This is a genomic window from Dorea acetigenes (genome assembly GCF_025567385.1).
Taxonomy (GTDB): Bacteria; Bacillota; Clostridia; order Lachnospirales; family Lachnospiraceae; genus Claveliimonas; species Claveliimonas acetigenes.
The window spans coordinates 4,611-49,020 of the sequence record NZ_JAOQJU010000024.1 but is presented as its reverse complement, the minus strand read 5'-3'; the positions used below and the strand labels follow the sequence as shown (position 1 = coordinate 49,020).

Genomic DNA, 44,410 nt, shown 5'->3' with positions numbered 1-44,410 from the left:
CATTGCTTTTTTATTTGCAAAAGTGATGAATGCCTTGAAAATATAAGGTTTTAAAGAAAAATAGGACTGTAAAACTTTACAGTACCCAATCAATTTGGAGGAATGGATAATGAAAAAAACATTGATTAACTGGTTAGGACTTTTAGGTGTTATATCGTTACTGTCCTATACCGCAGCAGTAATTTTTTCTCCTGTTGCATATCCCGGCTATGACTGGATAGCACAGGCGGTTAGTGATTTAAGTGCTAATAATGCTCCGTCTAAAATGCTATGGGAACAATTATCGTCTTTATACGGAGTGTGCGGGATTGTTTCAATTATGATGGTCTGCGTATTTGTTCAGGGGAAACTGAATAAGACGATCCGTATAGGTATTTATCTTTTTACTGTGATGAATTGGATATCGAATGTAGGCTATGCCATGTTCCCGTTATCAGATAGCGGCAATGCAGGGGCTTTTCAAGATATTATGCACATTTATGTGGTCACAGTACTTGTTGTTCTTTTTTCGATAATTTCTCTTGTTGTTATTATGATTGGCGGATATCGGGATAAAAATTATCGTTCCATAGCAATATGGGCGACTATAGCATTACTTTTCATGTTTGCAGGAGCAATCGGTACAAATATAGTTCCGAGAGATTTTTTCGGTATTCCAGAGCGTTTCAGTGTGTTTGCTGCTACGGGATTTAATGCTGTATTGGGAATTTACCTGTTTCGTGGTTTTGAAGGGAGTAGTGAAAGATGCATTATGCAGTTCACGGACATACGGCAGCAGAATTGATTTATGAACGAGCTGATGCCGACAAGCCACACATGGGACTGACCACTTGGGCGGCAGCACCGGAAGGTAAGATTGTAAAAAGTGATGTGAGTGTTGCGAAGAATTATCTTTCAGAAAAGGAAATGCGTTCATTAGAGCGTATCGTTTCGGCATATCTGGATCTGGCAGAGGACCGTGCAGAGCGACATATTCCGATGATGATGGAGGACTGGGCAAAGCGTCTGAATCTATTCCTGATGGCAGATGACAGAGAGGTACTTCAGGATGCAGGTAAGATCACAGCAGAAATTGCCAAGCTTCATGCTGAGACTGAATTTGAAAAATATCGTGTTATTCAGGACAGAGTGTTTATGTCTGACTTTGATAAGTATATGCTGGAATTGGAAGAAAATGCAAAGAAGTAATAAGATTGCTTTTCTCTTTCAATGCCGGATTTTCAGGCATAATAAGTTCGAGTGCATGGAAGTCAGACCATCAGTTAGGTCTAAAAATAGCCGTTGACCTGTTTTTGTAGGAAGAACGGACAAGGTTGAGGCCGTGATATGGATAGCGGAATGTATCAATGTTTTTTGGCTACAGAATTTGTAGGTATGTTTCCGCAAACAAACGTAGATATTTTGGTACATACCATATTAGTCTGGACAGGTTCCCGATGGCTGACATCAATTTGGATCTATTGATCTATGTGGAGACGGTCACTCTTCTTGTGTCTGGTAAAATGGCCTTATTTTTTTGAAAAGCGGTTTGTTATGACCATTGGTGAGTTTTCTGTGATAACTGGAATTAGCGCATATACACTGCGCTATTGCGAGAAGAAAAGCCTGTTTTGTGTAAGTAGGGACAGCATTGGAAGACGGGATTACAGTGAAGACGACACGATGGCAGAGCGGATGGAACTGCTGATACAGCACAGAAAGTCTGTGGTGGGAGAGACGAGGAAGTGAGGAGGAGATATATTTTGAAGGATTTTGTAAAATCGGATTTATTGGAGTCTGATATAGAATTAAAATTGGCAGATTGTCCGGAACAGGTATCTGCTATTGTAAGGGAAACAATACAAAAAGTGTATCCTCACTATTATCCGTCAGGTGCAGTGCAGTTCTTTCTTGATCTGCACAGTGAAGCAAGGATTAAAGAAGTGATGTCCTACGAAGAAATCTATCTTGCGATGGTACAAGAAAACATCATAGGAACCGGGAGCATCCGGAAGAATGAGATTTGTAGATTGTTTATTTTACCGGAATATCAGGGAAAAGGATATGGAAGCAGATTGATGGATTTACTGGAAGCACGGATTTTTGAAAATTATCCAAAGGTTCATATAGACGCTTCTTTCCCGGCGGAAAGTATGTATCTGAGACGAGGGTATCAGATTATTTCGTATGAAAAAATGGAAACAGAAAACGGAGATTTCCTCTGCTATCATACGATGGAAAAAGAGCAGGCAAATGAAGTGCTGGCGAAAGGTGAGATCAGCCAGAGCCAGTATGATGCGCTCCAGAGGGATTTAGATGAAATAATAGATGACTTAGGAGAGTATGTTCGCTATAATGAAAGAGATAAATTGAAATTTGAAGGGAAGTGTAAAAATGGCAATTTCAAATATAAAAGAAATTATCAGTAGTGATATTCACAAAGTTTGGGAAGCTGTTTTAGCTGTTGATAAATATAGTACATGGCGAAGTGATTTAAGTAAAACAGAAATCATAAATGAAAAGCAGTTTATTGAGTATGCAAAAAATGAATATGCCACTACATTTACCGTTACAGTTGTAAAGCCATATAAACGCTGGGAGTTTGATATGGAAAATAGCAACATGAAAGGTCATTGGGTAGGTATTTTTACTTCCAAAGGAAATGATACTGAAATAGATTTTACAGAAAATGTAACACCTAAAAAGTGGTTTATGAAACCATTTGTAAAATTTTACTTAAAGAAACAGCAGACGCAATTTGTTTTGGATTTAAAGAAGGCATTAGAGTAATAAATTTCAGCTTTTAGAACTGAATTCCAATGAATTGTTGTTTGATAAAAATAATAATGTTGCGTATAAAGCATTGCAGGAACTACAAAAAGAAAGTGAAAAAACGAACTCCGTTTATATTTATATGGACAGGTTAGGCGATATGCTTGACAGCGATAATTCTTATATTCGTACAAGGGGCTTGTGGACGGTGTCTTTTATATTGAAAAAATTTTAGAAAAAGATTTCTAAAAGTTATTGACTCTAACATTACGTCATAGTTTATGCTAAAATTACCACAAGGAAAGAGGTGATTTACAATGATGACAGTACATGAAGTCAGTAAAATATCGGGAGTAAGTATACGTGCTCTCCATCACTACGATTATATCGGTCTTCTGCCGGCCACAGAAGTAACCGAAGCAGGTTATCGCCTATATGATGAAGTGGCGTTGGAACGCCTGCAGCATATTTTGCTTTTCAAGGAATTGGAGTTTTCATTGAAAGATATTAAGGAGATTCTGGATAGTCCTGATTTTGACCAAAGTAAAGCATTGGAACAGCAGATTCATTTGTTGGAACTTCGGAAAGAGCATTTACAGAATCTGATTGACCTCGCACGTGGAATTAAAATGATAGGAGTGAAACAGATGAGTTTTGAGGTATTTGATACAAAGAAAATTGATGAGTATGCTGCTCAGGCAAAAGCATCATGGGGTAAGACAGATGCATACAAAGAATTTGAGAAGAAATCAAAAGGACGAAGTAAAGAAATACAGCAGAAATTAAATGTGGAAATGATGAATATCTTCGCGGAGTTTGGGAAAATAAGAGATAAAACACCAGACAGTAAGGAAGCTATTGCATTGGCAAAGAAATTGCAGGATTATATTACAGAAAATTATTACACTTGTACAGATGAGATTCTTCAAGGGTTGGGTGAAATGTATGCTGGAGGCGGAGATTTTACCACCAATATAGATAAGGTTGGCGGAAAAGGTACAGCAGTTTTTGCATGTGAGGCAATTAAATCTATGATTGCTTCAAAATAGTATGAAATTTATTTTATGTTAGCATCAGTCATTCGGTTGGCCGGTGCTTTTTTATTGGAGAGGTGTTGCTTTTGTACCCAGTTAGTGAAGCGTTCCTGTCGGCGATGCAGGAGAACACGAGAAGGTATTACTGGACGGGGAAGATGCATTGGTGGTGTATAGTGCTGTCATTTGAGTTACTTGACATGAAAGAGCAGGAGGTGTTATCGTGAATAGAGAAAAAATTCCGGAAAAGAGCAGGAGAGAAAAATGGTTACGATAAAAGAAATCGCGGAACTGGCAGGTGTGAGCACTACGACTGTCTCCAACGTAATCCACGGAAAAACAAAAAAAGTTTCTCCGGGGACGATACAGAAGATTGATAAACTGATTAAGGAACTGGGATATGTCCAGAAGATGGGGCTTCGGGTCCTGAGCAAAGAAAATTCCCAGCTCATTGCGGTGGTCATCAACAGTCACCGGGAATTCAAGGATTCCATTCTCGGTGATCCATTTTACGGACAGATTTTGGGATTTATTGAAAAATATGCGCGGGAATTAGGGTATTATGTAATGTTTTATTCCGCAAAAGATATGGATCAGATTTTTCAGATGGTCATGGGGTGGAATATCGACGGTGTAATCGCGGTTTCCTTCAGCAAGAGAAACTGCGAGAAAATATATCAACTTACAAAAAAGCCGATCGTGTCCATCGATGCATATGGAGAGTTGGAAGATCAGCAGGATAAACAGGTATTGAATATCGGTCTGGACGATGAGAGCGGCGGCTATAAGATGATGAAATATCTGTTGGGGTGCGGGTATCGGCATATCAAAGTCTGTGCAGCAAGGGACAGTGGTGTGGATCATCTGCGTTTTGTGGGGGCACAAAACGCGGTGCGGGAATTACAGGAAGAGAAGGGGAAATTACAGTTTGTTCCCCTTGGAATGGACTGGACGAAGCGGAAGGAAAATTATGCATGGCTGATGCAGCGCAGACAATCGGAGACGGCGCTGTTCTTTCTGGCAGATATGTATGCGCTGGAGGCGATTAGCTTTTTTTGCGATCATGGACTTCGAATCCCGGAGGATATGGGAATTGCAGGTTACGATGATATCAGTTTTTCAAGAATCGCGACACCGCGCCTGACAACAATACATCAGGATGTGGAAAAGAAGGCACAGCTTTCTGTGCAGCTCCTGATGAAAAAGATACAGGGCGAGGAGCTTGCGGGAGAGGGGGATGTGAAACTTCCGGTGACATTGGTTGTGCGGAAATCCACAAAAAATCAGAATTAATAAGAAACAAGGAGCAGGATACTTTGAAAAAAGTGTTGCCTGTTCTTTTTTTGTGCAGAATATATAAAAATGTATAAAAATATTTGTTGAAAAATATGGTTATCTACATAACCTATTTACAGGATAATAATTAGATGATATATTCAAATTACAGTAAGTTATGTACATAACATAAAGAAAAACCAAGCAGGAGGAGCGAGCTTATGAAGCAGATATTAATCGCTACACACGGAAAAATGGCATCCGGAATCCGGTATACGGCTGAGCTGATCGTGGGCAGGTCAGAAGAAATCACTACGATAGATGCCTATGTAAATCCGGAAGATGATATAGAAGCGCAGTTTAAGGAATATTTCGCAGATCATGAAAAAGACAGGATTTTTGTTTTTACCGATCTGATGGGCGGCAGTGTCAATCAGAAGCTGATGAAGTATGCCGAATCTGAAAATGTCACACTGATCACAGGAACTAATCTGGCTGTTTTGATGCAGGTCATGATGTCGGATGAGGATGTGACGGATGTGGAAATCGAAGAATTTATCGATGAGGCGAGACAGGAGCTGCAGTGGGTACATCTGGAAACGGAGAAGAAGACAGTTATTGCAGAAGGGAAAATACCTGCCTCGGAAGCGGAAACAGGAGCAGAGCAGAAAGAAGAAAAAGAACAGTTTCAAAATTCCAGTGCAAAAATTGCAGCGCTTCGAATCGATGACCGTCTGATCCATGGTCAGGTTGCAATGACATGGACGAAACACCTGAAAGTCAACGGAATCATTGTAGCAAATGATGACGCGGCAAATGATAATACACAAAAAATGGCTTTGAAAATGGCTGTTCCATCAGGAATCAAAGTTCTGATCAAACCGGTGGATGAGGTGATCCGTGTCCTGAATTATCCGAAAGCTTCCCAAATGCGGCTTCTGGTATTGACAAGAACGGTGAAGGATGCGCTGCGGATTCGCCGGCAGGTTGGAAAAATTGAATTTCTGAATTTGGGAAACACAGGGCGGTTTGACGGAATCGATATTTCAGAAAAAACAGTTCTTACATCTACGATCATGCTGACCGCAGAGGAAAAAGAATGTTTAAGGGAACTGGCAGGGTTGGATCCGGGTGTTTGTATGCAGCAGGTTCCAAACGATGAAAAGAAATTTGTAAAAGATATTTTGGATAAATTGGAAACAGAGTGTTAAGCGTTGGAAAGAAATTAGAAAAACAGGAGGAAAAATTATATGTTACAGGCGTTTTTGGTTGCACTGGCAGTCTTTGTCTGTGTAGGCGGAGCGGAACTCGCCGGGTTTACAATGTTAAACAGGCCGATCGTCATCGGCCCTTTGGTTGGATTATTTTTAGGTGATCTTCATACAGGAATTATAGTGGGTGCATCCCTGGAAGCGGTTTTCATGGGTGTTGTTAATATAGGCGGAGCCTCAGCGGCAGAGCCGGGGATTGCCACTGCGGTGGGAGCGGCATTCGCAATTATGTTGGGGAAGGAACCAGAAGTTGCCCTGACACTGGCGCTCCCCATCGGAATTTTAGGACTTCAGATTAAAAATGTTTTATATATTTTTATTGTCGGTATGTTTGCCAAACATTTTGATCAGCTCGCTGCGGAGGGAAAAGAACGAAAGATCGTTCTGCTGCATTATGGATTGTGGGCGGTCAACTGGGCTCTGTATTCGGTGGTGGCCTTCCTTGGCGTCCTTCTGGGATCTGATGCAGTCAGCGCATTGCTGGATGCGATCCCGCAGGTGATCATGAATGGTCTGAGCGTGTGCGGCGGGCTGCTCCCGGCGGTCGGTATGGCAATGCTGATGAAGATGCTCTGGGATCAGAAAATATGTATGTTTTACTTCCTTGGATTTGTATTGGCGGCATATCTGAATCTGCCGCTGATCGCTTTGGCCGTTCTGGGCGTTATCCTTGCAGTCACAATGGGAATGAACGATTACCGGATGAGCCAGCTTGCAGCACAGCGGGTCGCTGCAGTTTTGGATGGGAAGGATGATGTTTTCCAATTAGATGAAGAAGAGGAGGAATTTTTTGCATGAGTAATTTAACAAAATCAATCCCGGCTGACGAGAGAAAAATGTTGAGAAAAGTATTTTGGCGTTCCTTTACCTTATATGCGGCGGTCAGCCCGGCAAAACAGGGTGCATCTGGCTTTTGTTATTCCCTGATGCCTTTTATCAATAAATTTTACAAAGAGGATGAAGAAGGGAAGAAGGCAGCGCTGACCAGAAGCATGTCATATTTTAACACAACAATTCCGCTTTCTACCTTTATCATGGGGCTGGCGGCATCCATGGAGAAGGAAAACAGTGAGAGAAAAGATTTTGATACAAATTCAATCAATGCGGTGAAATCAAGCCTTATGGGGCCTCTGGCAGGAATTGGCGATTCGATCTTCTGGGGCGTGCTTCGAGTGATTGCAGCAGGAATCGCGGTCGGACTTGGTTCCGCAGGAAATGTGCTGGCACCGATCATATTTTTAGTCCTGTTCAATGTGCCGTCTCTCCTGATTAAATATTATGGTACATTTCTGGGATATAAGCTGGGTTCGGAGTACATACAGAAGATTTACGCCAGCGGTCTGATAAATATTTTGACCAAAGCGGCGAGCACCGTGGGACTGATTATGGTAGGCGGAATGACTGCCAGCATGGTGACCTTCCAGTCCACCTTTGAGTGGAAGATGAGCGGTAAGTCCATCCTGAATCTACAGTCCATGTTGGATCAGATATTTGTCGGCATTGTGCCGCTGGGACTGACATTATTGTGTTACTACCTGCTGAAAAAGAAAAATATCAGTATCACAGTGCTGATCATTGGAGTTATCGTTTTGAGTATTTTGTTATCATTGCTTGGTATTGCGTAGTGATTTGCGGTTATGAACATGCGGCAAAAGGAATACGAAGGAACACTTTGTATATTTGGAGGAATTAGAAAATGAAAAAAACAGATTGGTGGAAAAATGCAGTCGTATATCAGATTTATCCGAGAAGCTTTAAGGATTCAAACGGAGACGGCTTCGGAGACCTGCGTGGTGTGATCGAAAAACTGGATTATCTCAGGGAACTGGGGATCGATGTGATCTGGCTCAGTCCGGTGTTTGATTCTCCCCAGGATGATAATGGTTACGATATCAGCGACTATCGGAAAATATATGCCGGGTTTGGTTCAAATGAGGACATGGAGGAATTGATCCAAAAGGCACATGACAGAGAAATCAAGATCGTGCTGGATCTGGTTGTCAACCATACCTCGAACGAACATGCATGGTTTGTGGAGAGTCAAAAATCAAGGGATGGTCAATACAGCGATTATTATATCTGGAAAGATCCGAAGCCGGACGGAAGTGAGCCGAATAACTGGGGTTCCTGTTTCTGCGGGAGCGCATGGGAGTTTTGCGAGGAGAGAGGGCAGTACTACTTGCATTTCTACAGCAAAAAACAACCGGATCTGAACTGGGAAAATCCGAAAGTGCGCCAGGAAATCTATGATCTGATGAAATTCTGGATGGAAAAAGGCGCGGACGGCTGGCGTATGGATGTGATCGCATCCATTTCCAAAAACCAGAATTTTCCGGATTATCTGGAGCGGGAAGGGCAGAAATATTATACCGGAAAATATCACAGCAACGGTCCGCGTCTGCATGAATTTTTGCATGAGATGAATCAGGAAGTGCTTTCAAAGTATGATTGTATGACGGTAGGAGAGGCGCCCGGTTCCACACCGGAGACAGCCCGCCTGTTTACAGATCCGAAACGGGAAGAGTTGAATATGATCTTTACGTTTGAACATATGAACATTGACCGGGTGCCGGGTTCTGTAAACCGCAAGTGGGCGTTGAAGCCCTTTGATCTGCGGGAATTGAAAAAAGTGATGTCATCCTGGCAGAATCAGTTGTATAATAAAGGATGGAATGCGTTGTATTTTGAAAATCACGATCAGCCCAGAGTAATCTCGCGCTGGGGCAACGACCAGGAGTACCGGGAAGCCTGTGCAAAGGCATTTGCCACGGTGCTGCACGGAATGCAGGGAACGCCTTATATTTACCAGGGAGAGGAGATCGGCATGACGAATGTTGCTTTTGATCTGGAAGAATATGAGGACATCGAAGTGAGAAATGCTTATCAGGAGCTTGTCGTAAAGAACAAGACCATTTCTGAGGAGGACTTCTTAAAGGCTGTGTGGAACAAGAGCCGGGACAACGGAAGAACGCCGATGCAGTGGGATGACAGTGAAAATGCAGGATTTACCACCGGAAAACCGTGGTTTAAAGTCAGCGAACGATATCCGGAGATTAATGTAGAGAAGGCTCTGGAGGATCGGAATTCCATATTTTATTATTACAAAAAACTGATCGGACTAAGGCATACGGAGTCCCTTTTGACAGATGGGGATTACCAACTAATCATGGAAGAGGATGCACAGATTTTTGCATATCTGAGGACGACGGATCAGGAGAGCTGGCTTGTGGCGGCAAATTTGTCAGAGCAGCATCGGAGTACAGAAGAATTGAGAAAATTTGCCGGGAATGTGAAGGAGATTAAAATCTGCAATTATGAGAGAAGTTCGCTGGAAGAGGATATGCGTCCTTATGAAGCGTTTATGATGCGGATTCGGTAGGAAAAGAAAAACAAAAGAACAGAAAGCGGGGGGCAAATTGGATTTGAAGAAATTTAAGTGGATCAGGGAGCCGGAAACATACAGCATAGGTGATGATAAAATAACAATCACAACAAAACCTCATACGGATCTGTGGCAGAGAACATACTATCATTTCCAGAATGACAATGCGCCAGTGCTCCAGATGGAGACAGAAGAGAAGTATTTCAGTTTTGTTGTCCGAACAGAATTTGAGGAGAGCCATCACAGATTTGACCAGTGCGGTATCGTTATGTATCTGGATAGCGAAAACTGGCTGAAGGCTTCTGTGGAATATAAAAATGACGTATTTCAGTATCTTGGAAGCGTAGTGACCAACCATGGTTATTCGGACTGGGCTACAACTGAAATTGATGCTTCCGTGAAATCGGTTTGGTATCGCTTCAGCAGAAGAGAGGATGATTATTGTATCGAATGTTCCATGGATGGGGAAACTTTTCATCAAATACGGATCTGTCATATGCAAGAGGGAAACGGGAAAATCCGGTTTGGTATTTACGCTTGCTCCCCGGAGGAATCCTCTTTTCAGGCAGTTTTCACAAACATGCAGGTAACAGACTGTCGGTGGAAAGCCCATGACGGCCAGCAGCCGGATTGTTAAGATATCGATGAATTGTTGTTGACAAAAATGGAGAAAATCATTCGACCATTGTTTGGAGAGAAAAATAATGATAAATAAGAAAATGCCACGCAAAGTAGCAGAAAAAGTTGATATGTAATCTCTGCTTGCTTGTAGTGCAAAATACACTTTCCTATACTGGGCATACCAAAATAAGGAGGTCACGAACATGACATTTGCAGAAAAATTGAAATCCATCCGCAAGCAGACCGGAATGTCGCAGGAACAGCTGGCAGAGAAGCTTGGTGTATCAAGGCAGGCGGTTACGAAATGGGAAACGGATGCTGGTATCCCCGACATCGAAAACATCATGGCAATCTCCGCACTGTTTGACATTTCCATTGATGAGCTGCTCTCTAATGAAAAAGGAGCGAAAAAGCCAACGGACTATCTTTATGAAAGTATCACGGAGTACGATATTGACGAGCCGAAACGCTATGACATGAAGTTTGGCGGAGCAAAGCAATTCCTGTTATCGGGATACGAGGGCGAGAAAATCCGTATCCGTATGGCATCCAATAGCCTCTCCACGCTCCAGAAGGATTTCAAGGTCAGGATTGACGACATCCGAAAAAGGATTGATGTGGATGTAAACCGCAAAAACGGCGTATCCGAAGCGACGGCAAAGGAAGCGGTCAGTATCTTCGTTCAAATTCCCTCTCCCTATATCGGGAAAATTGAATGTGCCGTCAATGGGGAAACCGTAAAAATCTGTTCTTTGGAGTGTGACAGTATTGAACTTGATATAAAGACTCCGAGCGTCATTTTGGAAGATGTTGTTGGTACGGTAGAGATAAACTGCAATCTTGACATGGATGTAGTCTGCCATTCTTTAAAGGGAGAAATTGCAATCAATCAAGTGTCGGCAACCTCAAAAATCCATGTTCCCAGGGACGCTGTTTTTACTGCTGTTACAAAGGGGATTGGAACAAGTATCTCTTATGAAAAATATGGGCGGCAAGCCGAACGATTTGATACGCCTGATGCGGAGAATATGATCGAATTGAACGGTATTAAGAGCGAGCTTGTCATCTGCACGGACAGGGAAAGGAGCTAATGGGATGAAACCAAATTATCTGAAGAAATATATCATAAGCTCCTATATCCTTGTCTGGGCGCTCATTATTTTTGTGGCAGGCTCGGCAAGTCTTGTCTTTCATGCACCGCCTGTCATCATGTGGATTGTACGAAATCTTATCGCATGGTCGCCAACCTATCTGCTTCTTATTGGGTGGCGGCATTTCAGACCTGATGAAACAAGAATGGTCTTTGTGAAGCGGTGCTTTTCTGGGAAAGCAGAGTTGCTTCCGATTCTGTTCTCTTTTGCCCTTACTTTTGGTATCAGCGTGTTGTCGCTGTTCCTCTATTCCATTATGACGGGAAAGCCCATGCTGTCCTACATCAATCTGGGAACCACAGCGTTGCCGCTCAGCATTTTTCTTTCCCTGACTTCGGGACCGACAGGGGAAGAATTGGGATGGCGTGGTTTTATGCGTGAGGAATTTAATAAAAAGTATGGCTTTTTGAAATCCTCTGTCTGTCAGGGATTGGTATGGTGCTTCTGGCATACTTTGCTTTGGGTAGTGGATTCAGAGTTTACCGATTGGAGGGCAATCCCCTATGTTATTTCTAACATAGTTGTGATTACATCCATTACCGTACTGATGAATATTTTCCTGGAATGGCATAATAACCTGCTTTATTCGGTATTGCTGCACTTTGGTTTTAATATTCTTTATGTATTTCTGGATGCAGATATAGGGTTCTTTATAATCTTGACCGTTTTGTATCTGGTCATTACGCCGACTGCCGTACTTGTAAGGAATAAGACTGCCGAAAGGTTTTTGGAAAATAATGATAGCGAAGAAAGAAAAATAAAAGAATGAACAATAATCATTTTGATATTTGCCGGTGTAGGAGTAGCTTTAGCATCAATCGGGGCGACTCTTATAGCAGCAGATGTGTTAAATATGGAAAACCAGTTTCTCCATTTCTTGTCGGTCACGGCTGAAATGAGCAAGGCGCAGATGATAGGAATTTTGACCGTTGCTGCGGTTTCGGTATTGTTTGGTGGTATCCTTACAGCATTTGCCTACCGTTATTTTACGGCAGAACTGAAAGAAGGTACATAGACAAAATGGAAAAAGCAATATCTGAATGGGTATACTGCCCTGTTTGTAAAAGTAAAGCCTGAAATAGAATTAAATGTGCTACTATTTTGCAAAGTGAAAAGTGAGTAAGTGAGAGATAAAATTTGTTGTAAAAACTAACGAATGATAGTAGAATAACTATCGTTAAGTATGGGAGGCGTATAGATGAACAGGAAAGAAGAAATTATTCTAATTATGACTGGCGGGTATCGGGATAAAAATTATCGTTCCATAGCAATATAGGCAAACATAGCATTACTTCTCATGTTTGCAGGAGCAATCGGTACAAACATAGTTCCGAGAGATTTTTTCGGTATTCCAGAGCGTTTCAGTGTGTTTGCTGCTACGGGATTTAATGTTGTATTGGGAATTTACCTGTTTCGTGGTTTTGGGGGGATTCGTGAAAGTGAGCAAGATTGAATGGGTACGATGCCCTATCTGCGGAAATAAAACGAGGTTACAGATACGGACAGATATAGAACTGAAACAACAAAGCGACAAATCGGGTTTGTGGAGGTACAAATATGTCAAAAGAAATGAATCCTAGTATAAAAGACATGCTAGATGCATTAGAAAATGATAGTGATTTTAGAACATTGAAACAAAAATATGAGTCACCTAATGAGTTTACTATTATGGGAAATAAGAGAAGAGAGGAATGGCATAGTAGTTTTGTTAGTTGGCTTCTTAACCCTAAACAAAATCATAAATTGGGGAAATTTCCTTTAGAAAAATTTTTAGAATTGGTCGAAAGTAAGAGAGAAAATCTTGAGATTGATAAGGCAGATATTGCTGATATGAATTTTGAAACTGAACATAAAACTAATAATGGTAGAAAAATAGATATTTTTGGAACAAGCTGTTCTTTAGTATTGGTTATAGAAAACAAAATTAAAGCAAGCGAAACATTTACGAATGGTATACCGCAATCAAATGATTATTATAAGTATTGTGAGGAAAAATATAAAGATAGACAAAGATGTTATATTCTTTTAAAAGCATTTTCAAATAGCAGCGTAGCAAATAAGAATTTTATCTCTATTACATATCAGGAATTATTTGATGAAGTAATAAAACCTGCATGTGAAAACTGTCAGAAATTAAAAATAGAAGATACGAAAAGAGTGTTGGAGCAATATGCACTAGATATTTCAAATCCGTTCACCAATAGTATATTAGCGACCACACAAAAAGATATATCTTGTGAAATATACAAAAAACATGCAGAGATAATAGAGAAAATTCGCATTACAATGGGCGAAACTGATAGAGATAATGAGTCTGATATTTACAAGTTTTTTATGAAAAATATAAAGTACATTAATAATATAATATTAAAATCTTTGGGGAAAAATATTATAAAACCAAGATCGGAAGAACTAAAAAAACTAAAAGGAAAAGAGTTATTAAATGCACTATTGGATTATAACTATATAATACCTAATCGGACAGAATTAATATATAAATGTATGTCTGCAACTTGCATTATAATGGTAGATGAAAATCGCAAATTTTATACGGGGTATTGTATGGGAGATTATGATGGTTCACAAGAAGTTGATATATTACAAGATGGATTTGAAAGGTTAAGAGATGCACAACTAGTGGTTGAGAAAGAAGTTGGTTCGCAAAGCTGTAACGGAGGAACATCTGCATATAAGCTAACGCTTCGAAATTCAGGAATCGAAGAAGCGGAAGGGAAGAAAATTGGAGATATTTTAGAGCTACTTTGATGTGGACAAATTCCCATTTGGTGGAGGGAAAATGAATATTATTTTATATTCAGATAAAATTAACGAATATCTAAAGTATGACGATGCTGAATTTTCAGGTATAATAAGGTCGAGTGCATGGAAAACGTGCTATTAGTTAGGTCTAAAAATAGCTGTTGACCTGTTCGCGTGAACGAGCGAGGTTCAGGCTGTGATATGGATAGCGAAATGTATCAATATCTTTTTGCTACAGAATTTGTTGATATGTTTCTATAGGTGGGGTAAGTGGAAAACAGGGATATACTAAAAAATGAAGAGCGAAGGTTGAGAAGGGGGATCTGAGATGATACAGAATGAGGAGAATAAAACCAGTGATTTGAAGAAGATACCTGGCGTGGGAGCAAATATGGAACAGCATCTTAAAAATATTGGAATTCACTGCATTTCAGACTTAAGAGGAAAAGACCCGGAAGAATTGTATCGTTTGGATTGTATGAAAAAGGGATTTCAGGATGACAGATGTGTGTTGTATGTATTTCGCTGTGCAGTATATTTTGCAGAACATGAACAGCATGAACCGGAGAAATTAAAATGGTGGTATTGGAAGGATAAGGACTATCCAGAAAGATGTGAAAATCAATGATTCGATATGTAATGAGTGAAGATATTAGCAACATACTTTCCATGATGGAACAGGTGAAAGAAGCTTTTCCCGGATATCAGGAGATAGAATTTCTAGAAGCACTTTATAAAGCAATAGACTGTAAGACGGCGTTTTTGGAGGAAAGGGAAGGCAGACTGGCAGGAATGCTTACGTTTTCTTATCAGGAAAAGGAGCTTACATTTTTGGCAGTTGTGCCGGAATTCCGAAAACAGGGCGTGGGAAAACGACTAATTAAACAGATGGTAGAATGTTTTGAGGAAGGGGAAACGGTTCATGTGATTACATTCCGGGAAGGAGACCAGATAGGAATGGCTGCCCGTTATTGTTATCATTCGTGCGGCTTTGTGGACGATGAAGAACTGGTAGTATTTGATTATCCATGCCAAAAAATGGTTCTGAAAGTGGGCGGGTAAACGCATAACAAATTTCAAGCCTATCGGCAGTGCCGGACGTATTTACCTGCCTCCCACAGGTTGTCATCGTCTGCTCCAATCAGAATAAGCTTACCCTTGATATTTTCAATCTCAATCTTTTTCCAATACGTTGGATGTTCATAAACAATCTTTTGTTGTTGAGAAAATATCTCGTTAAAAATGGTTTGCTTTGACTAAGCCTTGTAGGCGGGAGTATGATAATATCTAAACTTTAAACAAATGAGGTGATAGTTTGAAGCAGCATAAGTTTTGGGCATGGGCAATGGTGTTCTGTATGGGAATGCTATTTTATACCGGCAAGAAACATAAATAATATTTTTAATGAAAGCAGGAGGAAAAGATATGGATATTTTTAAAGGAAAGAATCTTGGAATATTTGCAGGAGGTCTGTTATTTGGTACGGCTGGCATCAAATTGTTGACCAGCAAGGATGCGAAGAAAGTATATACAAGTTGTACAGCGGCAGTGCTGCGGGCGAAGGACTGTGTTATGAAGACGGCGGAAGCTGTTCAGGAGAATGCAGAGGATATCCTGGCAGAAGCAAAGCAAATCAATGAAGAAAGAGCGGTGGAAGAAGAGGCGGCCGTTCAGGAAGAACTGGATGATTTTGCAGAAGCAGAAAATGGCGGCGAGCCGGAGGAATTATAATTGAAATTTATCATTAAGCATGAGATTCCGGGAAGAATCCGTATTCATATAGTACAGAAGCGTATGACTGCAGAAGAAGCGGATACGCTTCTCTATTATCTGAATACGCTGGAATATGTCACGCAGGCAAAGGTTTATGGACGGACGGCCGATGCCTGCGTTTGCTTTGCCGGAGAAAGAGAGCCTTTGATTCGGGCACTACGAAAGTTCCGGTATACGTCTGTGAAAGTTCCGGATACAGTTTTTGCCGGTTCTGGGAGAAAGTTAAATACTACTTATCAGGAGAAGTTAATCAGCAAGGTTGTACTTCATTATGCCGGGAAATTGTTTCTTCCCTGTCCTGTTCGGGCGGTCTGGACGACAGTAAAATCTATCCGGTATCTGAAAGAAGGGTTAAGATGTCTGATAAAGGGAAAACTGGAAGTGTCTGTATTGGATGCGGCGGCAATCGGAGTATCACTTCTGCGAGGCGATATAAATACGGCAAGTTCAGTAATGTTTCTGCTGGGAATCGGAGAAACAATGGAAGAATGGACTCATAAAAAGTCTGTGGGAGACCTTGCGCGTAGTATGTCTCTGAATGTTTCGAAGGTGTGGCTGAAAAAAGACGGGCAGGAAATTCTTATGGATTCCCGTACGATAAAAGAAGGAGACGAAATTGTTGTACATATGGGAAATGTGATTCCCTTTGATGGAACAGTGACAGAAGGAAATGGAATGGTGAATCAGGCGTCCCTTACGGGAGAGCCGCTTCCGGTTCACAGAGAAAAGGGCGGATATGTCTATGCCGGAAGTGTTTTGGAAGAAGGTGAACTTGTCTTTGCGGTGCAGAAAGCATCCGGAGCTTCCCGTTATGAGAAAATTGTGACTATGATTGAGGAATCTGAGAAGTTAAAATCTTCAGTAGAAAGTAAGGCGGAAAGGCTGGCAGACCGCCTGGTTCCGGTTACACTGGCGGGAACGGCGCTGGTTTGGCTTACCACAAGAAATATAACGAAAACTATAGCTGTTTTGATGGTGGATTTTTCTTGTGCATTGAAGCTTGCTATGCCGATTACGGTGTTATCTGCAATTCGTCAGGCGGGAAATTATGAGGTCACGGTAAAAGGCGGGAAATATCTGGAGGCAGTGGCGGAAGCAGAGACGATCGTATTTGACAAAACGGGAACATTGACGAAAGCAAAACCAACCGTGAAAAAGGTGATTCCGTTCTGCAAAATGGAAGAAAGAGAACTTCTTCGGCTTGCGGCATGTCTGGAAGAGCATTTTCCGCATTCTATGGCAAAAGCGGTGGTAACGGCGGCAAAACGGGAGGGACTTGATCATGAAGAAATGCATTCGAAAGTAGAATATATTGTGGCCCACGGCATATCTTCTCATGTAGGAGAGAAAAGAGTGATTATCGGAAGTGCGCATTTTGTGTTTGAAGATGAACAATGCCGGATTCGTGAAGAATATCGGGAACAATTTGAAAAACTTCCGGAAGAATTTTCTCATCTCTATCTGGCAGTGGACGGTATGCTGGCGGCTGTAATCTGTATTGAGGATCCGCTGCGGCCGGAAAGCGCAGAAGTGATAAGTGCACTGAAAGCTGCAGGATTCCGGAAAATCGTTATGATGACCGGGGACAGTGAACGTACGGCGGCAGCAGTTGCAGCAAGGGTTGGCGTAGACGAATATTACGCAGAAGTTTTGCCGGAAGACAAGGCAAGATTTATTGAACGGGAAAAGGCTGCCGGAAGAAAAGTCCTTATGATTGGTGATGGCGTGAATGATTCGCCTGCTCTTTCGGCGGCTGATGCGGGGATTGCAATTAGCGATGGTGCGGAGCTTGCCCGAGAGATTGCGGACATTACCATTGCTGCAGAAGATTTATACCAGATTGTACGGTTAAAATATCTGAGCGATGCGTTGATGAAACGGATTCAGGCAAACTATCGAAAGATTGTCGGAATTAATACCGCGCTTATTTGCCTTGGAGTGGGCGGTATCATTCAGCCTATAGTTTCAGCAATGCTGCATAACACGTCGACACTGATGATTAGTCTGCAAAGTATGCGGGATTTGCCGTTGCCTGAGATGTAAACCGTTTGATTGCCTATGCATTTCCTTATGTCTGGATATTGACAAAAGAAAATTGTGTGTTATAATAAAAACAGCGTTACGGTAACGGTGTTCCTTAATAAAAGGAGGGATGGATTGAAAAGGCAGTTAGAAGGAATCACAGAGAAAATTCTGTCCGCCGCGGAGACAGAATTTCTTGCTTATGGTTTTATGGATTCCAGCCTGCGTCGAATCTGTGCTGCCAGCGGGGTGAGTACGCATACGGTTTACACACGTTTTGGCGATAAAGCAGGATTGTTTGATGCATTGGTGAAGGAAGCTGCGGATGGACTGATGAAATTGTATCTTGATGCTGTTGATGCACTGGACGGATGCAGCAATTTTCCCGGCGTGGAACATGCGGGGCGCGAAGGTACGGATAAGGTGTTGGAGTATGTTTATCAGCATTTTACGGCATTCCAGTTGATTTTCTGCCATTCAGTGGGGACAGAATATGCGGATTTTCTTAATCGGCTTTCAGAGATTGAGGAAAAAACATATCAGGAGTTGTTTCATCAGCTAAAAGGGAATCTTTCGGAGATGGATGTATTTTTTATTCATGTTTCTTGTGCTGCATCATGGCAGCCGGTGTATGAGGTAGTATCCCACGATATTCCTCTTAAAGAGGCAAAAAGGTTTATGGAACTGCAGATGCAGTACCATTATGCAGGCTGGAAAGCAGTTATGGGACTTCTATAATGAAGTCCTAAAAAAATACCAAGAGGTTAGTTAAATCTAACCTATGAAGAAAGGAAGGTAGAGGTGTTTGAAGGAGAGAAAAAATAACAAAAGTGTAATAAGCTATCTGTTAGAGTGGTTAGGTACAGACCGGCTCCGATTTATATATAGTGTTTTATTTGCCATATTGAACGTGGCATTTAAAGTGATTCCCTATTTTATTATTGGAGATGTTATAAGACGGCTGCTTGCAGGAGAGCGGGAGAAAAATATCTTTCTGGTGCAGATTTTACTGATTGCACTCAGTTTTGTAATTGCAGAGCTGTTTCGTTATCTGTCCACAAGCCTTTCTCACAAGGCAACCTTTGTGATTCTGGCAAATATACGAAAGGCGGCCTGTGATAAACTGGCACGGGTTCCTTTGGGATATGTGAAGGATGTGGGTTCGGGAACTTTTAAGAATATTATCGTAGAACGTATTGACAGTATGGAGACGACGATGGCGCATGTAGTACCGGAGTTTACTTCCGGACTTTTGGCACCGCTTATTATGGTAGTGTATTTCTTTTGTATTGATTGGCGGCTTGCGCTTCTTGAGTTTGTTCCGATGATTGCCGGATTACTTGCTATGGCCGGAATGATGATTGGATATGAAGAAAGTTTTCAGAACAGTATTATAAAAACGAAGGCGCTTAATGATGCGGCAGTGGAGTACATAAATGGCATTGAAGTCATTAAGGCATTTGGTAAGGCAGAAAAATCCTATGATAAATTTGTCAAGGCGGCCAGAGAGGGAGCGGACTGTTTTATTGAGTGGATGCGCCGATGTAATATCTGGCAGGGAATTACGCTGACTGTGACGCCTTATACGCTGCTTACTGTACTCCCCTTTGGTGCGTGGTTTGTGATGAACGGAAGCCTCTCTCACGCAGATTTTGTGATGTGTATCCTTCTGGCGCTGGGTGTGACTGCTCCACTGACTACTATGATGGGATATGTGGATGATATCAGTAAAATGGGAACGATCTTTGGCGAAGTGATTGGAATCCTGGAGCACGAAGAATTGAAGCGGCCTGTGCGCAGTGTGAAAAAACCGGAAGAGTATTCCGTGGAACTTCGCGACGTGACTTTTGGATATCATGAGAAGGAGGTTCTTCACGGCGTCGATATGAAGATGCCGCAGGGAACTGTAAATGCTATTGTAGGACCATCCGGCAGTGGAAAATCGACGATTGCAAAATTGATTGCGTCTATGTGGGATGTGAGCGGTGGAAGTATTTTGATTGGCGGTATAGATATCCGGGAACTGGCCCTTGCGGACTACAATCGTAACATCGCATATGTGTCTCAGGATAATTATCTGTTTGATGACACTGTAATGGAAAATATTCGCATGGGCAGGCAAAGTGCATCGGACGATGAGGTAATTCAAGCGGCAAAGGATAGTGGCTGTTATGAATTTATTATGCGGTTAGAACATGGTTTTTCTACAGTGGTTGGAGGCGCTGGCGGACATCTTTCCGGAGGGGAACGGCAGAGGATTTCTATTGCCCGTGCTATGTTGAAAAATGCGCCGATCGTTATTTTAGATGAGGCTACTGCTTATACGGATCCGGAAAACGAGGCAGTGATTCAGGCTTCTGTGGCGAAACTTGTGCAGGGGAAGACTTTAATCGTTATAGCGCACAGGCTATCTACGATTACAGATGCGGACAATATTTTTGTGATTAAGGATGGCGTTGTCGCAGAGCAGGGCGGACACAGCGAACTGCTTGCGAACAACGGCATTTACAGACAAATGTGGGAGAATCACATTTCTGTCAGAGATTCTGCTCAGGAGGGAGGTGCAGCATATGCTTAACATACTAAAGAAGTTTTTTGATTTTGTGGGAGAAGAGAACAAAAAGAAGTTCCGGATATCCATTGTTTTAAGTGTTTTTCAGGCATTGAGTGCAGCAATGAAAATTCCGGCCATTATGTTAATACTGCAGGCGATAATGGCAAACCGGCTTACAGATACAGTAATTTGGCAGGCATCCGGCATAATGTTGGGCGGACTTCTGGTGGAAAATATTGTAAAATACAAGGCAACCATGCTTCAGACGGAAGGCGGCTACAACGGTGCGGCGTTCAAACGAATCGAGATTGCGGAACATCTCAGGTACCTGCCGATGGGATATTTTAACCAAAACAGTTTGGGAAGTATTACCTCTGTAACGACTAACACAATGGAGCATCTGGCGGATATCGGAACGAGGGCGGTTATGCTTAGTACGTCCGGGCTGATTAATACGAGTGTGATTCTTTTAATGGTATTGCTCTATGACTGGCGGGTTGGTCTGGTGGGAATTCTGGGAACTGTTTTATTTCTAATTTTAAATGCTTATATGCAGAATAGGTCTTCTGCAGAGGCAGCCGATAAGGTGGAGTGCGATCAGGTGCTGGTTTCACAGATTATGGAGTATCTGCAAGGAATTTCCGAGGTGAAATCTTACAATTTGTTCGGGAAGACTACGAAAAAATTAAACGATGCAATTGACTGTTCACGGGCGGCAAATACAGCCGCAGAAGTGACATTTATGCCGCATATTACGGTACAGAATATAATCTGCAAGTTGACCGGGGCGTCCATGATGCTCTGCTCAGTATTGCTGTTTCTGGACGGGAAAATGGAATTGCTGGTTTGCATTGGAATGTCTATTTGTGCTTTTATGGTATTTCATTCCCTGGAATTGGCAGGCGCTTTTTCATCACTGCTGCGAATGATTGATTTCTGTGTGGATAAAGGTCAGGAGATTATGGATATTCCGGGTATGGATATTGACGGGGAGGATATTGTACCGGCACATTATAATATTGAATTGAAAGATGTGGTATTTCATTACGAAAGCCGGAAAATTATTGACGGAATTTCCCTTCGGATTCCGGAAAAAACGACGACAGCTATTGTTGGACCTTCCGGGGGCGGGAAAACAACGCTCTGCAATCTAATTGCCAGGTTTTGGGATGTGGACAGTGGAAGTGTAACATTGGACGGACATGATGTCAGGGAGTACAGTGTAGACAGTTTGATGAAAAATTTTAGTTTTGTGTTTCAGAGTGTTTATTTGTTTTCTGACACGATTGCTAATAATATTCGTTTTGGGAAGGAAGACGCATCTATAGATGAGGTTGTTCTTGCAGCGAAGAAAGCATGCTGTCATGAGTTTATTATGGAACTGCCGCAAGGGTACGATACAGTTATTGGAGAGGGAGGAGCAACGCTATCCGGCGGCGAAAGACAGCGGATTTCTATTGCGAGGGCAATCATGAAGGATGCTCCGATTATTATTCTGGATGAAGCCACAGCAAATGTAGATCCGGAAAATGAAAAAGAATTGATAGGGGCTATTGAGAGCCTGACACGGGAGAAAACGATTATTATGATTGCTCATCGGCTTAAGACTGTACGGAATGCCGATCAGATTGTGGTGGTAAATCATGGAAAGATTGAGCAGCTTGGAACGCATGAAGATCTGATGTGTCAGGAAGGCATTTACCGGAGATTTGTGGATTCCCGGGAACTTGCATCGGGATGGAAGTTATAAATATAATATCGCTCAATAGATATCGGCAGAATCTATGGAAAATAATTCATATAGAAAAAATCAATTGGAGTTATGGAGAGAAATTACCTATAATGGACTAGGAAACTATTTTATTACAAAAGGAGGTTTTTTATGAAAAAGAAACTTATGGTTCTTCTGCTTACGTTTGTGATGGCATTTGGCCTTACTGGGGTTGCACAGGCAGCAGAAGAGACAACCGAAGAGACAACAGAGGAGACGACCGAAGAGGAAACAGAAGAAGCGTTCGTTCTTCCTTATGCAGATGTGTTGGCAGGAGATTGGTTTTACAATTATGTGCAGGATGTCTACAAACTTGGCCTGATGACAGGATATGGTGAGGTGATGGACGATGGACAAACGACTTTTGGACCGGCAGATGATCTTGCAAGAGCACAGTTTGCTGTCATTCTTTACAGAATGGAAGGTGAACCGGAGGTTCAGTATAATGGGAAGTTCCCGGATGTTCCGGATGGAGAATGGTATTCCAAAGCTATTACGTGGGCAAATGAGAACGAAATCGTAACGGGTTATGAGGATACGGGCTTATTTGGCACTGCAGATAATATCAACCGTGAACAGATGGTTACCATGCTGTACCGTTACTCTGAGTACAAGAAATATGGGATAAAAGGCGAGGATATTTCAGGATATCCGGATGCGTCCAGCGTAAATGATTTTGCAAAAGAGGCTATGGAATGGGCGGTTGCTTCTGACATGATTAAGGGAAATGATGGAAAGCTTGACCCACAGGGCAGCGCCGTACGTGCGCAGTGTGCAACAATTATTGACCGATTCGTTGACTACACGATTGTTGCAGCTCCTGGCGATTATGAAGAAGCAACAGAGGATGAAGTAAAAGAAGCTCTTACAGATGACTCTGCGATTGTAATTGATGCAAGATCTAATGATGCATACAGCGGATGGGCATCCGGTAAGAATGCTATGGGCGGACACATTGAAGGAGCAACCGATTTCTCTGTAAATTGGTTGACCTGTACTTACGATGATGCAAGCAATATTGACTGGGTATCACGGAAAGAACATCTGTGGAAGTATGTAGATGACAAAGAGATTACAGAAGATAAGTCTGCTATCATTTACAGTGAAGATGCAAATGACGCTGTTATCGTTGCAAATTACATTGCTCCGCTTGTAAAGGACGTGAAGGTCTTTGATTTGAAAGACTGGACAGGCGAACTGACAAGCTATGCAAATTACAAGCTCTGGATTCCGCCGACAGCTGTAAAAGATCTGATTGATGGAAAAGAAGTTGCAGAAGTTGGTGAAGTAAAAGATCTGAAGATCGTAGAGGTAAGCTGGGGCACAGAAGAAGAATCCGGTTTTGTTGACGGGCATGTTCCGGGTGCAATTCATGTAAACAGCGACGATTTTGATATGGCTGATAATTACTATCTGTTGAGAAGTGATGAGGAATTGCTTGCTCTGGCAAAATCTCAGGGAATTACGACTGAGAGTACAGTTGTTACTGTTGGTGCTCCGATTTTCGCATGCCGTTATGCGGTAATTCTCCAGTATCTTGGAGTAGAGAATGTATATGTAATGAGCGGCGGATACGATAGTTGGACAGATGCCGGATATGAGCTTGAGACAGGGGAAGGTAAGATGACACCGGTAGAGGACTTCGGAGCAGAAGAACCGAAGAACCCTGATTTGATCGATACGGTACTTGAAGCAAAAGAATTGTCAGCAGCAGAAGATTTCCTGTTGGTTGATAATAGAAGAATTGAAGAGTACAAGGGCGAGACTTCCGGATATGATTACTTCCCATACAAGGGAAGAATCCCAGGCGCTGTATTCGGATATGCAGGAATTAATAACTCCAGCTCCATGTACTACTATGATAATCTCGATTATACAATGCGTAACGCAGATGAAATTTTGGCTATGTGGGAAGAAGCGGGCGTTGATACCGACAAACATCTTTCCTTCTTCTGCGGTGGCGGATATCGTGCAGCAGAAGTACTCTGGGATGCAAAGACAATGGGATTTGAAAATACATCTCTTTTTTCAGACGGATGGTGTGGATGGTCTTCTTATGAAGATGAAGAAGGCAACCGTCTTCCAATTATAGATGATTCAAATAATGATTCAAACGATGATTCTAAAGAAGAATAAAAGAATAGTTTCCTTAATTAACAGAAACGGCATAGCCTTTAGGCTATGCCGTTTCTGGTGCTATGAATAGTAATCCGTTCAAAGTTCCACATAATTTGATGCAAATATCCCCAGAACGTGATATAATGAGCGCATAGCGACGAACGCAAATCCATGTGCAAAGGCAGCGGCTGCTTGCAGACAGATGCCTTTGCAAGTGGATTTATGTGAGTGTAACGGACACCGAGGGAACGAAGTGCCCGAGGTGACGTTCGGAGCGTAAGGAAGGCGCATAGAAACGGACACCGAGGGAACGAAGTGCCCGAGGTGACGTTCGGAGCGTAAGGAAGGCGCATAGAAACGGACACCGAGGGAACGAAGGGGCGAAAAGTGGAGGGCAAAATGGCAAATCATGACTGGGAGAAATTCGGGGAAGATATCAAAAAGGTAGTGCAGGATGCAATTGATTCTCAGGATTTTGATAAATTAAATCAGACAATTACCAATACAATTACCAATGCGGCGGATGCTATTGCAAAAAATATGAAAAACACAGGAAATAAGTCCGGCTATCGTCAGGAATACGGCCCGGATTGCAGTCAGGCATACAGTCCTCGGTATCAGGAAAGGAAAGAACAGCAGGTGTATGATACGCGCAAGTCTCGTCCGGGATTGTATCGTGGGACAGGCTATACCAGGGCAGGCGGATTGGCTTTGGCAATAACAGGCATAACCATGGGCGTCGTATTTTTGATTCCTCTTTTGGTTTTTTTGGTTGGCGCCGCGTCTGCCGGAGGATATGCGGCAACGTTTCGCATCCTTTCCGTCGTGTTTTTCTTATTGGCGACGGGCAGCTTTGTAATGGGTGGATGCGGAGTTTCTATGGTTGGCAGAGTGAAAAGATTCCGGGAGTATGTAAGTATTCTTGCAGGCAGAGAATATTGTAATATTAAGGAATTGGCAGAGAAGTCCCACCAGAGTGTGAAAGCCGTGGTAAAGGATTTGAACCGGATGATTGTAAAAAAATGGTTTACGCAGGGATATCTGGACGAACAAAAGACCTGCCTGATAACCAGCCGTGAAATGTATGATCAATATCTTCAAATTCAGATGAATAGAAAAAAGATGGAACAGGAAGAGAACGCGCGCAGGGAAGAAGGAGCGGAGAGAAAGGCACAGATTAACAAATTGCCGCCACAGGTGCAGAAGATTATTGATGCCGGAGATGAATACATTGATAAAATACGTTCTTGTAATGACGCAATTCCCGGCAAAGAGATTTCAGCCAAAATATCCCGCATGGAGTTGCTGGTAGATAAAATTTTTGATCGTGTTGAGCAGAATCCGGAATGTGTAGATGACATCCGCAAATTAATGGATTACTATCTGCCGACCACCATAAAGCTTCTGAATGCCTATGAAGAGCTGGATGCCCAGCCGGTGGACGGCGAGAACATCCGCGCGTCGAAGGCGGAGATTGAAGCGACGCTGGATACTTTGAATGTGGCGTTTGAAAAGCTTTTGGATAGTCTGTTTCAGGATACGGCATGGGATGTGTCTTCGGATATATCTGTGTTAAATACAATGCTTGCCCAGGAAGGGCTTACGGAAGACGGAATGAGAAGATAGAGGATGGAGGAAGAGGATGAATAACGAGTTTGAAACAATGGGAGCAGTGCCGGAGCTTACATTAGAACCTTTTAAAGAGAAACCACAGCCGCCGTTGGAGGCAGAGAAAAAGGCAGAGACACTGGATGACAGTATTTTGTCGGAAGAAGAAAAGCGGACGGTAGAGGCATTTGCAGAGAAGATTGACATTACGGATTCTACGGCTATCTTACAGTATGGAGCAGGTACGCAGAAGAAGATGGCAGACTTTTCCGAGAGTGCGCTGGATAATGTAAAGACCAAGGATTTGGGAGAAGTTGGAGAACTGCTTTCCGGTGTGGTAAAGGAATTGAAGAGCTTTGATGAGGAAGAAGAAAAGGGATTTTTTGGAATTTTCAAGAAAGGTTCGAATAAAATCCAGTCAATGGAGGCTAAATATGCGAAGGCGGAGACAAATGTCAATCAGATTTGTAAGGTACTGGAATCTCATCAGATACAGCTTTTGAAAGATATTGCAATATTGGATAAAATGTATGATCTGAACCTGACTTATTTTAAAGAACTGACGATGTATATTATGGCGGGAAAGAAGAAGCTTGAGGAAGTACGGAGGACGCAGATTCCGGCGCTTCTCGAAAAAGCGGAAAAGACCGGACTGCCGGAGGATGCACAGGCAGCGAAGGATCTGGATGCCATGTGCGGCCGTTTTGAGAAGAAAATTCACGATCTGGAGCTGACGAGGACGATTGCGATCCAGACTGCTCCGCAGATACGTCTGGTTCAGAGCAGTAATACCTTAATGGTGGAGAAAATTCAGTCTACCATTGTTAATACGATTCCTCTCTGGAAGAGCCAGATGGTACTGGCGCTGGGAGTAGAACACTCTGCACAGGCGGCTGCCGCCCAGAGAGAAGTAACAGACATGACGAATGAGCTTCTAAGGAAGAATGCCGATAAGTTAAAGATGGCGACGGTGCATACGGCGAAGGAGTCCGAGCGGGGAATTGTCGAGATAGAAACATTAAAACATACCAATGAGACTTTAATCGCAACGCTGGATGAGGTGATGCAGATTCAGCAGGAAGGACGGCAGAAACGTGCCGAAGCGGAGCAGGAGATGCTTCGCATGGAACAGGAACTGAAGAATAAACTTTTACAGATTCAGAGGGGAAATTAAGGAGAGATTTTATTGAAAGTAATTCTTTGTCTGGATGAAAATTGCGGTATGATGTTTAACCAAAGGCGTCAGAGCCGGGACAGGAGGCTGACAGAAAGGATTCTGCAGATTTGTGCAGGCAGGAAACTGTGGATGAACAGCTATTCCCGAAAGCTGTTTACAGATGTAAAAGCAGAAAACATCTTCACGGATGAAAAGTTTCTTCAAAAAGCGTCGGATGGCGAGTATTGTTTTGTTGAGTCGGAACGGCTGCAGGCATATGAGGATAAGATAGAACGATTGATTGTTTTTTGGTGGAATAAGCGATATCCGGCGGATTTTCATTTAGATCTTTCACTTCACGATTGGGAAAAGATAAGTTCAGAGGATTTAAAAGGATTTTCCCATGATAAGATTACAGAGGAGATATATCGAAAAAGACATGATTAAGAAATTATGGAAAAAACGGCTGCCTGTTTTACTGGCTGTGTTGAGTATTTTTCTGACAGCCTGCGGCAGTATAGAAGCTTCGGAGAATGTAAAGAACGCTGCGGCGGATGTAACCGTACTGCCTGAAGAGACAGAAACCGTCGAGCTGTCCGAAGTGCCGGAATACAGTGGGGAACCTTATGCGGTAATTAATGGAAATGAACCGGATTTCACGGAGGAGGAAATCTCTGAAGAATCCTATGAGGAATATGGGGAGATGGACGAGCTGGGAAGATGTACAGGGGCAATTGCCAATATCGGGCAGGATTTGATGCCGACAGAAGAAAGAGGCAGTATCGGTCAGGTGAAGCCCAGCGGATGGCATACGGTCAAATACGATGTTGTGGATGGAAAGTATCTGTATAACCGCTGTCATTTGATTGGCTATCAGCTTACGGCAGAGAATGCTAATGAAAAGAACCTCATTACCGGGACCCGTTACATGAATGTAGAAGGGATGCTGCCTTTTGAGGAAATGGTGGCGGATTATATTAAGGAAACGGCTAACCATGTGCTTTATCTGGTGAAGCCTGTCTATGATGGCGATAATCTGGTGGCGAGCGGCGTGCAGATGGAAGCACAGTCGGTGGAAGATCAGGGGGAAGCGATCAGTTTTAATGTGTTTGTATATAATGTACAGCCGGGAATTGTAATTGATTATGAGACCGGAGAAAGTAGTCTGGCAGGAGATGTGTCGGCTTCGGAAGCCCAGGCAGTTTCGGATGGAGAGATACGTGGAAATAAGGAATCAAAGATTTATCACTGTCCGGGACAGGCTTTTTATGAGAAGATGGAAGATTCTGAAAATCTGGTTATTTTCCAGACGGAACAGGAGGCAATCGATGCCGGATACCGGAAGGCAAAGAAATAGAAAATGAGATGTTAAAATGCTCAGAGATGCAGGAGGACAGCGTGCGAACGAAAAAAATACCGGATTTCAAATATTTTTTATTAATTGTTATGATAGGGTGCGGATGCATTGGAGGCGGATATTTTTGTTATGTATCTGCTGTGTTGTCAGTTCTTCTGCTGGGAGCTTTGGTGTATCAGCTTTGGTGTGCAAAGAGACTTCTCATTTCCTGCGATATCAATTTGCTTGCATTTTCGCTTATATCTGTGTCCTATTTTCTGGTAAGCCTGTGGGCGGTGGATTCCGGGATGTCTCTGATGGGCGGCATGAAATTTTTGCCGGTTATCCTGCTTTTTTTACTGATGTGTCAGATTACGGAGGCAGAACGGCAGGAATTGATCGGATGGCTTCCTCTGGCGGGCAGTGTTATGACGGTTCTATCCTTTCTTATGATGCAGATTCCGGCGTGTAAGACACTGGTATCTACGGCGGGAAGGCTCGGAGGTTTTTTTCAGTATCCCAATACCTATGCGCTGTTTATGCTGATTTGTTTTATTGTTGCGGTCCTTCGCCTGGAGAATCTTAAGAAAGACTGGCGGCAGGCGGTACATTGCCTGATTGCCTTGTTTGGAATCTACCTGAGCGGGAGCCGTACCGTGTTTGCACTGATGCTTCTTTGTATTTTGTTATTACTGGCGTGGAAGAAAGAAAACAGAAAATATCTCTTTCTGTGTGTAGGTATATTTACGGCAGTTCTGGCTGTGATTTTTGCCGTCGGCGGATCTGGTCTGATGGAGCGTCTGACAACCCTTTCCGATCAGGCAAGTACCTTCTGGGGCAGGCTTTTGTATGCCAGGGATGCTGTGGTGATGATTGCAAAGTATCCTTTTGGCATGGGATATTACGGGTATTATTTTGTTCAGCAGGAAATGCAGACGGGTGTTTATTCTGTTGTAAGCGTTCATAATGAATTTCTGCAGTTGATTCTGGATGTGGGAATTTTCCCGGCAATCTGCTTTTATGGCGCCATTCTGAAATCTTTGTTTGACAGAAGAAAGCAGGGAACAGAAAAACTTCGTGATAAATTGGTTTTACTGGTGGTTTTACTGCACAGCTTGTTTGACTATGATTTTCAGTTTCTTGTCATGTACGGTGTTTTGATGTTATTCTTATCCTTGAAGGATAAGAAAGAAATAAAATTATCTATGGCGTCAACCGTGGCGGTGGGAATTGGGCTGCTGGCAGTTTCGGCAGGAGCAATTGCCGTGGGAGGATCAGATTATCTATATATGCAGAATCGGTTGGAAAGTTCCATTCAGTTTTATGAGGGAAATACCATGGCGAAAATCGGGCTCCTTCTGCAGGCTGAAGATTCAGAAAATATGGGAAAAACAGCAGATTCTATTCTGGAAGCGAATGAACATGTTCCGGTTGCCTATTCAGCAAAGGCAAGGGCTGCATTTGCCGACGGAGATGTGGACGCTTTTATTGATAATAAGCTTACTGCCATCCGGCTTGGACCTTATCACAGGGAAGAATACACGGATTATATGGAGACGCTTGCCTGGTGTGAGCAGGAATTCCTGAAAACGGGTGATACAAAGAGCGCGGCATATTGCCTGGAACGTGCGGAAGAGATTCCGGAGATGTTAGAGGAAGTAAAAGAGCGCACAAGTACGCTTGGGTGGAAGATCAAGGATCAGCCGGAAACAGAAATCTCACAGGAGGAGCAGGAGCTGCTTGAAGAAATGCGGGCGATGTAAGTGCTCCGGAAGAATTGGGAATGTAACCGATGGTGCAAAGACAGCATGGAAATATGGAGAATGCACTGTCGGTTCATTATAAAAAAGGAAAGAAAAGGAGGAGGAAACATGTTGACAAAGTTTGAGAAGAGGGCAATGGCATACATACTTGCTCTGCTGATGTGCGCATCAATGGTTTTGGTACCGGGAACCGCTGTATTTGCGAAAGAGGAGGATTCTGTTGATGAAGTCGAGATATTAGAAAGCGCAGATGGCTACTATTATTGGGAAAGGGAAGACGGTACGATTGGAATTTCCGGTTATGAGGGAAACGAGAAAGAGTTGGTGATTCCGTCAACACTGGATGGCCATACCGTAAGCTGGATTATATGGGGCGCATTTTCTGGAAATGAGACAATTGAGAAGGTTGTGATTCCTGATACAGTTACGGCCATTTCTTATCATGCATTTTCCGGATGCGAAAATCTGAAAGAAGTGACACTTCCGTCCGGGTTGAAGGAAATTGGTTCTTCTGCATTTTTAAGATGCAGCTCCATGTCTTCCATTCTTGTTCCAAAGACTGTTGAGGAGATCGGTGCGAACGCTCTTGGTTATCTCAATATAGAAAGCATTTGGAATGAAGAGGATGATACATGGACTTACGAGGGGGAAAAGATGCCGGACTTTACCATTCTGGGTTATGAGGGAAGCGCAGCGCAGGCTTATGCGAAAGAGAATGACATTGCGTTTGCGGCGCTGGCTGAGTATAACGACGTGAATCAGGGTGACTGGTACTACCGGTATGTAAATTGGGCATATGCGAATGGACTGATGAAGGGATATGAAAATGGTGATTTCGGACCTGCTGATAATCTGACGAGAGGCCAGTTCGCAATTATCCTGCATCGCTACGAAGGTACTCCTGACGTTACGGAGAAATCCACGTTCCCGGATGTGGCGGATGGACTCTACTATTCTGACGCAATTATATGGGCAAAGGGAACAGGCGTCGTTGGCGGATATGCGAATGGCAATTTCGGACCGGACGATTATATGACACGAGAACAGCTTGCAACGATGATGTACAGATATGCGAAGTATAAAGGGTATGATACAGAAAAGGGAACGGATCTGACTGCATTCCCGGATGCCGGCAATGTTACTGAATTTGCGGAAACGGCGATGAGCTGGGCAGTTGCGAAGGGGCTGATTACAGGTGACAATGGAAATCTGAATCCACAGGGTACAGCAAACAGAGCAGTGACTGCAACGATTATGAACCGTTTTGTAGAAGCTTTCGGAGAATAAGATAAAGAGAGAAAAACCACCGGAGTCCTGTTTGGGTGTTCGTGCATATAATGTAGAAAATCCATTTGGAGTTTTTAGAATGAACAACTGCTGCAGGCTAAGTAATGTTACAAAAGAGTATTTATATGCTTTTCAGGAGATTCTGGATCTTATGATTCAGGGGATGACGGAGGCGGAGCTTATGGACAGTATTTCCCACAATTTTATTGTGCAGATGATTCCGCATCACCGGGCAGCGATTGAGATGTCGCACAATATATTAAACTATACGACGAATATACCGCTGCAGGATATTGCTTTACAGATTATTTCTGAGCAGACGAAGAGTATAGAAGATATGGAGAGGATTGTATGCGGCTGCAGTGCTCTGCAGAACACAGGAAAAGAGTTGTCCGGGTATCAGTGCAGGATGGAAGAGATTATGAGAACCATGTTTGATGCAATGGGAAGCGCATGTGTGGTAAATGACGTCAATGTGGATTTTATGAGACAGATGATCCCGCATCACTTAGGAGCGGTACGGATGTCAGAACTGACGCTTAAGTACTGCATCTGTCGGGAGCTTGTTCCGATACTGACGGCGATTATTACTTCGCAGAAACGGGGAATCATGCAGATGCAGAGGTTATTGCGGTGTATGGGATGTTAAAGATAAAAGTAATTTAGGTAAATTTAAGTAATTTGCTTGCATTTTACAGAAACTGGTGGTATACTACGTAATAGTTGCATAAGGAAATCGGCAGAAGAGTGGACGAAAGTTCACTCTTCTTTGTTGCCAAGCATGCGTGAAAAGGTCCGGTGGACCTTTTCTAAGTTGGTGTGGATAGAAGAACTGCATTTTGATAAGGAGGTATTTACGCATTGTCAAAGAAAGAAATCTATGAACAGAAGACAGAAGAAATCCTGCTTCCCATTGTTGAAAAAAATGGTTTTGAACTGTGGGATGTGGAATACGTAAAGGAAGGCGGCAACTGGTATCTGCGCGCTTATATTGATAAGCCGGGAGGGATTAATGTAGATGATTGCGAGGTTGTCAGCCGGGAACTCTCCGATATTCTGGATGAGAAGGATTATATTGATGAAGCCTATATTCTGGAAGTCAGTTCACCAGGACTTGGGCGGCCGCTGAAAAAGGAAAAAGATTTTGAAAGAAGCCTTGGCGAAGAGGTAGAGATACGAACCTATCGGATGATTGACAGGCAGAAAGAATTTACCGGAATCCTTAAAAGCTATGATAAGGAAACCGTGACTATTGAAATGGAAGATACGCAAGAAAGGACATTTGAAAAAAGCGAGATTGCGCTGATACGCTTGGCGTTCGATTTTTAAAATAACAGGAGGAAGGACAAATGAACACAGAGTTATTAGAAGCCTTGAATATTTTGGAGAAGGAGAAGGACATCAGTAAAGAGACTCTTCTTGATGCAATTGAAAATTCGTTGATTAACGCATGTAAGAATCATTTTGGAAAAGCAGATAATATTAGAGTCATTATGAACCGTGAGACCTGTGATTATCAGTTGATTCAGGAAAAAACGGTAGTTGAAGAAGTAGAAGATAAAGTAGAAGAAATTAGTCTTGAAGATGCGCATAAGATTGACAGTAAATTTGAAATCGGCGATATTGTCCAGATACCGGTAGAATCCAAATCCTTTGGACGTATTGCAACACAGAATGCGAAGAACCTGATCCTGCAGAAGATTCGTGAGGAAGAGCGCAAAGTAGTATTCGATCAGTATTTTGAAAAAGAGAAAGATATTGTTACAGGTGTTGTACAGCGTTATCTGGGGAAAAATATCAGCATTAATCTTGGAAAGGCAGATGCTATCCTGACAGAAAATGAGCAGGTGAAGGGTGAGGTATTTAAGCCGACGGAGCGTATTAAGCTGTACGTGGTAGAGGTAAAGAACACAACTAAGGGGCCAAAGATTCTGGTATCCCGTACCCATCCGGAACTGGTAAAACGTCTCTTTGAGGCAGAAGTAACAGAGGTGAAGGATGGAATCGTTGAAATTAAGAGCATTGCAAGGGAAGCGGGAAGCAGAACGAAGATTGCAGTATGGTCCAATGACCCGGATGTGGATCCGGTTGGGGCATGTGTCGGCATGAATGGTGCAAGAGTCAATGCTATTGTAAGTGAGCTTCGCGGAGAGAAGATTGATATTATTAACTGGAGTGATAATCCGGCTCTTTTGATTGAAAATGCGCTGAGTCCTGCGAAGGTTATTTCTGTAATGGCTGATCCGGATGAAAAAACGGCGAGTGTCATTGTCCCGGATTATCAACTGTCACTTGCGATTGGCAAGGAAGGACAGAACGCAAGGCTGGCGGCAAGGCTGACAGGATATAAGATTGATATTAAGAGTGAGACACAGGCCATTGAATCAGGAGAACTGCCGGAGAACTATATGGAACTTGGCGAGGGCATTTATGAGGAGGAAGTATACGAAGAAGGCTACGGCGACGAATTTGACGAAACGTACGAAGAGGAAGAGTTTGAAAAGTAGGGTGATTATTTGAGCGGAAATAAAAAAATCCCCATGCGCAAATGTGTGGGATGTCAGGAAATGAAGAGTAAAAAGGAAATGATTCGTATTATCAAAACGGCAGAAGATGCGTTTTTACTGGATGCAACCGGTAAGAAGAATGGAAGAGGCGCATATATTTGCCCTTCCAGAACCTGTTTGGAACAGGCGGTTAAAAGCAAAGGACTGGAGCGTTCCTTTAAACAGCCGATTCCGAAGGAAGTATATGAAGCATTGGAAAAGGAGATGGAAGCACTTGAAGCCAGATAAGGTGTTGTCTATGATTGGGCTTGCAACAAAGGCAGGTAAGACGGCAAGCGGAGAGTTCTGTACGGAGCGGGAAGTGAAGACAGGGAGAGCGGCGCTGGTGATTGTTGCAGGCGATGCATCCGATAATACGAAAAAGAAGTTTCAGAACATGTGTGATTTTTATGAAGTACCGATCTGTTTTTATAAGGATAAAGATACCCTGGGTCATGCAATGGGAAAGGAGTTCCGGGCGGCTCTTGCCATTCTGGATGAGGGGTTTGCCAAAGGGATTCTGAAACAGCTGAACATGTAGAGAAGAACAATTGCATAGTGGAGGTAGTAAATATGTCAAAAATGAAAATATATGAGCTGGCGAAGGAACTGAATAAAAGCAGCAAAGAGCTGATGGAGTTTCTCGCAGAGAAGAATATTGAAGCAAAAAGCCATATGAGTTCACTGGAAGATGAGACAGTGGATATGGTGAAGAATGCTTTAAAAAAGCCGGAAAAAGAAGAAACTCCTAAGAAAAAAAATATTGTGCATGTATTCCGTCCGCAGAATTCAAGAGATGGCGGAAAAGTGGGAAGCCGTCCTGGCAGCAGAGTTCAGGGACAGCGTCCCGGACAGCAGGGGGCGAGGCCACAGGGAAGCCGCTCGGCAGCGCGGGCGGGAGAACGTCCGCAGGGAAGCCGCCCGGCAGCGCAGGCAAGTGAGCGTCCGCAGGGAAGCCGTCCGGCAGCACAGGCAGAAGAACGTCCGCAGGGGAACCGCCCGGCAGCGCAGGCAAGTGAGCGTCCGCAGGGAAGCCGCCCGGCAGCACAGGCAGGAGAACGTCCGCAGGGGAACCGCCCGGCAGCGCAGGCAAGTGAGCGTCCGCAGGGGAACCGCCCGGCAGCGCAGACAGGAGAGCGCCCGCAGGGGAACCGCCCGAGAGGAACACAGGGTGACCGTTCACAAGGAGACAGACCGCAGGGAAATCGTTCCAGAGGTCCGCAGGGTGACAGATTCCAGGGGAGCCGTTCCAGAGGCTCACAGGGAGACCGCACACAGGGCGACAGATTCCAGGGGAATCGCTCACGTGGGGCACAGAATGACAGGAACCAGGACGGATACAGGAATGATAGAAATGAGCACAAAGACCGCCAGGGGAAGAAAAACCAGAGTATTCCGTCACCAGTGCTCGAAGGACAGAAGCCGCAGAGAAATAAAGGAAAAGGCAAAGACGATTATAAGAAGAAGGATTACAGAAACGAAGAAGAAGAGAGAATGCCAAAGGGCAAGAAGCAGAAGGCAGAGCCAAAGCAGCAGCTCCAGAAGCCCCAGCCGAAGCAGCAGAAGGTAGAGGAAGAAATCAAATCCATTGTGATTCCTGAAGTGCTTACGATTAAAGATTTGGCAGACAAGATGAAGATTGTTCCTTCTGTTATTGTAAAGAAATTGTTTATGCAAGGTAAGATCGTAACGGTAAATCAGGAAATTGATTACGAGACGGCGGAAGAAATTGCATTAGAGTACGATGTGCTCTGTGAAAAAGAAGAAGTAGTAGATGTAATCGAAGAATTATTGAAAGAAGAAGAAGAGGACGAAAAAAAGATGAAGAAGCGTCCGCCGGTAGTCTGCGTTATGGGTCATGTTGATCATGGTAAGACATCTCTTCTGGACGCAATTCGCAATACCAATGTCATTGATCGTGAGGCAGGCGGTATTACCCAGCATATCGGTGCTTCCGTAGTAGAGATTAACGGAGAGAAGATTACGTTCCTGGATACGCCGGGGCATGAAGCGTTTACGGCAATGCGTATGCGCGGCGCCAATTCTACGGATATTGCAATCCTTGTTGTTGCGGCAGATGATGGCGTGATGCCGCAGACCGTAGAGGCGATTAACCATGCGAAAGCGGCGGGAATTGAAATTGTAGTAGCGATTAATAAGATTGATAAACCAAGTGCGAATATTGAAAGAGTTAAACAGGAGCTGACAGAATATGAGTTGATTCCGGAAGACTGGGGCGGAAGTACCATATTTGTCCCGGTATCTGCAAAGACAGGCGAGGGCCTGAAAGAGTTGATGGAAATGATTCTTCTTACTGCGGAGATGGCGGAACTGAAGGCAAATCCGAACCGTCGGGCAAGAGGCCTTGTCATTGAGGCAGAGCTTGACAAAGGAAAAGGATCTGTCGCCACTGTGTTGGTTCAGAAAGGAACACTCCGCGTAGGAGATGCGATTGCAGCAGGTTCTTCCTTTGGTAAAGTAAGAGCTATGATGGATGACAAGGGCAGACGTGTAAAAGAAGCAGGTCCGTCTATGCCGGTAGAGATTCTGGGACTGAATGATGTCCCGAATGCGGGGGAAGTCTTTGTCGGGTGCAAAAATGATAAAGAGGCAAGAAGTTTTGCCGAGACATTTATCTCACAGAATAAAGCAAAACTTCTGGAAGAAACCAAATCAAAACTGTCTCTGGATGATCTCTTTAACCAGATTCAGGAAGGCAATCTGAAGGAATTGGGTATTGTTGTAAAAGCCGATGTCCAGGGTTCCGTGGAGGCAATTAAGCAGAGCCTTCTGAAGCTGTCCAATGACGAGGTGGTCGTAAAAATTATTCATGGCGGTGTTGGAGCTATCAATGAGTCTGATGTCAGTCTTGCATCTGCATCCAATGCAATTATTATCGGATTTAATGTGCGTCCGGATGCAACGGCGAAAGAGACAGCAGACCGTGAAGGTGTTGATATCCGCCTGTACAGAGTCATTTATAATGCGATTGAAGATGTAGAAGCCGCAATGAAGGGTATGCTTGATCCGGTATTTGAAGAAAAAGTACTTGGTCATGCGGAAGTGCGCCAGACGTTCAAGGCTTCCGGTGTGGGAACTATTGCCGGATCTTACGTAATGGATGGTACCTTTGAGCGAGATTGTCAGGCGCGTGTTGTACGTGACGGTGTTGTAATCTATGATGGGAAATTGGCTTCGCTGAAGCGCTTTAAGGATGATGTGAAAGAAGTACGGGCAGGCTATGAATGTGGTTTTGTATTCGAAAATTATAATGACGTCAAAGAAGGGGATCAGGTAGAAGCCTATAAGATGGTAGAGATACCCCGGTAGAGGGCGTCTGTAGAAGGGGAAATGAAAATTGAGAAAGAACAGTATAAAAAATACCAGAGTAAATACAGAGGTACAGAGAGAGCTGAGCAATATTATCAGAGCCGGTATCAAAGATCCGCGCGTGGCGGCATGGACTTCCGTGGTTGCTGTTTCTGTGGCACCGGATCTTAAGACCTGTAAGGCATATATCAGTGTGCTGGGAGATGAGAAGGCACAGGCAGATACCATTCAGGGGCTTAAGAGTGCGGAAGGCTATATCCGCCGGGAACTGGCAAGGGGCTTGAATATGCGCAATACGCCGGAAATTACCTTTGTGCTGGACCAGTCCATTGAGTACGGTGTAAATATGTCTAAAAAAATTGATGATGTAACCAGAGGTTTGAAGTCAGAAGGTGAATAATTATGCTGAAAAATTTAGTAGAGAAGGCATCCACAATTGCCATCGGAGGACATATCCGTCCCGATGGCGACTGTGTGGGTTCCTGTGTGGGGTTATACCAGTATTTAACAGATAATTATGGAGAAAAAGAAATTGATATATATCTGGAAGACATTCCGGAGGCGCTCCATCTGATTCCCGGCACGGAAAAGATAAAACATGAGATTCCAGAGGGGAAGGTTTATGATCTGTTCCTTGCTCTTGACTGCGGCGATATAAAGCGGCTGGGATTTTCACAGCCTTTATTTGAAAATGCGAAAGATACTGTTTGTATTGATCATCATATCAGCAACGAGGCATTTGCAGAGCATAATTATATTGTGGCAGATGCAAGTTCTACCTCAGAATTGGTGTATAATCTGTTGGATAAAGAGAAAATTACCAGAGAGATTGCGGAAGCTTTGTATGTGGGAATTGTCCATGATACCGGAGTGTTCCAATATTCTTGTACGGCGCCGTCTACTTTTCGTATGGCGGCAGAACTTCTGGAAAAAGGCGTGGATGCTCCGGCGCTTATTGAAGCGACCTATTATGAGAAATCCTATGCCCAGAACCAGGTACTTGGCAGAGCGCTTCTGGAGAGCATGCTGCTTCTGGATGGCAGATGTATTGTATCCTACATTAGCAAATCTGTGATGGATTTCTATGGTGTGGAACCCAAAGAATTGGACGGAATTGTCAGCCAGCTCCGTGTGACAAAAGGAACGGAAGTGGCCGTGTTTATGTATGAAACTGCTGTAAATCAATGGAAAGTGAGCCTTCGCTCTAAAAAGAGCATTGATGTAAGCAGAACCGCCCGGTATTTTGGAGGAGGGGGCCATGTACGTGCTGCAGGCTTCAGTATGCCGGGGACTTTCCATGACGTAGTGGGAAATGTTGCCAGGCAGCTGGAGTTACAATTTGATGAGACAGAAGAGGCATAACATATGTTGCATGGAATTTTGAACATATATAAAGAGAAGGAATATACTTCCCATGATGTAGTTGCGAAGCTGCGGGGAATCGTAGGTCAGAAAAAGATCGGACATACGGGGACGTTGGATTCGGATGCAGAAGGAGTGCTTCCGGTCTGCCTTGGCAGGGCAACCAAAGTATGCGATCTTTTGACAGAGAAGGATAAAACCTACCGGGCAGTTTTACTGTTGGGAAGAACGACGGATACCCAGGATATTACGGGAGAAATTCTTGGCGAAACAGATACCGATTTTCTGAAAGCAGAAGAGGTAGAGAAGGCTGTTCTTGGCTTTGTGGGAGAGTATAGTCAGATTCCGCCTATGTACTCTGCGCTTAAGGTGAACGGCAGGAAACTTTATGAGCTTGCCAGAGAGGGGAAAAATGTAGAACGGAAGGCGAGAACCGTCTGCATCCGGGAAATTCACATTCTGAAAATAGATCTCCCCCGGGTAGAGATGGAAGTAACCTGCTCGAAAGGAACCTATATCCGTACGCTGTGTCATGATATTGGGGAAAAGCTTGGGGTCGGCGGATGCATGGAATCCCTGCTTCGTACAAGGGTTGGCAGCTTTTGTCTGGAGAACAGCAGAACTCTTGGAGAAATACAGAAAGCAATGGAAGAAGGAAGCCTGCTGCAGAATCTGATTCCGGTAGATGCGGTGTTTGGACAGTACAGACGCGTGCAGATAGAAGTAAGACAAGAAAAGCTCCTGTACAATGGGAATGCACTTTGTATAAAAGATGAGAGAGACGTACCGGTGGATAAAGAGCTGGTGCGGGTATATGACAGTAGAGGAGAATTTGTTGCAATATATCAGTATCTGGCAGGTTTAAATCAATATAGAATTGTGAAAATGTTTTTTAATGGACGTAAGACAGAGGAATAGATATGCAGTATATAAGTGGATTAGAAACATATCACGACATGGGCAGAAGTGCGGTAACGCTTGGGAAATTTGACGGGCTGCACAAAGGGCATGAAAAGCTGATTAGCAGGGTGGCAGAACTGTCGGAAGAGTGTGGTATGAAAAGTGTAGTGTGCGCTTTTGATATGCTGCCCTTTTTTGAACACCTTTCTTTGAAAAAGCAAGTGCTGATGACGAAGGAAGAACGCAGATTCCGGTTAAATGGGAGAGTGGATTATCTGGTAGATTGTCCATTCACAGAAAAGTTCAGCCGGATAGAGGCGGAAAACTTTATCAGAGATATTCTTGTGGGAATCTTTCATGCAGCTTTTGTAGTAGTAGGGGCAGATTTTCGATTTGGCCATGATAAGAGAGGCGATATTCATATGCTGGCAGAATATGCGGAAAGATACGAATATCGACTGATTGTAATAGAAAAGGAACGATATGAAGGCAGGGAAATCAGCAGTACCTATGTGAAAGAAGCGCTGCGGCAGGGGGATATGAAGCTTGCGCGGGAGCTTCTGGGATATTCCTACGGGGTAACGGGAACAGTAGAGCCGGGAAAAAAACTGGGAAGGACATTGGGCTTTCCTACATTTAATGTAGCTCCGGCTCCGGAAAAGCTGCTGCCGCCTAACGGAGTGTATATTGACAGGGTGTTTGTAGATGGAAAATGGTATAATGCCATTGGAAATATTGGAGTGAAACCCACAGTTTCAGACAGTAACCGCATGTTGGTCGAAAGTTTCTTGTTTGGTTACGAAGGAAATGCATATGGGAAAAATGTAAGAGTTGAATTACAGGAATTCCGGCGGAAAGAGCAGAAGTTTTCAAGTGTTGAAGAGATGAAACGATGCATTGACCTGGATATAGAATATGGGAAGAAATACTTTCGGGATAAAAGATAAAGGAGTGTACAAATGAATTTAACGACAGTGTTCCTGCTTTTTGGTGGTTTGGGGTTATTTCTTTATGGTATGAAATTAATGAGTGAAGGGTTGGAGAAGGCTGCCGGAGCAAAGATGAGAGGCATCCTTGAGCTTTTTACAAAAAACCGGTTCATAGGAATGGTCGTAGGTATTCTATTTACGGGAATTGTCCAGTCTTCCAGCGCAACGACGGTTATGGTGGTCAGCTTTGTAAATTCAGGGCTTATGAACCTTCAGCAGGCATCTGGAGTGATTCTGGGAGCGAATATCGGAACGACGGTAACCGGACAGCTTATTGCCTTTGATCTTTCAGAGATAGCGCCTCTTTTTGTAATCACCGGAGTGGTGATGGTGATGTTCTCTAAGAGGATGAATATTAAGAAGATAGGCGAGATTGTGCTGGGATTCGGTATTTTATTCATGGGACTCAGTATTATGGGAGATTCCATGACATCCTTTAAAGATTCGCCTTATGTGATAGATTTTCTCCGGACGCTGCGTAATCCGGTGCTTGCGATTCTGGCAGGTTTTGTAATTACGGCAGTTCTTCAAAGCTCATCTGCAACGGTAGGCGTTATTATTCTGATGGCATCTCAGGGGCTTTTGGAATTTGGCATCTGTCCGTTTTTGATTTTAGGCTGTAATATGGGTTCTTGCGTATCGGCGCTTCTTGCCAGCCTTGGCGGGAAAAAGGATGCCAAACGTGCGGCACTGATACATTTCTTATTTAATGTAATTGGATCGGCTGTCATTTTCGTGATTTTGATGACGGCGCTGACGCCGCTTACCAATTTTATGCTCAGCGTGTCTGGCGGAAATGTAGCGCGTGCGGTGGCGAATACTCATACAGCAATTAAAATATGTGAAGTAATCATCCTGTTCCCGTTTATGGGATGGGTAGTGAAAGCTACCTATAAGATTGTGCCGGGAACGGATACGGAATCGGAGGGTGGCTTTGAACTTAAGTATATTGGAAAAGGCGCGCCTATGTCAGTCTCTACTGTTGTTACGGATGTTATCCACGAGATTGAGCGTATGGGACAGCTTGCAATCCAGAATCTGCAGACGGGGATGGAAGTGCTCTGCAGTCCGAACGAAGAGAAAATTGACGAAGTATATAAGGTTGAGAAATATATTGACTTTCTGAACCGGGAGATTACAGACTACCTGGTACGTGCCAATGAGCTGGAACTTCCCCTTGACGATGCCAAGCTTGTAGGCGGACTCTTTCATGTGGTGAATGATATTGAACGTATCGGTGATCATGCAGAGAACTTTGCAGAATCAGCGAAAATGTGTATTACAGATCATGTGGAATTGAGTGAAAAGGGAAAAAGCCAGTTGAAAGATATGACGGCCATGGTCGTTACCATATTAGAGTATTCCCTTGATATGTTTACAAACCGTAACCAGAAGCATATGCAGGAGATCCTGCAATTGGAAGATGAGATTGACGAGAAGGAAAAGAAACTGCAGCGTTCTCACGTAAAAAGGCTGACAAAAAATAAATGTACACCGGAAGCGGGAATGATTTTCTCCGATACTGCATCCGGGTTGGAACGTGTGGCAGATCATGCGACAAATATTGCATTCGCCATTCTGGATCCGGAAGAAAATGTAGATGAAGAGGAGGAAGAATAAGGCTTTACATTCACGAAAGTCTATGCTATACTTACTCATTGGAAAAACAACCGGTGTTCGGTAGCTGGAAGACTCCAACCATTACTTAATACCGGCAGTGTTTGAAGAATATATTTTAGGAGGAACAAGAAATGGTATCAAAAGAACAGAAAGCTCAGATCATCGCTGAATACGGAAGAGGAGAAGGAGACACAGGTTCTCCGGAAGTACAGATCGCAATCCTGACAGCAAGAATCAACGACCTGACAGATCACTTCAAGGCAAATCCGAAGGATCATCATTCCAGAAGAGGTCTTCTGAAAATGGTAGGCCAGAGACGTGGATTATTAGCATATCTGAAAGAAAAAGACATCGAAAGATATCGTACCTTAATCGAAAGACTCGGATTAAGAAAGTAAGCGCATAGCAACGAACGCAAATACGAGGAAAAGCTCCTGACTGTTTACAGTCAAGGAGCTTTTTTAGTATTTATGTGAGTGCAACGGATACCGAGGAAACTATGTTTCCGAGGTAAGCGTTCGTTGCTATGCATTTCTTGTCTTAAAAATTTCCACCTACCTTAAATTATTAGAGTGTTTTAACCTAAATAAATAACTTATAATTATAAAAAGGTTGCAATTTAAGAAAAGAAAAGAGGAGGGATATGAATGAAGAAACGAATTGCGGCATTACTTTTAAGTGTGGCGATGGTAGCGACTATGATTCCGGTAAACATGGTCAGCGCCGCGCCGGGAGAAGAAGATTTGGGGACAAATGTTGCCCCACAGGCAACTGCAAGCGCAGGCTATACGAATGTGTATGGCGTTAGCACGACAGCTATGAATGACGGGCAGCTTGCAGGCAGTAATCCAAGTACAAGCTGGAATTGTTGGGGAGCGTCAGATAACGCATATCCAATGAATGCAACGCTCACTTGGGAAGACAATGCATATCGCCTTACCGGCATGCGTGTAATGTGGTGGGCATATAGTGATGGCGGAGTCGTATTCCCAAGTGAATGTACCGTAGAATACTGGGACATGAATGAAAACCAGTATAAGACGATTGGTGCAGTCGGTGTTGAATGCGACACTTCCGTAAATAATGGAGTGGATGGCAATAACGCAGTGTGGAATTACGTGGAATTTGAGGAGCCGATTCTTACGAATTCTCTTCAGCTTAAGATTTCAAGGAATGCAGAATCTCCGAAAGGTGTCGGCATCAGTGAATGGGAAGCGTTTGGAACGCCTGTGACTGCAGAGGACAATATCCTTGTGGGAGCGGCAATAAGCGGCGAGGAGAGTCTGGCAAAGAATGTGCAGGCTACTTATACGGCGGCGACAGTTCCGGAAGGTCTTACACAGGATATTACTTACCAGTGGGAAGTGGTTTCCGGGGAAGACAAAATCGCAATTAATGGCTCCAGTACAGAGAGCACGGTGACAGTGGATGCGAAGGCCAGTGGTTCTGCAATCTTGAAAGTAACGATTTCTCATATAGAAGATGGGAATACAGTTACAAAAACTGCAGAGCAGGAAATTAAGGTGGAAGGCATTGAAGGAGTTGAAACGTATAAAACAGCAACGGCTGAAGGTGTCGCTCCGATACTTCCTAACAGAGTCGTTGTAAAAGGACTGACTTTTGACGATCCAACACCATCTTTAATGACAAGGAATAACGAAGTGGATTTAGGTGAGACCTTTGATTCTAAGCTTGTTCCGGTTACTTGGGAAGAGGTAAACCCAGAAGATTATGCAGTTGGGAAGAAAGGGACAACCTTTACTGTAAGTGGTAAAGTAGAAGTCGGCGTTACGGAATACCCTGCAACGGCAGAGATTACCGTAAATGACAAGGTCGTTACACCAGTTGCAAATACAACGGTAACCTTTGAAAATGTACAGCTCACCGACAATTTCTGGAATCCCAAACAGAAAATTAATGCAGTGACTTCTCTGAATAAAGCAATCTCTGAGATTGAGAAATCTTCCGGCGGCGAGCCGAATTTTAAGAATGCAGTGAAGAAACTGAACGGAGAAGACTACAATGCATTC

General features: G+C 43.4%; 43 protein-coding genes and 1 pseudogene. All 44 read left to right on the top strand.

Translation table 11 applies throughout. The features are described 5' to 3' along the window. The first annotated feature begins 109 nt into the window (after positions 1 to 109). Complete coding sequence (locus OCV99_RS14355; protein WP_158371462.1) at positions 110 to 784, top strand: DUF998 domain-containing protein; 675 nt, start codon at positions 110 to 112, stop codon at positions 782 to 784. Then, positions 742 to 1,188: pseudogene (gene rhuM / locus OCV99_RS14350) on the top strand (RhuM family protein); the annotation flags it as partial. The gene OCV99_RS14355 and the pseudogene rhuM, both read left to right, overlap by 43 nt. A gap of 345 nt (positions 1,189 to 1,533) precedes the next feature. Beyond that, on the top strand, positions 1,534 to 1,728 hold the full coding sequence (locus tag OCV99_RS14345) for a MerR family transcriptional regulator (RefSeq protein ID WP_158371460.1): 195 nt from the start codon (positions 1,534 to 1,536) through the stop codon (positions 1,726 to 1,728). Positions 1,729 to 1,742: 14 nt separating this feature from the next. After that, positions 1,743 to 2,408 (top strand): GNAT family N-acetyltransferase, encoded by a 666-nt coding sequence (locus tag OCV99_RS14340; RefSeq protein ID WP_262575787.1) that lies wholly within the window; start codon positions 1,743 to 1,745, stop codon positions 2,406 to 2,408. After that, a complete protein-coding gene (locus tag OCV99_RS14335) occupies positions 2,374 to 2,769 on the top strand; it encodes an SRPBCC family protein (RefSeq protein ID WP_158371458.1) in 396 nt (131 codons plus the stop codon). The genes OCV99_RS14340 and OCV99_RS14335 overlap by 35 nt, the downstream gene beginning before the upstream one ends. Positions 2,770 to 3,068: 299 nt before the next feature. Beyond that, the gene (locus tag OCV99_RS14330) at positions 3,069 to 3,800 is read left to right on the top strand and encodes a MerR family transcriptional regulator (RefSeq protein WP_158371456.1); all 732 of its coding nucleotides are present in this window, start codon (positions 3,069 to 3,071) and stop codon (positions 3,798 to 3,800) included. A gap of 249 nt (positions 3,801 to 4,049) precedes the next feature. After that, positions 4,050 to 5,078 (top strand): LacI family DNA-binding transcriptional regulator, encoded by a 1,029-nt coding sequence (locus OCV99_RS14325; RefSeq protein ID WP_158371455.1) that lies wholly within the window; start codon positions 4,050 to 4,052, stop codon positions 5,076 to 5,078. A gap of 203 nt (positions 5,079 to 5,281) precedes the next feature. Beyond that, on the top strand, positions 5,282 to 6,271 hold the full coding sequence (locus OCV99_RS14320; RefSeq protein WP_158371453.1) for a PTS sugar transporter subunit IIAB: 990 nt from the start codon (positions 5,282 to 5,284) through the stop codon (positions 6,269 to 6,271). 39 nt (positions 6,272 to 6,310) lie between these two features. Beyond that, positions 6,311 to 7,129, top strand: a complete 819-nt coding sequence (locus tag OCV99_RS14315; protein ID WP_158371451.1) for a PTS mannose/fructose/sorbose/N-acetylgalactosamine transporter subunit IIC — start codon at positions 6,311 to 6,313, stop codon at positions 7,127 to 7,129. Continuing rightward, a complete protein-coding gene (locus OCV99_RS14310; RefSeq protein ID WP_158371449.1) occupies positions 7,126 to 7,956 on the top strand; it encodes a PTS system mannose/fructose/sorbose family transporter subunit IID in 831 nt (276 codons plus the stop codon). The genes OCV99_RS14315 and OCV99_RS14310 overlap by 4 nt, the downstream gene beginning before the upstream one ends. A 71-nt stretch (positions 7,957 to 8,027) precedes the next feature. After that, positions 8,028 to 9,710, top strand: coding sequence for a glycoside hydrolase family 13 protein (locus OCV99_RS14305; RefSeq protein WP_158371447.1), 1,683 nt, complete (start codon positions 8,028 to 8,030; stop codon positions 9,708 to 9,710). Positions 9,711 to 9,747: 37 nt separating this feature from the next. After that, positions 9,748 to 10,350: a DUF1349 domain-containing protein gene (locus OCV99_RS14300; RefSeq protein ID WP_158371446.1), complete on the top strand. Its 603-nt coding sequence runs from the start codon at positions 9,748 to 9,750 to the stop codon at positions 10,348 to 10,350. Between the two features lie 187 nt (positions 10,351 to 10,537). Then, a complete protein-coding gene (locus OCV99_RS14295; RefSeq protein ID WP_158371444.1) occupies positions 10,538 to 11,425 on the top strand; it encodes a helix-turn-helix transcriptional regulator in 888 nt (295 codons plus the stop codon). A gap of 4 nt (positions 11,426 to 11,429) precedes the next feature. Beyond that, a complete protein-coding gene (locus OCV99_RS14290) occupies positions 11,430 to 12,254 on the top strand; it encodes a CPBP family intramembrane glutamic endopeptidase (RefSeq protein ID WP_158371442.1) in 825 nt (274 codons plus the stop codon). 84 nt (positions 12,255 to 12,338) lie between these two features. Then, a complete protein-coding gene (locus OCV99_RS14285) occupies positions 12,339 to 12,500 on the top strand; it encodes a hypothetical protein (RefSeq protein WP_262575780.1) in 162 nt (53 codons plus the stop codon). Positions 12,501 to 12,873: 373 nt separating this feature from the next. Then, positions 12,874 to 13,065 (top strand): cysteine-rich KTR domain-containing protein, encoded by a 192-nt coding sequence (locus OCV99_RS18400; protein WP_416810596.1) that lies wholly within the window; start codon positions 12,874 to 12,876, stop codon positions 13,063 to 13,065. Next, positions 13,043 to 14,251 (top strand): PD-(D/E)XK nuclease family protein, encoded by a 1,209-nt coding sequence (locus tag OCV99_RS14280; protein WP_158371437.1) that lies wholly within the window; start codon positions 13,043 to 13,045, stop codon positions 14,249 to 14,251. The genes OCV99_RS18400 and OCV99_RS14280 overlap by 23 nt, the downstream gene beginning before the upstream one ends. Positions 14,252 to 14,573: 322 nt before the next feature. Beyond that, complete coding sequence (locus OCV99_RS14275; RefSeq protein ID WP_158371436.1) at positions 14,574 to 14,873, top strand: helix-hairpin-helix domain-containing protein; 300 nt, start codon at positions 14,574 to 14,576, stop codon at positions 14,871 to 14,873. Next, positions 14,870 to 15,307, top strand: a complete 438-nt coding sequence (locus OCV99_RS14270; protein ID WP_158371434.1) for a GNAT family N-acetyltransferase — start codon at positions 14,870 to 14,872, stop codon at positions 15,305 to 15,307. Before OCV99_RS14275 ends, OCV99_RS14270 begins: the two co-directional genes overlap by 4 nt. Positions 15,308 to 15,670: 363 nt before the next feature. Continuing rightward, positions 15,671 to 15,976 (top strand): DUF6110 family protein, encoded by a 306-nt coding sequence (locus tag OCV99_RS14265; protein ID WP_158371432.1) that lies wholly within the window; start codon positions 15,671 to 15,673, stop codon positions 15,974 to 15,976. Continuing rightward, the gene (locus OCV99_RS14260; protein WP_158371431.1) at positions 15,977 to 18,061 is read left to right on the top strand and encodes a heavy metal translocating P-type ATPase; all 2,085 of its coding nucleotides are present in this window, start codon (positions 15,977 to 15,979) and stop codon (positions 18,059 to 18,061) included. A gap of 114 nt (positions 18,062 to 18,175) precedes the next feature. Beyond that, positions 18,176 to 18,778 carry a TetR/AcrR family transcriptional regulator gene (locus tag OCV99_RS14255; protein WP_262575776.1) on the top strand — a complete coding sequence of 201 codons (603 nt, stop codon included), beginning with the start codon at positions 18,176 to 18,178 and terminating at the stop codon, positions 18,776 to 18,778. Positions 18,779 to 18,845: 67 nt separating this feature from the next. Beyond that, positions 18,846 to 20,618 carry an ABC transporter ATP-binding protein gene (locus OCV99_RS14250; RefSeq protein ID WP_158371429.1) on the top strand — a complete coding sequence of 591 codons (1,773 nt, stop codon included), beginning with the start codon at positions 18,846 to 18,848 and terminating at the stop codon, positions 20,616 to 20,618. Next, positions 20,611 to 22,344 carry an ABC transporter ATP-binding protein gene (locus OCV99_RS14245; protein WP_158371427.1) on the top strand — a complete coding sequence of 578 codons (1,734 nt, stop codon included), beginning with the start codon at positions 20,611 to 20,613 and terminating at the stop codon, positions 22,342 to 22,344. Before OCV99_RS14250 ends, OCV99_RS14245 begins: the two co-directional genes overlap by 8 nt. A 132-nt stretch (positions 22,345 to 22,476) precedes the next feature. Then, positions 22,477 to 24,501, top strand: coding sequence for a rhodanese-like domain-containing protein (locus tag OCV99_RS14240; protein WP_158371426.1), 2,025 nt, complete (start codon positions 22,477 to 22,479; stop codon positions 24,499 to 24,501). A gap of 381 nt (positions 24,502 to 24,882) precedes the next feature. Next, on the top strand, positions 24,883 to 26,109 hold the full coding sequence (locus OCV99_RS14235; protein ID WP_158371424.1) for a 5-bromo-4-chloroindolyl phosphate hydrolysis family protein: 1,227 nt from the start codon (positions 24,883 to 24,885) through the stop codon (positions 26,107 to 26,109). A 16-nt stretch (positions 26,110 to 26,125) separates the two neighbouring features. After that, a complete protein-coding gene (locus OCV99_RS14230) occupies positions 26,126 to 27,265 on the top strand; it encodes a toxic anion resistance protein (protein WP_158371423.1) in 1,140 nt (379 codons plus the stop codon). Positions 27,266 to 27,277: 12 nt separating this feature from the next. Next, positions 27,278 to 27,694, top strand: coding sequence for a ribonuclease Z (locus tag OCV99_RS14225; RefSeq protein WP_158371421.1), 417 nt, complete (start codon positions 27,278 to 27,280; stop codon positions 27,692 to 27,694). Then, positions 27,651 to 28,604, top strand: coding sequence for a DNA/RNA non-specific endonuclease (locus tag OCV99_RS14220; RefSeq protein ID WP_331490747.1), 954 nt, complete (start codon positions 27,651 to 27,653; stop codon positions 28,602 to 28,604). The genes OCV99_RS14225 and OCV99_RS14220 overlap by 44 nt, the downstream gene beginning before the upstream one ends. Positions 28,605 to 28,645: 41 nt before the next feature. After that, the gene (locus OCV99_RS14215; protein ID WP_262575772.1) at positions 28,646 to 30,346 is read left to right on the top strand and encodes an O-antigen ligase family protein; all 1,701 of its coding nucleotides are present in this window, start codon (positions 28,646 to 28,648) and stop codon (positions 30,344 to 30,346) included. A gap of 108 nt (positions 30,347 to 30,454) precedes the next feature. Further along, complete coding sequence (locus OCV99_RS14210) at positions 30,455 to 31,633, top strand: S-layer homology domain-containing protein (RefSeq protein WP_262575770.1); 1,179 nt, start codon at positions 30,455 to 30,457, stop codon at positions 31,631 to 31,633. Between the two features lie 31 nt (positions 31,634 to 31,664). Further along, positions 31,665 to 32,282, top strand: coding sequence for a DUF305 domain-containing protein (locus OCV99_RS14205; RefSeq protein ID WP_317248551.1), 618 nt, complete (start codon positions 31,665 to 31,667; stop codon positions 32,280 to 32,282). A 212-nt stretch (positions 32,283 to 32,494) separates the two neighbouring features. After that, a complete protein-coding gene (rimP, locus tag OCV99_RS14200) occupies positions 32,495 to 32,962 on the top strand; it encodes a ribosome maturation factor RimP (RefSeq protein WP_158371414.1) in 468 nt (155 codons plus the stop codon). Positions 32,963 to 32,982: 20 nt separating this feature from the next. Further along, entirely contained in the window at positions 32,983 to 34,140 is a 1,158-nt protein-coding gene (gene nusA, locus OCV99_RS14195) for a transcription termination factor NusA (protein ID WP_158371413.1), read from the top strand. 60 nt (positions 34,141 to 34,200) lie between these two features. Next, the gene (gene rnpM / locus OCV99_RS14190; RefSeq protein WP_317248550.1) at positions 34,201 to 34,428 is read left to right on the top strand and encodes an RNase P modulator RnpM; all 228 of its coding nucleotides are present in this window, start codon (positions 34,201 to 34,203) and stop codon (positions 34,426 to 34,428) included. Further along, a complete protein-coding gene (locus OCV99_RS14185; RefSeq protein WP_158371411.1) occupies positions 34,415 to 34,720 on the top strand; it encodes a L7Ae/L30e/S12e/Gadd45 family ribosomal protein in 306 nt (101 codons plus the stop codon). The genes rnpM and OCV99_RS14185 overlap by 14 nt, the downstream gene beginning before the upstream one ends. A 32-nt stretch (positions 34,721 to 34,752) precedes the next feature. Beyond that, positions 34,753 to 37,509, top strand: a complete 2,757-nt coding sequence (gene infB, locus OCV99_RS14180; protein WP_158371409.1) for a translation initiation factor IF-2 — start codon at positions 34,753 to 34,755, stop codon at positions 37,507 to 37,509. A gap of 28 nt (positions 37,510 to 37,537) precedes the next feature. Further along, a complete protein-coding gene (gene rbfA / locus OCV99_RS14175; protein ID WP_158371408.1) occupies positions 37,538 to 37,909 on the top strand; it encodes a 30S ribosome-binding factor RbfA in 372 nt (123 codons plus the stop codon). 2 nt (positions 37,910 to 37,911) lie between these two features. Beyond that, complete coding sequence (locus OCV99_RS14170) at positions 37,912 to 38,871, top strand: DHH family phosphoesterase (protein WP_158371406.1); 960 nt, start codon at positions 37,912 to 37,914, stop codon at positions 38,869 to 38,871. A gap of 3 nt (positions 38,872 to 38,874) precedes the next feature. Next, positions 38,875 to 39,789 (top strand): tRNA pseudouridine(55) synthase TruB, encoded by a 915-nt coding sequence (gene truB / locus OCV99_RS14165; RefSeq protein ID WP_158371404.1) that lies wholly within the window; start codon positions 38,875 to 38,877, stop codon positions 39,787 to 39,789. A 2-nt stretch (positions 39,790 to 39,791) separates the two neighbouring features. Next, a complete protein-coding gene (locus tag OCV99_RS14160; protein ID WP_158371403.1) occupies positions 39,792 to 40,718 on the top strand; it encodes a bifunctional riboflavin kinase/FAD synthetase in 927 nt (308 codons plus the stop codon). A gap of 12 nt (positions 40,719 to 40,730) precedes the next feature. Then, positions 40,731 to 42,380, top strand: a complete 1,650-nt coding sequence (locus OCV99_RS14155; protein ID WP_158371401.1) for a Na/Pi cotransporter family protein — start codon at positions 40,731 to 40,733, stop codon at positions 42,378 to 42,380. A gap of 131 nt (positions 42,381 to 42,511) precedes the next feature. Then, entirely contained in the window at positions 42,512 to 42,778 is a 267-nt protein-coding gene (rpsO, locus tag OCV99_RS14150; protein WP_158371399.1) for a 30S ribosomal protein S15, read from the top strand. Between the two features lie 249 nt (positions 42,779 to 43,027). Continuing rightward, the coding region (locus tag OCV99_RS14145) for a hypothetical protein (RefSeq protein WP_262575763.1) at positions 43,028 to 44,410 on the top strand (1,383 nt) is incomplete at its 3' end.

Excerpts from the sequence above, each read along its gene's own strand:
- OCV99_RS14330 (WP_158371456.1), top strand. The coding sequence starts at position 3,069 with ATGATGACAGTACATGAAGTCAGTAAAATATCGGGAGTAAGTATACGT.
- OCV99_RS14160 (WP_158371403.1), top strand. The coding sequence starts at position 39,792 with ATGCAGTATATAAGTGGATTAGAAACATATCACGACATGGGCAGAAGT.
- OCV99_RS14325 (WP_158371455.1), top strand. The coding sequence starts at position 4,050 with ATGGTTACGATAAAAGAAATCGCGGAACTGGCAGGTGTGAGCACTACG.
- infB (WP_158371409.1), top strand. The coding sequence starts at position 34,753 with ATGTCAAAAATGAAAATATATGAGCTGGCGAAGGAACTGAATAAAAGC.
- rnpM (WP_317248550.1), top strand. The coding sequence starts at position 34,201 with ATGAAGAGTAAAAAGGAAATGATTCGTATTATCAAAACGGCAGAAGAT.
- OCV99_RS18400 (WP_416810596.1), top strand. The coding sequence starts at position 12,874 with ATGTTGTATTGGGAATTTACCTGTTTCGTGGTTTTGGGGGGATTCGTG.
- OCV99_RS14265 (WP_158371432.1), top strand. The coding sequence starts at position 15,671 with ATGGATATTTTTAAAGGAAAGAATCTTGGAATATTTGCAGGAGGTCTG.
- OCV99_RS14240 (WP_158371426.1), top strand. The coding sequence starts at position 22,477 with ATGAAAAAGAAACTTATGGTTCTTCTGCTTACGTTTGTGATGGCATTT.
- OCV99_RS14305 (WP_158371447.1), top strand. The coding sequence starts at position 8,028 with ATGAAAAAAACAGATTGGTGGAAAAATGCAGTCGTATATCAGATTTAT.
- OCV99_RS14235 (WP_158371424.1), top strand. The coding sequence starts at position 24,883 with ATGGCAAATCATGACTGGGAGAAATTCGGGGAAGATATCAAAAAGGTA.
- truB (WP_158371404.1), top strand. The coding sequence starts at position 38,875 with ATGTTGCATGGAATTTTGAACATATATAAAGAGAAGGAATATACTTCC.
- rpsO (WP_158371399.1), top strand. The coding sequence starts at position 42,512 with ATGGTATCAAAAGAACAGAAAGCTCAGATCATCGCTGAATACGGAAGA.
- OCV99_RS14290 (WP_158371442.1), top strand. The coding sequence starts at position 11,430 with ATGAAACCAAATTATCTGAAGAAATATATCATAAGCTCCTATATCCTT.
- OCV99_RS14320 (WP_158371453.1), top strand. The coding sequence starts at position 5,282 with ATGAAGCAGATATTAATCGCTACACACGGAAAAATGGCATCCGGAATC.
- OCV99_RS14285 (WP_262575780.1), top strand. The coding sequence starts at position 12,339 with ATGGAAAACCAGTTTCTCCATTTCTTGTCGGTCACGGCTGAAATGAGC.
- OCV99_RS14170 (WP_158371406.1), top strand. The coding sequence starts at position 37,912 with ATGCTGAAAAATTTAGTAGAGAAGGCATCCACAATTGCCATCGGAGGA.
- OCV99_RS14345 (WP_158371460.1), top strand. The coding sequence starts at position 1,534 with ATGACCATTGGTGAGTTTTCTGTGATAACTGGAATTAGCGCATATACA.
- OCV99_RS14335 (WP_158371458.1), top strand. The coding sequence starts at position 2,374 with ATGGCAATTTCAAATATAAAAGAAATTATCAGTAGTGATATTCACAAA.
- OCV99_RS14245 (WP_158371427.1), top strand. The coding sequence starts at position 20,611 with ATGCTTAACATACTAAAGAAGTTTTTTGATTTTGTGGGAGAAGAGAAC.
- OCV99_RS14270 (WP_158371434.1), top strand. The coding sequence starts at position 14,870 with ATGATTCGATATGTAATGAGTGAAGATATTAGCAACATACTTTCCATG.
- OCV99_RS14220 (WP_331490747.1), top strand. The coding sequence starts at position 27,651 with ATGATAAGATTACAGAGGAGATATATCGAAAAAGACATGATTAAGAAA.
- OCV99_RS14230 (WP_158371423.1), top strand. The coding sequence starts at position 26,126 with ATGAATAACGAGTTTGAAACAATGGGAGCAGTGCCGGAGCTTACATTA.
- OCV99_RS14355 (WP_158371462.1), top strand. The coding sequence starts at position 110 with ATGAAAAAAACATTGATTAACTGGTTAGGACTTTTAGGTGTTATATCG.
- OCV99_RS14280 (WP_158371437.1), top strand. The coding sequence starts at position 13,043 with ATGTCAAAAGAAATGAATCCTAGTATAAAAGACATGCTAGATGCATTA.
- nusA (WP_158371413.1), top strand. The coding sequence starts at position 32,983 with ATGAACACAGAGTTATTAGAAGCCTTGAATATTTTGGAGAAGGAGAAG.
- OCV99_RS14210 (WP_262575770.1), top strand. The coding sequence starts at position 30,455 with ATGTTGACAAAGTTTGAGAAGAGGGCAATGGCATACATACTTGCTCTG.
- OCV99_RS14275 (WP_158371436.1), top strand. The coding sequence starts at position 14,574 with ATGATACAGAATGAGGAGAATAAAACCAGTGATTTGAAGAAGATACCT.
- OCV99_RS14310 (WP_158371449.1), top strand. The coding sequence starts at position 7,126 with ATGAGTAATTTAACAAAATCAATCCCGGCTGACGAGAGAAAAATGTTG.
- OCV99_RS14155 (WP_158371401.1), top strand. The coding sequence starts at position 40,731 with ATGAATTTAACGACAGTGTTCCTGCTTTTTGGTGGTTTGGGGTTATTT.
- OCV99_RS14295 (WP_158371444.1), top strand. The coding sequence starts at position 10,538 with ATGACATTTGCAGAAAAATTGAAATCCATCCGCAAGCAGACCGGAATG.
- OCV99_RS14315 (WP_158371451.1), top strand. The coding sequence starts at position 6,311 with ATGTTACAGGCGTTTTTGGTTGCACTGGCAGTCTTTGTCTGTGTAGGC.